Below are 46,939 nucleotides of genomic sequence, written 5' to 3'. Positions count from 1 at the left end.
GCCCCGTCCTGGCCGATAGCCGAAAGGTTGTGGCGGCCGCGCTGCTGGCCGATCACCTTGTTGAAGCGGCCGTTCTGATACACCCGGATACGGTTTTTGAAGCCGTTCTGGGCGCCGCCGGCCGAGTTCGACCAGCCATATTGCTCGATGCGCACGTCATTGGCCATGGCCGGAGCGGCGGCAGTGATACCGACAAGAGCGGCAAGCGCGGTTGCGATGAAAGAATTGCGGATCATGAGAGCGTCTCCTTTGGCGGACGGGACCGCGGTTGAACGGCTTCTTTTTAGGAGATGCCGTTCGAACTAAGGCTGAAGGCGGCGTTCAGCTGGGGTTCAGGAGGGCTTGCGCGGGTCGTGGCTGCGGCGGTCAGGCCGCTATTCGCTAGGGCAATGGGTGGAGCACACTCGCCAAGGGCGGCCGGTGTTGGGTCATTTCTATACTTGGGGTTGGCCGCTTCCGGCCCACAGGCTGCCGGACGGCAATGCGCCTCATGTCGGTCGTCAAAGTTAGCTTTGCAACTGCCTTAAAGAGGACATTACCGGCCACCGCATTGGTGATCGCGGTTGCGCCACAAGCGGACCACGTGTTGCCGTTGGCCACACGAGCGCCTCCACCTGTCCAGCAACGAGTCCGGTCGGCTCAGTGGAAGGTCGTTTTATAGTGGAGGCCCGGAAACGACGCCTCGCCGGGTCGCAGCGCCGCCTGCCCCATGGGATCACCTTTTAGAATACTGAGGAAGAATGCCGCGGTCAGCGTCTTGGCTTGATCGAACTGCGGGCTGGAACCGGAACCGTATGCGAACATCATGTGCCCACCCTTGTCGAATACGGCCAACGCCTTATCTCGACTTCCGATGCTATCATGCGCCCATAGGGCATTGAATTCCGGCTTCACCATCTCGTCGTCAGAAGTGACCAGTATGAGCGTCGGCACTTTGACAGCCGCAATGCCAGTGGCGCCGAATACCTGCAGCTCGCCGCCCGGAGCTGCGAGAACGAGCGCCGCCACGCGGCTACCCCAAATGGGTGGCATCGGCTCCGCAAACGGGTCTGCAGCGCCGTAGAGTTTGGCAATCGTTGGCTCGAAACCTACAAATTGGCATGAGTCGCCATACTTCTGGGCCTCATTTGCAGCGCACCAGCTATCCAGGGCTTTAAAGTCGACCCGAGCGCCTCCCGCCTGGAGCGCAGTCGCTCCGCCCGATGAATGCCCCCAGACGCCGATGTGGGAGGTATCTATGAGTCCAGCGAGTTTGCCACCCGGGGCTGTCAGTGTATCGGCGTAGCCGATCACACTAAGCACGTTGGCAGAACGATAATAGAGCAATCGGCGAACGTCGAATCCGGTATCATAGCTCGAAGCGAAGACAACGAACCCGTAGGTCGCGAGAAACTGGCCCCAGCGGGTGTAGGCTATGCCCGGCATCGAGGATCCGGGGATCAGCACAAGCAGCGGATAGGGACCGGTCGTTGCCGGCGGTGCGTCCGGCGTCGTCTTCAGGATTGCGCCGGCGGGAGCTGGCGCAGGACCAGCAGCGGGATACCAGACCCATGTTTCCAGCGGGTGCTCACCAGTCACGTCAGGTATCGTGAACTTCTGAATACCGATCGCGAAAGGACCGGGCTGGCTGAAATCGGTTGCGATCGCGGGTGTCACTGCGATCAGGGGCAAGATGACAAGCCAAGGCAGCAGAAGAAAACCCAAGACAGCCTTGATCATAACGTGCTTTCCTGCGCGGTGCCAGGCTGCCGCTACCGTTCACCCATGACGGCAAGACGTCAAGCCCGAGTGCTGCCCACGGTCCATCTATATGGTACGTTCGATCGTTTTGCTGCCCTGAGTCTTCGCTTGAGTGGACTGAGAGGAGTTGCAGCTTTAGGAACGTGCGGAACGGGTCAGTTCGAGACTCGGACCCACCGGATTGAATATCTGCATTCTCACGCGTTCATACCAGAACCGGCCGGACCGCTCCCGGCCCCTCCCGAACGTTTGTGCTCTGGCCAATAGTGGTCTGAGGAGAAACGATATGGGACATTCGCAGTATGACTTCGCCGACAAGGCCGTCCCGCTTGGAATGCAGGCAAGAGAGTAGGCGTCAAACGACCTCTGAAGGTTCGTCAAATCTGGGAAATCCGGTTCTTTCTCGACCGCGAAGGTCGATCACGGGACCGAGCGCTGTTCGACCTTGCGATCGATAGCAAGTTGCGTGGTTGCGACTTGGTGAAGCTCAAGATTGGCGCGCTAGTGAGTGGCGCTGAGATTCGGACTCGGGCCATGGTTGTGCAGCAAAAGACTGGGAGGGCAGTTCAATTCGAACTGATGGCAGACGCCCGAGCAAGCCTACTTGCATGGCTCGAACGTAGAGGTGGAGCGGTCGACGATTTTGCCTTTCCCAGTCGGGTCGATCATGCTGGCCATTTGAGCACCAGGCAGTATGCGCGCCTGGTCGATGAATGGGTTTCGGCGGTTGGCCTTCGCCGTGAGGATTATGGCACCCACTCGCTTCGTCGTACCAAGGCCTCCATTATCTATAAGGCCACCGGGAATCTCCGAGCAATTCAAATTCTGCTCGGCCACACCAAGATTGAGAACACCGTCCGGTATCTCGGCGTCGACGTCGAGGATGCATTGACGCTGGCCGAGGGAACTGAAATCTGAAAATGGACGACCTCGCGTGGGTCGCGCGGGTGCTGGGTCCAGCGGCTTTGCGCCCAATATCCGACATTGAGGCCTCCTGGGTCGTTTCCCGAAAACAGACAGACAGCTCAGACGGCATGATGTCCGGGGACCCGTAACTGACATTCGCCTGGTTCCCGAGGGTGTGACGACTCCCCTTCCAATTTGGGATATGGTTCCACACAGCACCCTTAGTGCTTGGTTGGGAGAAGGACGTGGACATCGCGGCATGGCTGAGTAGCCTGGGACTGGAGCGATACGCTCCGGTCTTCCGCGACAATGACATTGAATCCGAGATGCTTCCTCAGCTAACGGCGGAGGATCTGATAGCACTCGGGATCACATCGGTCGGTCACCGGCGCCGGCTGCTTGCCGCTGTGGCTTCATTCGGAGACACATCCGGCCCGTTACTGATCAAAGCATCCTCGCGCGACCGCGGGAGTGCGCCGGCAAGGTCGCCCGAGCATGGTGACGCGCGGCCACCGCACGCCGAACGGCGCCAATTAACAGTCATGTTCGTGGACCTCGTCAGCTCGACCGAGTTGTCGCAGCGTCTCGACCCGGAGGACATGCGGGAGGTTATTCGCGCTTATCAGATCGCAGTGTCGGAAGAGATCTCCCGTTACGAAGGGCGAGTAGCCAAGCTCATGGGCGATGGGGTGCTGGCCTATTTCGGTTGGCCGCAGGCGCACGAGGACGATGCCGAACGAGCGGTTCGCTCGGGCATGGCCGCCGCCGCAGCAACGGCCCGACTTACAGCGCCGGGAGGCGAACCGCTGGCTGCCCGCATTGGCATCGCGACGGGACTGGTCGTTGTCGGCGATCTCGTTGGCGAAGGATCGGCAAAGGAGGAGGCCGTTGTGGGCGACACGCCTAACCTGGCTGCGAGGCTGCAAGCGCTCGCCGAGCCGGGCAGCGTTGTTGTAGCTGACGGCACGCAACGACTGGTGGCCGGTCTATTCGATATGGTCAATCTCGGTCGCGGGGAGCTAAAGGGCTTCGCAAAGCCGGTCCGCACCTGGCGCATTGTCGGCGAGACAGCGGCAGAGAGTCGTTTCGAGGCGAGGCAGAACATTGTGACGCCGATTGTTGGGCGGGACCAGGAACTCGAGTTTCTGGTTGACCAGTGGCACCGGGCCTGCGCCGGGGAAGGCCGAGTGGTGCTGCTGTCTGGAGAGCCGGGTATTGGCAAGTCCCGGATTATCGCGGCGATGGTCGATCGATTGAGCGCCGAGCCCCCTCCGCGGCTACGCTATTTTTGCTCGCCCTATCATATCAACAGCGCGCTCCATCCCGTGACCACGCAGGTCGAACGGGCGGCTGGACTGGATCGCAACGACACCACGGACACCAAGCTCGACAAGCTGGAGGCCCTGCTTCGCGGGATCGTTCCGGACGTGGCGGAAGCAATTCCGCTGTTGGCGACACTGCTGTCGATCGACACGACCGGTCGATACTCGTCGACCAGGCTGCCACCGCTAGCCCAAAAGGCCCGTACTTTGGCCGCCCTCGTCCAACAAATCGAGGCGCTGGCCGTGCGTGAGCCCACTATTGTCCTTGTCGAGGATGCGCACTGGATCGATCCGACGACCGGCGAGTGGCTGGATATGCTGATTGATCGCCTGCGGAACATGCGGGCACTCCTGATTGTAACCTTTCGACCTGAGTTTCAGCCGCGTTGGATTCAGTTATCGCATGTAACCGCGCTCTCGCTTGATCGCCTCGGACTCGGTCAAGGAGCAGCGATCATGGATCGCGTAGCGGGTGGAAAGACCATACCGCCGGAGGTAGCCAGCGAGATTCTGGCCAAAACCGAAGGCGTTCCGTTGTTCGTTGAGGAGCTGACCAAGACCGTGCTCGACTCCGGTCTGCTTGTCGACGCGGGCGACCACTACGTGCTCTCAGGTCCTCTGCCTCCTCTTGCGATTCCGTCGACCCTTCAGGATTCTTTGATGTCTCGCCTGGACCGGCTGGGGGCGGTCAAAGAAGTCGCTCAAATCGGCGCCTGCATTGGCCGCGGCTTCCATCACCGGCTGCTGGCTGCCGTAACGGACCCCGCCGAAACCCGTCTGCAAGACGTCATGCCGCAGTTGGAAGAATCCGAGCTCGTTTTTCGGCGAGGCGTTCCTCCAGAGGCGACCTATACGTTCAAGCATGCGCTCGTACGGGATGCAGCCTATCAGAGCCTGCTGAAAAGCCGTCGGCAACAGATTCATGCCAAGATCGCCGCGACGCTGGAGGCGCAATTCCAGGAAGTTGTCGCGACAGAACCTGAAACGCTTGCGCATCACTATACCGTCGCCGGCGTGAATTATCAGGCTGCCGTTTATTGGCTCAAGGCAGGGCAGCTCGCGCTCAAGCGATCTGCCAATCTCGAGGCGGCCTCCCACCTCCGCAAGGGGCTCGAGCTGGTCGGATCATTGCCCGGATCTGAGGACCGCCTGCGACTGGAGCTTTCGCTTGAAAGCGCAACGGGAACGGCAATGATTGCAGCCAAGGGCTGGGGAGCACCAGAGGTCCTTCAGGCCTTTTCGAGCGCGCGGAGGCTTGCCGATACGCTACGCGACAAGCCGCAAATATTCGCTGCGATGCGCGGCGAGAGCTCCTACCAGACCATTTCAGGCAACCTGCGCGCTGCCGAGATGCTGGGCCACCAATGCCAATCGCTCGGATTGGAACTCGCGCAAGTGTCCGATGATTCGGGGTACATCCTCGAAGCACATCACCAACTCTGGGGAATCTACTATTACCTCGGTGACTACGACGCGAGCGAACGTCATGCAAGCCATGGCCTGGCCACTTATGATTACGAGCGACATCGTCACCTTGCCTGGGGCTACGCCGGACACGACCCCGGCGTATGCTGTAGGGCGTTTTCCGCACAGATGCTCTTCATGCGCGGCCATTCGGTCCAGGCGATCCTACGCTCACGCGATGCAATGGCGCTAGCCGAGCGAGACTCGCATCCGGTCACCACAGCACAAGCGCAGCTAAGTTTCTGCTTGGTCCACCTGATGCGGCGCGAGCCCGCCGAAGCCCTTCAATGGGCGAAGAAAGCTATCACTCTGTGTGATGAATTCGTCATGCCATTGCTGCTTGGCCAGGCTCGTGTGTATTTCGGCTGGGCGCTCGCCGGTCTGGGGCAGTTGGAGGAAGGCATTCGCCAAATGCGCCTGGGAATTGCGGGTATCGCCGCGACTGGCGCGGATATGGGCATGGCCTACTACCTTTGCATTCTTGCGCGTAACTGCGGCGAGCGCGGCGATGCAAGCGAAGGCCTTGCCCTCCTGGCGCAGGCCTTCGACACTCTGGGCAAATCGACCTCGAAGTATCAGCTACCAGAGTTATTGCGCACAAGGGGTGAGTTGGTTTCAGTGCTGGACCCAACCGATGAAGCCGCCGAAAGCTGGTTCCAGCAATCTCTCACGGCGGCCCGCGATCAAGGCGCGAAATCCTCTGAACTGAGGGCCGCGCTTCGGCTCACCCGCCTCTATGCCGGCCAAGGCCGCAATGACAAGGCGCGGCATATTCTTGCGCCAGTCCACGCCAGCTTCACCGAGGGGTTTGACACGCCTGATCTCGTAGAGTCCAAAGGCCTGCTCCGAATGCTTTCGCATTCGACGGAACGCGGGTGAAGCATTGCATCCGATACGCAAATTCCTAGTTGGACGACGTCGCCGTGGAAGGAGAAGCGATATGCAAACGTGGGCTGGTCTGTTGGTGGGCGCCGCCATGACATTTGCGAGTGGATCGGTTTCGGCAGAAGAGCTCACTATCTTTTGGGCGGAATGGGACCCGGCGAATTACCTTCAGGAACTCGTCAACGAGTATGAGAAGGAAACCGGCGTCAAGGTAACTATTGAAACGACGGCCTGGCCGGGATTCGAAACCAAGGCCTTTGCCGAGTTCAACGCCAGGGGCGACGCCTATGACATGGTCGTCGGCGACTCGCAGTGGCTCGGCGCCGGCTCGACCGGCGGCCACTATGTCGACCTCACCGACTTCTTCGCCAAGCACGATATAGCCAAACTGATGGCCCCCGCGACGGTGAAAGTCTACGCGGAATATCCCGGCAACAGCGGCAAGTATTGGGCGATCCCGCTGGAAGGCGACGCCATGGGCTGGTCCTACCGCAAAGACTGGTTCGAAGACCCGAAGGAAATGGAAGCGTTCAAGGCCAAGTACGGCTACGACCTCGGCGTGCCGAAGGATTTCAAGGCGCTGCGCGACATCGCCGAGTTCTTCTACCGTCCCGATCAGAAGAAATACGGCGTCGCCATCTACACCGACAATGTCCACGACGGGCTGGCAGGCGGCTTCGAAAGCTTGCTCTTCTCCTATGGCGGCGAGCTTGGCGACTATTCGACGTACAAGGTCGACGGCATCATCAACTCCGATAAGGCGATCGCCGCGCTCGAAGCCTACAAGGAACTCTACAAGTTCACGCCTCCGGGCTGGGCCAACGCCAATTTCATCGACGACAACCAGGCGATCACCGAAAACCTGGCCGCGATGAGCATGAACTTTTTCGCGTTCTTCCCATCACTGATCAACGAAGCGAGCAATCCCAACGCCAAGAACACCGGCTTCTTCGCCAACCCGGCAGGGCCGAACGGCGACCAGTTCGCCGCGCTTGGCGGGCAGGGCATCTCGATCGTCTCCTACTCAGCGAAGCAGGCAGAATCCCTGAAGTTCCTGGAATGGTTCATCAAGGATGAGACCCAGAAGAAATGGGCAGCGCTCGGCGGCTACACCTGCAGCGCAGCCGTACTGAAATCGGATGAGTTCCAGAACGCCACGCCCTACAACAAGGCCTTCCACGAGACCATGTTCAAGGTGAAGGATTTCTGGGCGGTTCCCGAGAATGCCGAACTGCTGCTACAATTCAACCAGCGCGTCTATCCTTATGTGACCGGTGAATCCGGCACGGCCAAGGAAACGCTTGACGCGCTGGCAGCCGACTGGAACGCGACGTTCAAGAAATACGGCCGCCAGTAGGCCGTCTGGCCTTGGAAGGAAGCGTCCGGGCCTCTCGGCCATCGGACCCCGTGCAGCAGGCCATAGGGCCTCGCGATGGGCCATATAATTGGCTTCGATGACTTTCTGGTTGGCCGCCCGCCCGTTGGCGAACAACTCCTGAGTAGACGCCATTTGCCGCCCGGGCTTGGAACTTGACGTTCTCCCGCGCAGTCCCATCCAATTGCCGCCCGCGTGTGTAACGCGGCTACTTCACCAGGTCCCGAAATCACATGCGCGCAGCCGCCGTCTCTGCCTGATCTTTGGAACATATCATTGGAAAATACCGCAACCATCTTTCATCTTGCCGCGTATGATCCGATCATCTGCCGTGCAAGTTTGAGGACATGCAATGAAGAAGGCCGCTGCTCTCGTCGTGCTTTCCCTCGTAGCCATGCTGCCCGCCGTGGCAGCCGCGCAGTCTTACGTGCCGGAGCTTGGGCCATCGCCGCCGCAGGATGCTGTGCAGCTGTATCCCGGCGGTGTCGAGAAGGCGCTGGCCGCGCTGCCGGACATCGTCAAGAAAGTCAAGGAAGCATCCGACGTTCCCGGCTTCGCCGTGGCGGTGGTGCATGGCGGCAAAATGATCTTTGACGAGGGCTATGGCCTTCGCGACAACCGGGACGACACTTCTAAGGTCAGCAGCACCACCATTTTCCAGGTCGCCTCGGTGTCGAAGTCGATCTCGGCCACGGTGGCCGCGATCGCCATGACGAAGGACCACAGCTTCGACTGGGATACCCCGGTCGGCAAGGTCTGGGACGGCTTTCGCCTCAATCTCGACTATGTCTCGGGCAACGCCACCATCGGCGATTTCTTCGCCCATCGCTCGGGCCTGCCGATGGTGGCGGGCGACGAACTCGAGGATCTCGGCTTCCAGCGCAAGCAGATCGTCGGGAGCCTGTGGATGGTGCCGCTCGATCCCTTCCGCATCTCCTATCACTACGCCAATTTCGGCACGACGATCGGCGCCGAGGCAGTGGCCCACGCCGAGAAACAGCCTTGGGAGCCGCTGGCCAAGAGCCTGTTGTTCGATCCGCTCGGCATGCGCTCGAGCAGCTATCGGCACGAGGACTTCATTGCCGCCGGCAAGAACCGCGCCCTGCTGCATGCGCGCGTGGCGGAGAATGTGTTCGAGCCGCTCTATGATCGCGACCCCGACCAGCAGGCGCCGGCGGGCGGCGTCTCCTCCAGCGCCCAGGATCTTGCCAAGTGGATGATCCTGCTGCTTGGCGACGGCACCTATGGCGGCCAGCCCATGATCGACCCCAAGATCCTGCAGCCCGCCATCACACCGCAGAGCGTGACCTACCGCGGCGAGACGCCCGATACGCGGGCCAGCTCCTATGGCTATGGCTTCAATGTGGGGGTGAACGCCAATGGGCGCACCACCATGGGCCATTCCGGCGCCTTCCTGCTCGGCGCCGGCACCACCTTCCAGATCTTGCCCTCGGCCGATGTCGGCATCGTCGTGCTCACCAACGGCTCCCCCGTCGGCGCCGCCGAGGCGGTCGCCGCCAGCTTCATGGACATCGTGCAATATGGCCAGGTCACCCGCGACTGGTATCCCTACATCAAGCCGCGGTTCCTGGCCTACTACAAGCCGGTGGGCGACCTCGCCGGCAAGGACAGGCCGACGAACCCCGCCAAGGCGCGCAGTCCATCCTTCTACGAGGGCCAATATACGAGCAACTATTTCGACACCGCCACCGTGCGGGCCGATGGCGACAAGCTGATGCTTGAACTCGGCCCCAAGCCCATGCAGTTCACGCTCGAACACTGGGACGGCGACACCTACGCCCTCACGCCCCGCGGAGAAAACGCGCCGACCGGCTCGCTGTCATCGGTGAAGTTCGTCGGTTCCTCCGGCGGCATTCGCGCGCGGGTGATGACGGTGGACTATCTCAATGAGAACGGGTTGGGGCATTTCCAGAGGTAGGGGTGGGGCGTCGGGTGCTCCATACACCCTATGCCGTCGAAAAGGCGAACCGGCCGTCTGCAAGGTGCCTGAGATGCGGATTTGTGTGACGATTCGCTTCCGGGCGTGGAAATCAGGAAGCCGGCATTTGCTCGGGAGCTTCCGACAAGCCATGTCGGCTTTGGCCAGCCGCTGATCCGAAGCAGACCGACGGCTCCCGGCCCCAAACGGAACATTCTATTTCTCGCCGGATAGCACAACCAGGGTTGGGATTTTTCCCTAGGCATTAACGGCTGGCGGGGCTAGCGTAGAGCGACTGGGAGGTGGGCGATGACAGACGTCTCGATCCGCCGGGCGGATTTCATGATGGTCCTCGCTTATGCTTCGGACCTTGCCACGGGCCATTCTCGCGACTTCGCACTGAAATCCTGCGTGCTTGCGATGCGGATTGCCGATCTTGCGGGCGTTTCCGAGCAGGATCGGCGCAATGCCTACCACCAGTCTATGCTCCGCTATGTCGGTTGCAACGCGGACACGGACCTCCTGTCGGCCACCTTCGGCGACGAAATTGCGCTCCGCCAGGATCTTGTCGGTCTCGATATGGGCAACCGGGCGGAGCTGGGCAGGGTCTTCGTCCAGGCTTTCAAGCGGCTCTACTACGATCTTGAGCCCGACGCGCAGGCCAAGGCGATCGAGGCTGGGCTATCGCAGGCGATCGCCGTGGCCCGCCCGGTCCTGACCGCGCATTGCGAGGTCGCGCAACGGATCGGCGAGCGGCTGGGCCTGTCGGAGGAGATGCGACGCAATCTTGGACAAATCTACGAACGCTGGGACGGCAAGGGCCTGCCGCGCGGGCTGAGCGGCGAGGATGTCCTGCCAGCCGTGCGCCTGATCACATTGGCACAGGATGCCATTGCGCTCTGCGATGCCGTCGGTATCGAAGGGATGGCCGAAACCATCGCCAGTCGCGGCGATGGCCCATATGAAGCGGAACTGGCCCGGCTCGTCTCGGCCAACGCGCCGACGCTGATGGAGGGCATCGGCGCGACAGTCGACCGCGCGACCATTTTGGCGCTTGAGCCCGATCCGCCGGTGACGCTGGATGAGGAGGCTTGCGATGAGGCGTTCCTCGCCATCGCCGACATGATCGACATGCGCATGCCGTTTACGCAGGGCCATTCGAGGATGGTGTCGGAACTGGCCACGGGTGCGGGGAAACGGATCGGGCTGCCCGACCCTGACGTCCGCGCGCTGCGCTGGTCGGGCTGCATCCATGACATAGGCGAACTCGTGGTGCCGGTGGCGACCTGGATGCGCAACGGTCCGCTGTCGGTGCGCGAGCGCGACGCGGCGCAGTTGCACGCCTATTATGGCGAGCGGGCGCTGGCCTCGTTCGGCCGCGAGGGCGAGGCGATGGCCGCCCTCGTGCTTCGCCATCACGAACGCCTGGACGGTTCGGGCTATCACCGTAAGGTCCACGGCTCCGACCTGTCCCCGGCGGCAAGAATCCTGGCCGCCGCCGAAGCCTTCCAGACGTCGCGAGAGGAACGTCCGCACCGCAAGGCGTTGTCCAGCGAGGCGGCGGCCACGCAGTTGCGCGCCGCCGTTCGCGAGGGCTGTATCTGCCCCGATGCCGCCGAGGCCGTGCTGTCCTTCGCCGGACAGCCGTCGCGCCGGGCGCCGCCCCGGCCGCTGGCCGGAATGACGCCGCGTGAGATCGAGGTGCTGCGCCTGATCGCCGCCGGCCTTACCGCGAAGGAAGCGGCGCGCAAGCTGGATATCTCGCCCAAGACGGCGGACCACCATATCCAGAGCGTCTATGCCAAGATCGGCGTGACCACCCGCGCCGCCGCGGCACTCTACGCGGTCGAGCATGGCCTTGTCCGGCCGGGCGAGACGCAGGCATAGGGAATACACCCCATGTGCGCCCGCTCCGGGGCGCGCATCGTGATCCTGTCGACGGACCGATGGTGGCCGCGACCGACAGGAGGAAATCAGATGCTTCTCGCAACGACCAAGGTGGCGGACGTCGACCGCTTCATCCGCATCTTTTCGACCAAGGGCGCCGACAAGCGCCGGCTGCACGGCTCGAACGGCGCAACCGTCTTCCGCGACCCCAGCGAGCCCGACCGCGTCTGGGCGATCTTCGACTGGGACGCCGAGGGCTGGAAGAATTTCGTGTCGGATCCGGAGGTGCCCGCGATCCTGCAGGAAGCCGGCCACGTCGGCAAGCCGCAGGCGGCACTGCTGCTCGGCCACTACGAGGCCTGAGATCCCGCACTGCGCGCCGCCTGCCGTCCGTCGGCGGCGCCCCCCGACGAACCCCCAGATTTGGAGAAATCAAATGGATCCGAAACCCATCAAGATCGGCCTTGTCGCCGAACTCACCGGCCCCTTGTCCTTCATGGGCATCGCCAACGCAAACCTCACCACCATGCTCGTCGACGACATCAATGCCAAAGGCGGTTTGCTCGGCCGGCCGCTGGAGCTTGTCATCGAGGATGGCGAGACCAACGACAGCGCCGCCAAGGCAAGGACTGCGAAACTGATAGACGTCGACAAGGTCGATCTGGTCGTCGGCGGCATCTACAGCTCGACCCGCCAGGCCATCAAGAGCGAAGCGGTCGCACGCGGCAGGACGCTCTACATCTACACCGAGCAGTACGAGGGACAGGAAAACGATCCCCTGATCTTCTGTACGGGTCCAGTGCCCGCGCAGCAGGTCGAGCCGCTGATCCCTTGGTTCATGAAGAGCACCGGGGCGAAGAAGTTCTACCTGCCTTCTGCCGACTACATCTGGCCCCATCTGCTGAACAAGGCCGCGAGCCGGGTGGTGCGCGCCAATGGCGGCGAGGTCGTCGGCGAGGAGTATTTCCCGCTCGATACAGTCGATTTCCGGCGGACGGTCGAGCAGATCATGGCGAGCGGCACCGACGTGGTTTTCAACACCCTCGTCCCGCCGGGCTTGACTCCGTTCCTCGAAGAACTGCACAAGGCCGGTTTCGGCAAGCGGGGCGGCAAGATCATCTGCACCTACTTCGACGAGAACTTCTTCAATCTCGTGCCGTCCGAGCAGATCGAGGGCCTCTACAGCTGCCTCGACTACTATCGGGAACTCGAGGATCCGTTTGGCCGCGCGCTCTTGCGTCGCTACCAGGACCGTTTCCCCGGCAGCGCCATGTTGACCGCGGGCAGCGGCTGCACCGGCCACTACCGGGCGATCAAGATGTGGGAAGCGGCTGTCAATGAGGCCGGCACGGTCGAGCGTGATACGGTCATCCGGGCGCTCGATCACTCGCGGATCAGCGAGGGACCAGGTGGCCCGGCCGAAATGGTCCCCGGCCAGCACCATGTTCGCATGAACATGTACATCGCGCAGGCGCAGGGCGGTCGATTCCGGGTCGTCAAGAACCTGGGTCCGATCGATCCCAACGAGCGCGCGCTTAGCGACGAACTCCAACTCAGCAAAGCGGGCTGAGCCGGCCGCGTCGATGACTGTTCTTCCAGGTGGCAGGGCGGCTAGCAAGTTGCCCTGCCACCCAACCGGGCGATAGTGCATTCCAGTCGTAAGCGCGAATTTCCCCGCACCTTTTGCTGTTGAGTGCTCTGATGCATGAGGTGTCCACCAAAATAGGTGGACACCTTGTGATGGAAGAAGATGAGCAGAAACTGCGGGTGAGGCTTGTCGGTCGGGACGGGCGACGCCGATACGACCCGGCATCGAAGGACCGTCTTGTCTCGGCCTGTCTTGAGCCTGGCGTGTCGGTATCGAGGCTTGCGCTCAAACATGGGGTCAATGCGAACCTTCTTCGGAAGTGGATAAAGAAGCGGGCGGAGACCCAGTCCCTCCCACCGTCCCCGCCATCGGCGTTCATCCCGGTTCAGATTGAAAGCACTTCCGATCGGGCCTTGCTGCGACAGAGCAGCATGGCTGCGGTGGATTTGCCGGGGACTTGCGATGGGGCACGTAGGTCGGCATCGAAAAGGACAGCGCCTTTTTCCTCTCCAGCCAAGGTGAGCGCGTCGCTGCCGAACGGCGTGAAGTTGACGCTGGAATGCGGTGATGTGGATGCGTTGACGGCGACCATCGGAGCACTGGGTCATGTTCAGACTGGGCGCTGACCTGAAAGTCTACCTGCACCGCGAGCCGATCGACTTTCGGGCCGGCATCAACAGCCTTGCGGTTCTGGTCCAAGAGACGATGGCGCTCGATCCGTTTGCTCCGGCGGTTTTTGCGTTCTGCAATCGCCGTCGCGACCGGATGAAGCTCCTGTTCTTCGATCGGTCGGGCTTTGTGCTGGTCCTGAAGCGGCTGACCGAGGACAAGTTCCGGTGGCCGCGCCGGGAGGCAGCGGTGGTCACGCTTACGACCGAGCAATTGCACTGGATCCTCGACGGCATCGACATCGATGCGATGGTCCGCCATCCGGTGCGGCAATATCAGGTTGCGGGTTGAGGGCTCTCGAATTGAGCGGTTGACGCGGCGGCATGCTTTCGATTCAAGAATCTGATGAATCGACCCGGCGAACCGACTGTTGAAGCGTTGATGGCGCGTATTGCTGCGCTGCAGGCGCAGAACCGTCAACTCACCGAACGCGTCGTCAAACTCGAGGAAGAGCTGGCGCTTGCACGACTGCATCGTTTTGCGCCGCGCAGTGAAAAGCACATTGACCGCCTCTTCAATGAAGCCGAACAGGCCGCGGATGAGGACGCCGCCGACAACGAAGATGGCGGCGTCGTTGTCCTGCCGGACACGGGCTTGCCGGCCAGCGAAGGGGCGACGGGAAAGAAGCGCGGCCGCAAGGCCTTGCCGGAAAACCTGCCGCGCGAGCGCGTCGAGTATGACCTTCCCGACGATCAGAAGGCTTGTCCTTGCTGCCGTCACCAGATGCATCGCATGGGCGAGGCCGCTACCGAGCAACTTCATATTGAGGTGAAGGCGAAGGTCCTGCAGAATGTGCGGTTCAAATATGCTTGCCGTCATTGCGACCGTACCGGCATCAACACGCCGGTCGTGACCGCGCCGATGCCCGCGCAACCCTTGCCGGGCAGCATCGCCACGGCTTCGACGCTGGCCTTCGCGCTCGTTCACAAATACGTCGACGGCACACCGCTCTACCGCCTGGCGCAGGCCTTCGAGCGCGCGGGCGTTCCTGTCAGCCGTGGCGCTCTGGGTCACTGGGTGATCGGCTCGAGCGAAAAGCATCTCGCCCGCATCTATGACGTGCTGAAGCTGCGGCTCAGATCGCAGCCCCTCATCCATGGCGACGAGACCACGGTCCAGGTGCTGAAGGAAATGGACAGAGAGGCCACCAGCACCTCGTACATGTGGGCATACCGGAGCGGCCACGACAGTGACGAGCCGATCGTGCTGCTCGATTATCAGCCGGGTCGCGGCCAGATACACCCGCAGACCTTCTTGGGCGATTACCGCGGCATCGTGATGAGCGACGGTTATTCCGCCTGGCGCACGCTGGAAGGGGCAACGCATCTTGGCTGCATGGCCCATTCCAGGCGGCGCTTCGTCGATGCCCTAAAGGCGAGGAAGAAGGGTGGCGGCCCGCCGGAACAGGCACTCCGGTTCTTCGAACAGCTCTATCGGGTTGAAAGGCAGGCGCGGAACGAAATCCCCGATGACGGCGAAACGCGAGATCACTGCATTCGCCGCTTCCGCCAGCAACATAGTGTCCCGATCCTCCAGGCTCTCAAGGCATGGCTCGACGACTTCGCTCCAAAAGTCTTGCCGGACAGCAAGCTCGGCGACGCCGTCTCCTACACCCTGAACCAATGGGGATATCTGACTCGTTACACCGAGGACGGCAGCATGCCGATCGACAACAATCTTCTCGAGCGTGACATCAGAATCTTTGCCACTGGCCGGAAAAGTTGGCTGTTCAGCGATACCGTCGACGGAGCCAGGGCCAGCGCCGTCATCTACAGCCTGATGTTGACCTGCCGCGCTTGTGGCGTCGAGCCGTTAGCCTGGCTGCGCCACGTCCTCACCGAATTGCCTCAACGCAACGAGGACGCTGATATCTACGATCTGCTGCCCTTCAACTTCGCCAAAGCAACAGCAGTCTGATCAGACCAGATACCGTTCCCGATTCGAAGGCCATCCGTCGAAAGCGCCGGCGTCAACGTGCAGGGAAAATCGCGCTTACTTCCAGTCGCACATACAGAGCAACTGAAGATCATCAGGCGCTATCTCCGGCGCTGGCGCGTTGCGGTCCGCGATACGCGTCGATCCGCTTTCTAATCTCGCCATCCCGAAAACGGACAGTCCGCAAACGGCCCCATTTCAGTCGTCGCGATCGCAGGCAGGGGCGTGAAATCGGCGTCGCATTGTGGGGCAGGGAAGGGCGCATTTCTTTCCCCCCATAACGCCCTCGGAGGCCTCTGCCGCGGCCTCAGAGCTGACATCTCGCGCGATATCGCTGGCAATAATATTTTCTGGCGAACGACAGTGAACCAAATGGAGGACGGATGCCCAAGGTCAAAGGTCAGAACGCTCTCAACAAGGAGCGCGCCAAAACAGAGAAGCTACTCAAAACTCAAAAAGTGGAATACACGGCCTTGAAGGAGACCGGGGTGGAATCCAAGCGACCCGACCTCCCAAACCTAAAGATCGAAAAGCGAGGGAAGTAGCGCGGCCACTCGCGTACTGCTCCCCCCGCAAAACTATGGAAGCAGTGCGATTGCGGCGGCTACGGCGTAGCAGTCGAGATAGCGTCACCGGCCATGGACTTTGGGCGACATCAGCTTGGACAATCACCAAGGTCGCTTTCCACGGGAAGGAAGAAGCGACGCCGTTCGCACGCGGTCAGTTCGCGTGGAACAGTTTGCTTCGCGAAATCGATGAGATCTTCGGGTGTCTGAAAAACCCGTATGAGGCGAACGTCTTCATCATAGGGCACGATCACGACCCTCGTTCCATCTGAATTGAAGGCCGCGCGTATCGGTGCCGGCCGCTTGTGCTCATCCTTCGAACTGGCAAGCACTGCCATCTCGCGTCCTGTCCGCGCGTCCCAGAGCCGGGCCGTGCCGTCCTGAGTTGAGGCTGTCAGGACATAGTGCCCGTTAGGACTGAATTGCGCACTGGTCGCTGCGCCGGTGTGCCCCCTGAGAACGACCCTTTCCTTTCTGTCCAGGACGCTCCAGATTCGTGCGGTGCCGTCGCGTGAGGCAGTCAGAAGCGACTGACCATCCGAGCTGAACTCGACTTCGGTGAGCTCATCGCGGTGACCACTCAGGATGGCGAGGGTGCTCCCGTCCTTGACTGTCCAGATCCGCGCGCTGTGGTCGAGCGAGGCCGTGGCGACCAGTTGCCCGTCCGGACTGAACGTTGCCCCGGTTATTCGACCCTCATGCCCGACCAGTTTCTTCAGTTCGGTCCCGTCCGTTTTCAACAGGTGCGCGGCGTTGTCGCTGGTCGCGGCGAGGACGAGATCGCCGTCCGGGTCGAAAACAACCTGCGCACTTGTTTGGATAGTGGAGACCTCGGCGCCAGTCGCCGCATTCCACAACCGCGCGGTGCCGTCGGTCGAACTCGCCTCCAGGAGGTCTCCTTTCGGACTGAACTGAATTTGAAACAGCCCGCCTGGAAATTTGAGCCGTGCGATCTCGCTCCTGCTCGCGACGTCCAAGATGAGGACTCGGCCCGCGAGGGATGCAGTTGCAATGCGACTTCCATCGGGGCTGAACATTGCGTTCTGGACGATTTCGTGCGTATCGAGGTCGGCCAGCTTGCGACCGGTTACCACATCCCAAAGGTGCACAGCGCTGTCCCCGCCTCCAGTCAGAAGATGCATATTGTCGGGACTGAACACCGCGAAGGTGGGACGATTTGCGTTGGACAGGGTAGTCGTCAGAATTCCGTCGACGTCCCAGAGGCGAGCGGTGCCATCATGTGAAGCCGTGAGAAGAATATTGCTACCGACTGGGTCGAACTCAAGGTGCTCGATCAAGGCACGATGGCCAGCGATGGTGGCGAACAGCGACGCTCGACCGACGTCCCAAATGCGTAACGGACCGTTTATGGAAGCGGTGGCCAGGAGGCGATCGTCGGGGCTGAAAGCGCTGTTCATTTCCTGATCACGGTCGTCCCCGGCGTCACTCTGTTTCAAGTTCGGGGACTCTTGGCCGAGCACGTCAATTAGCCCTCCAGAGTTTCCGTCCCAGAGACGCGCGCTACCATCGAGTGATACCGTTGCAATTCGGCGGCCGTCGTGACTGAACGTTGCGCCTTGTAATTGGGTGTCGCTCTTGTGGCCAAGGAGCCTTGCGATTTCGGTTCCGTTCGATGGGTCCCAAAGCGCGGGGACACTGTCAAATGAAACTGTGTACCACGTGCCTACCAACAGCCGACTTCCATCCGGGCTGAATGTGAGCTTGGATGCAAAGCTGCCAATAAAACATTGATGGATCAGCGCGCCATCTTTCGCATTCCAGATGAAAACGGTCTGTCCTTCTGAGGTCGCAAAGCTGCGACCATCCGGGCTGAAGCCAGCCAATCCGTCTCCACGGCTGTCTACGCTCAGGATCTTCGTTCCAGTTCGCGGGTCCCAAAGCGAAGCCTGATTGTTTCCGGCCGCGGTCAGCACGCGCTCGCCGCTAGGGTCAAAGGCTGCTGTAGGAAAGGAGCCGCCTACCGGCTGAAGAACAAAAAGCTGCGCTCCAGAGTCAGCATCCCAGATGCGCGCGGTCCCGTCCCTTGCCGCTGTAATGACCCGGCGTCCGTCCGGACTGAATCCGGCTCTCTCCACAGGTCCCTCGTGGCCCTTCAGGATTGCAATCTCTTTACCATTCGCGACATCCCAAATGCGCGCGGTCTTATCGTAGGATGCAGTGACGATGCGATCGCCGGTTCGATTGAAGGCTGCCTGCGTCACTCCGGCGTCGTGTTTGAACACCGCCGTTTGGCGGTGTGCCAACAGAGCGTTGAAAAGTGCGGCCTCTGCTTCAAAGAGATTTGGCCGCGCGGCTCCCGATCCGCTCTTCGGCAGCGCCTCCAGCGCCAACAGGATCGCGGCCTCCGTATCGCCGCTCGCCGCGATCTGCTGCGAAAGAAACGAAAGCGAAAGAGACTGATTGCGCAGCGCCTGATCGCGCGCCTCAAGGGCCCCCTTTTTGGCGGCCATCGCCAACTCGGCTTGCCGTGTTGCTGCCTGTTGTGCTCTGAACCCGAAGAACGCGCCTGCGCTGGCCATAAGGGCCAGCGCCGTGGCGACGATGGCCGCATAGCGCGTGCGTCGCGCGAGCCGGCTCGCAGCCGCGGCCGCAAGGCTGCGGCGCTCGGCCTCGCGCTCCAGGCGCTCGCGCTTTGCTGCTTCAGCCGCCTCGATGAGTGCCCGCTCTGCCTGCCTGTCCTTCTCGTCTCTATCCGCCTCAGCACGCGAAGACGTCTCAATGTAGTCGACGATCTGATCGTCGACTTCTACCCGTCTCGACTGCAGCAATTCCTCGCCCTCGGCGAGCCGCTTGCCGGACGGCAGGAGAAGCTCCCGGTTCCGGTTGTCGGCATGCCAGCGGTTGGCGTCAGCCGCGACCCGAGCGCGGGTCTCGAGGAAGCTCCGGTTCGCATTGACAATGTCGCTAGCGCGCGGCCAGCGGCTCAACAAAGCTTCGTGTGCCACGCGCACGTAGACGTGGCCTGCGGCATCCTCATCACTGACGAGAAGGCGAGCGGCGACCAAGGCCTCAACGAGAGCCAATCGTTGAGGCGTGCCCGTGACTTCCGCGCGCAAGGCCGGACGCGCCGCAACTGCCTCATCGCTTGGGCGCACCGTGGTGAGGGCACGCAATACGACTGGTAGCTCCTCCTGGATGTCCGGCGGGAGAGCGTCTACGACTTCGTCAGCGCGGCGCGCGATCGCCCCTTCCAAGCCGCCAAGTGCCTGATACGCAGCAAAGGTGAGGATCCGGCGCTCTCGCCCCGCATCGTACAGAGCGTCGAGCACAAATTCGAGAAGCGGCAAAGATCTAGGATCAGCAGCTGCTGCCTCCTGCAGGACATCATCCAGCCGGCCCCGTTCGGCTGTCTCCTCGTAGCGCAGCCTGGCGGTGCGTGCCGGCTCGCGGATGATCTGGGCGATCTCAGCGCCGGTCGGCGGCAGGAGTTCATAGCTGCCGAGGCCATCCTTGAGTGCCCAGAAACCGGGGACCTCGCCGCAACGATGAAAGAAATCCGATCGGATCGTCGCGATCACCCAGACCAGTCCGCTGCTGGCGAGTGCCGCGAGGAGCCGTACTAGCACTTCGCGCGATGCCGGCTCCGTCGTGAACAGCTCCTCCATCTGATCGATCGCCACTACCAATCGCACTTGTGAGGAGGCTGAACCTGCGGCGGCCGCCGCTTTGGCGTGAGCCTGGCGGACGAGCGCCAGAGCTCGATCAGGCGAACTCCGACAGAGTTGAGCCAGCGCTGCCGGTTCGCAAGCCAGCTCCGGCAGGGCGCCTTCGCGAAGCAGCCCAGCGGCCAGCGAGGCGACCGCATCAGGGGCGTCGGAAGGGCGGATTAGGCAGCGGCGCCAAAACTTGATGCCAGCCGCTGCACCGGTTCGAGTGATGGAAGGCAGCAGCCCTGCTCGAAGGAGAGAAGACTTGCCGGAACCGCTCATACCATAGATGAGCAGGAATGCCTTGCCGTTGGCGGCCTGCTGCTCCAGGCGTTCGATGCAGGCAGCAGTCGCCCGAGCTCGGCCAAAGAAGAGGTCGGCGTTTTCGAACTCGAAGGGGTTGAGACCTCGAAAAGGCGACGTGACCTGCTCCTCTGAAGCGAGAGGCACGCGGTACGCGTGCACAGGCCGGGCGATGTTCTTCAACCTTTGTTCGCCAAGATCGACGAATTCGAGCGAGAGCCGATCGCGGGCCTGCGTGTAGACCGCTTCCGAAATGCATATTCCACCTGGAGGTGACAGCGCCTCCAGACGGGCGGCGACGTTCACACCGTCGCCCATGAGATTGTCGCCCTCTACAACAACATCGCCGAGATTGATGCCGATGCGAAAGCGCAGGCGGCTCGACTCGGGCAGCTCAGCATTTTGTCTGCCGACTTGGAACTGGATTTCAGTGGCGCATCGAAGCGCCTCGACGGGGCTTGCGAACTCGGCGATGACGCTGTCCCCAGCGCTCCCGAACACCCGTCCCTGATGTTCCTCTATCAGTCGGTCAATGATCTGACGATGCGTCCGCAGGGTGGCAAGTGTCCCTTCCTCGTCTCTGCCAATCAGCCGGCTGTAGCCAACTGCGTCGGCAGCAAGGATGGTAGCCATTCTACGGTGAACGCGATCCAGGTCATACCTCCCGCCGTCTCGGAGCATCCTAACGGAAATGGCGCCCTGTGGGGAGAGGCACCGAATTGGCCTCAAGCGAGCTCTGGCTTACCCAGCGTAGGCGGCAACCTGTCGTCGATTGTCAAACTTGCGCGACAATCCCTCAGACCACAGGACGGCCGCGAACTCCGGACCTATTCCCTTGAGGCTGAGCAGCAGGGCCGGTGTTGGCTCATCTGCCGCGAGCAAGGCGTCGCGTGCCTCTTCAACATCCTTGATCTGCTGGATCAGCAACTCGATGCGATCAAGCTCGCGGCTGATCTGCGCCATGAGCGCTGGCGGCAGTGGACGCCCATCTCCGGTAATGAGCGCGTCGAGGCATCTGCGTCGATCGCCTTTCAACGGTTCGTATCCGGACACACCTTGGCTGAACAAAAGGCCCTTTATCCTGTTGACGTGCCTGATCCGCTCGTTCGTCAGCGCCTTCCGCTCCCGCACCAACCGGCGACGGTCTTCCTCCTCCGGCGTTGGCACTCGCAACATCGCGCAAACCCGAGGCTCGCCGCGGTTGTAGGCCAACAACGCTCGAACCAGTGCTTCCCCATCAATCCTGTCGGTCTTGGCCCGCCGGCGGCGACGCGATGTGGCAATGGATGCCGGGTCCACGACATAACTCTCGATGCCTTCGCGTTCGAGGACCCGATGTATCCAGAATCGATCCAGACCAGCTTCCTGGATTGATATGACCCGGAAACGCCGCCCTGTCCGCACTTCCGCCTTTCGTTGCAGCTCTGCGAAATGATCGAGCAAACCCGGAATGTCGCCCCCCGGCACGAGGTGTCTCGACATTCTCTCGCCCCCACCTGGCGAAAACGAAGTCACGAGCCATTTTGAACGAGACAGTTCTAACGAGACAAATATTGCGGCAAGATCGACGCGGATAGCGGCCGGGGCTTTGGTGGTGTTGGCTTGCATGCTGACCTCCAGGTGATGTTTGGCGACTTCACTCTGTCGCCTTCCATCCCCATAGGATCTTCAGCAATTGTCGGCCGTAGGGGCAAGCTTTGCCGTCGCCCGAAAGTCTGACGTCGGCGAATACGCTGTAGGTCGCGGTTGCACCATGAGCCGACATTCCGTCGAACATCACCTTTTCGGAATTCAAGGCGAACGCCCGTAGCCGATTTTGTAACGTACCTCATCGGAGAAACGGGTGTTGGCTGCTAAGTGTGTATGGTCTTGCCATTGGGCTTTCCTTATAATTCTGCCCAGTGGAACAGGTTCAACATCTCGAACGGAAGCTGGTCGCTATCCTCGCCGCCGACGTGGTGGGGTACAGCCGGCTGATGGGGCTGGACGAGACGGGCACACTCTCGCGGCTCAAGGCGCTCCGGCGCGAATTCATCGAACCCGCGATCGAGGGCTACCATGGCCGCATCGTCAAGCTCATGGGCGACGGCGCTTTGGTCGCGTTCGAGAGCGTCGTCGATGCCGTAGCATGCGCCGTTGAGATCCAACGGGTCACCGCGCAGCAGAACCTCGGTCTTCCCGAAGATACCCGGATCGTGTTCCGCATCGGGATCAACCTTGGTGACGTGATCCCCGACAAGGACGACTTCTACGGCGACGGCGTCAACATCGCGGCCCGGCTGGAAGGGCTGAGCGATCCTGGCGGCATCGTCATCTCGGGAACGGCCTACGATCAGGCTCACAACAAGCTCGGCCTGACCTTCAAGTCACTCGGCGAACAGCGTCTCAAGAACATTCCAGAGCGGGTCCGCGCCTATCGGGTTCTGCTGGAACAGACCGCAGGAGCCAATAAGTCGCGCTCTCGGCGATGGCCTGTGATCGGCGCCACGGTGCTCGTTCTGGCTCTGATAGCGGGGATTGCGGTGATTCTCTGGCCGCAAGCGATTGCCCTGCTGCCCGGTCACGGTTCCACCCCGGTCGGTTCGTCGGTCGGCAAGCCCTCCGTCGCCGTGCTACCGTTTACCGATCTTAGCGAGAAGGCAGGCCAGGATTATTTTGCGGAAGGGCTCGCAGACGATCTCATCACCGATCTCTCGAAGATCTCGGGGCTCCTCGTCATCGCACGCAACTCCGCGTTCTCCTTCAAGGATCGATCCCTCGACGTCGACGAGATCGCGGCGCAGTTGAACGTCCGTTACGTGGTCGAGGGCAGCGTCCGGCGGGAGGAAGATCTAGTCCGCATCAATGTCCAGCTCATCGATGCCCAAACGGGGAGCAACATCTGGGCCGAGCGATACGACCGCGACTACTCCAGGATATTTGCACTTCAAGACGAAGTGATCGGGCGTATCGTTGAGGCACTTTCGGTGCGTCTGACGGAAGGCGAACGCGCGCAGATTGCTCGCCTCCCCACGCGAAGCCTGGAGGCATACGATTTCTACACCCGAGCCGAGCAGAAGGTTTATGTGGTCGACAACAGGTCTCTCGGAGAGACCCTGTCCCTGTATCAAAAGGCGATCAAGCTCGATCCTACGTTTGCAGATGCTTACTCGGGCTATGCCCGCGCCACGGTGGACGTGCTCGGCTTCGACTACCAGGTGCTCATGCTCAGCGCCGTCGCTCGCCAGCGCTCCTACGAAGCGGCAGGGCGGGCGCTGGAGCTCAATCCGCAATCTGCGCGCGCCTATGCCGTGCTCGGCATCCTGCAGATGCTGGACGGCGAATGGGACCAGGCGATCGCGTCGGTCCAGAAAGCCGTCGCGCTGGACCCGAACGGCGCGGAGGCGGAGCTCAATCGGGCGATCGTGCTGACCTACGCAGGACAGAACCTGGAGGCGCTGGCAGCGATGGAACGCGTGTTGCGGCTCGATCCCAAGCCGCGCGCTCAGGTCTTCGACTATTACGGCTTCGTGCTCTACATGAACCATCAGTACGAGAAGGCTTTGCAGGCGCTGAGCAAGGTCCAGCCGGGAGAGCGCAGCGACCTTGGTCTCGAAACGCTGGCCATGGCAAATGCGCGGCTTGGCCGCATGGCCGAGGCGCACGATGCGGCTGCATCAATCCTGAAAGAGATACCCGAACAGAACCTCGCTGGTTATCGTGTCGTTTACGCCCACCATCGGCGGCAAGACGACCTCGATCACCGGCTGGGCGCCCTTCGCGCCGCGGGGATTCCGGAGCGGAGCTTCGATTTTCGCGGGCGGGAGGAGGACCGCCTGGGCGCCGCCGCGATCCGAGCCCTAACGGGCGATCGGACATGGGTAGGACATCAACACAATGGCGCAGCCTTCGTCATGGAGCTGAGCGCAAATGGAGATGTCGCACTGAGCTCGCAAAGCAGCATCATCACCGGCACGTCCAGCGTGGATGGCGACCTCTTCTGCACGCAATCCACCGCGACCTTGCTCGGCCGCAAGTTCTGCGCCCCGGTCTATCGCAATCCCCAAGGGAGCAGCGATACGCAGGACGAGTACGCTTGGCCGGACTCCGTCACAGTCTGGTATTTCTCGGTGTCTCCGTGACGGGCGCCATTCAACTTGCGGGCTCACGACATCGCGCCGGAGCTAGTTGGCCGCCGCTCTAGCCTCGAATTCCTTCGCCTCCACTGCGGGCCATTCGGCTTCCCCTTTCGCAATGACAGGCGCCGGGTTGGCATCGAAGTCTTCCTCCAGGCCCTCCTTTCCGGAGAACAGGAAGAGCTTGCCATTGACGATGCGGAAGGCTTCCGGGTCAAGGTTCGCGGATGCCTCCTTAACTGACATTCCCCCGGTGCAGAAGCCGCCGAACTGAGGGGCATAGCGCACCGGCTCGGAAACAAAGGCATCCCGGTGTTGGACGCTGGCGAAGTACCACGTTGCTCCGAGCCACTTCCTCGAGATCTTGGGCGAACCCATCGTCGCGCGACCGTCGGTGAAATATGCTACCGGATCATAACCCAGGATGGCGACATTGCCGAAGTATCCGGTGTTCACTCCGTCGCCGGCGTGGGATCCACCGGTGCCGAAGAGGAGGAGGGAGGCGGCGGCTACTCCCGCGCAAAGCAAACTGTCAAACGTTCTGGAACGGTTCTCTGTCATGTTCTCCTCCAGTAGCCTTTCTCGATGTCAGTTGCCGAGGGCGATGCACACCTTGTACGACGACCCCATCGTTTCCTTGGGTTGGCATTTTGCGCCGTGCTTCTTGAGCAAAACCATCACGTCGGTGCTCTGATAGAATGTCGCGCGGCTGAGAGGCGTGTACCCGTATTCCTGGATTGCCTCGACCTGTGCGCCGTGCGAGATCAACAGCTCCGCGATGGCCGTCTGGTTCTCTTCTGCTGCCACATGCAGCGGCGTGATCTTGTGCGTGCTCAACGCGTCGACCTCGGCCCCGTGGTCGAGCAGCAATTTTGCGATGTCCAGGCTTCCTGAGTAGGCTGCCGCATGTAGCGCGGTGAAGCCGCGATCGTTGCGGGCTTCGATGTCCGCCTTGGCCCCGATCAACGCAATGGCGACCTCGGTCTTGCCGGCAAGCGCCGCATCGATCAGCGGGGTCTGACGGCTCTCGTCGCGATCGTTCACATTGGCGCCTTGTGCCAGGAGTTCGGCAACCTTTCCGGCGTCGCCCTCCCGAGCAGCGTCGTTGAGCGGCCCGGCCGTCACCGCACCGACGGCAAACCAAGAAATGAAAGCAACGACCACAGCCCGACTGACAAGCCGAAGCCAACCGGTTTCGAAAAGCCTGACCCGGATCGGGAAGGCCCTCGCCAGCAACAATCGCCTGTAGACCGTCATCGTCTAACCCTCCGGGCGCGCTCGCCCGCGGATGGACGTATATGAGATCAGTCTAATACATTTGGCGCAGCGGAGCCATAGGGTGTCCGGCTTATACGCGAGTCGAAGTCGCGCGAGGCGCCCTGTGTCACCCCCGGCAGCGGGCTATCCGGGCACCAGCACCACGACCGCTAGAATGGCCATCAGCAGGCAGGCGGCCATGCCGATCATATCGTGCTGCCGGAAGCGCCAGACGGCGTGGCGAGCATTAGGACGCCGATCACGGCGATTTAGAGTGGAACGAGGTTCATCCTTTAAAAGGGCAGCCCACCAGCCTTGCGCTTGTGCGTAGGCGCGAAGTTTAGTGTCAGCTTCTTGATGGGCGCGCTGGCAGTGTCGCTTGGGGAGAACCCTGTGTTTCCGTAGAAAAAGGCGATGTCGAATTGACCGTCCTTCGCGAAAAGGGGGCCGAATGTCTGGAATGGGTCAAACCCGGGGGCCGCCACCCAGGCAATGTCCGCTTATGCGCCTGTAGTTACCCAAAGTGGACCGACGGCTTTCGGCCCCGAAACGGTCATTCCGGATGACAGGTTGCGTGAAGCAGTCCGCGCCGTGCACGGTGGCGCAAGAAGGATGGTTCAGTCGAAGAAGCCTGCATCCTCATCCCGGAGATACTTCCTGGCTGCTTCGGCGTCGATATCGAGGCCCAGCCCCGGCGCTTCCAGCAAGTCCACCATGCTGTCCTTCACGATCTGCGACGGCAGGCCGATTACGAGGTCCTCCCACCAGGGGTCGGAAGCGCTCGGGCATTCGAACGCGATGAAGTTGGCGGGCAGGGTGGCGCACACATTGATCAGCGCGCCGAGGCCGAGAAGGCCGTTCGCGGTGCCGTGCGGTGCCATCAGAATTGAGTGCATATAGGCGTGCTCGGCGACCCATTTGAGCTCGGCAATGCCGCCAATATCGGCCGGATCGGGGCCGATGACGCGCACCGCCTGCGTTTCGATCAGCTCCTTGAAATTGTGCCGCAGGTATATCTGCTCGCCGGTATGGATTGGCGTCGAGGTGGAGGTGGTCAACTCCCGATAGGCCTGCGGATTGACCCACGGCACATAGTCGCCGGTCAGCATGTCCTCGAGCCACATCAAATTGTACTTCTCGACCGCGCGAGCGAACTTGATTGCATCGGGCAGCATCCAGCCCGGGCCGCAGTCGAGCGCCAGGCTGACCTTGTCGCCCAGCACTTCCTTCATCGCCATCACGCAGTCGAGCATATGGTTGAAACCGCGCTCGCTGATCACGCCCTGGTCCATGGCACCGTGATAGCCGGCCTTCTTCTGCGTCACGCCGTAGTGAAAGCCCTCGATGGTGTCCTTCATGTTGGAATGGAACGAGATTCCCTGCTTGATCATGAAGAAATTCTGCGGCTGCTCCATCATCCATTTCACGTCAGCGGCGTAATCCTCCGGCCGGTCCCCCGTTCGCTTCTGGCGGATCGAGCCGTTATAGACGCGCACCTTGTCGCGCACCTTGCCGCCGAGCAGTTTGTAGGCCGGCACGCCTGCGGCCTTGCCGGCTATGTCCCACAGCGCATGCTCGATAGCGCTTACCGCCGCGCCATAGGGCTTGAAAGAGCCGCGTTGGCGGATCTTCAGCATCACCCGCTCGACGTCGGTAGGGTCCTCGCCGATCAGCGCCTCACGGAAATGCAGCACCCAAGGCTTGAGATAGGTCTTGGTGAACTCGACTTCGCCAAGGCCATAGAGGCCCTCGTCGGTAACGATGCGGACTATTGGATGTTTGCCGATGACGGCGCAGCGGAGATCGGTGATCTTCATCTTCGGTTCTTTTCGCCTCAGCTCCAGATACGGTCCCAGGAATACTCGTCGTCCCAATGATCCGTGGGCTGCCAGATGCCGGTGACACCCGGCTGCAGATGCTGCGAGATCACCTCGTCGACGACGTCGTCAATCCCCAGGCCAGGTTTGTCCGGAACAGTGATAAAGCCGTCCTTCACGAGCGGCTTGGGAAGGCCGGTGACGATATCGTCCCACCAGTCGACATCGGCAGAGTGGTATTCGAGCGCCATGAAGTTTTCGGTCGCGGTCGCGACATGTGCCGCGGCCATTGCGGCGATTGGACTTTCGGCCATATGGATGGCCATTGCGATGCCGTGGTCCTGGGCCATGTCGCCGATCTTCTTGGTCTCGAGGATGCCCCCGCTGGTGAGCAGGTCCGGGTGGATAATGGAGAGGCCGCCGCTCTTGAGCAGAGGCTCGAAGCCTTCCTTAAGGTAGATGTCCTCGCCGGTGCAGATCGGCACCGTAGTGGCGGCCTGCAGTTGCCGGAACTGCTCGGTGTACTGCCATGGGATCACATCCTCGAGCCAGGCCGGCACGTATTTTTCAATCCGCCTGGCGAGCCGAATGCCGTTCTGCAGCGAGATGTGGCCGACATGGTCAATGGCGAGCGGAATATCCATACCGATAACATCGCGAACCTCGGCAATGTACTGTTCAAGCAGGTCGAGGCCCTTGTCGGAAAAGTGGAGGCCGGTAAACGGATGGGGGACGTTATGCAAATCGTAAGCGGCATTGCGGGTGCGCCGCTCCTCCATGGTCTTGACCGGGCCGCGGCCGGGATGGATGCGGTACCCTTCCAGTGAACCGGCAGGGGAGACGACCGCACCGGGTACATCCGCGATCTGCATCAGCCCCAGATCCATCTTGAGGAAGGTGAAGCCGAGCGCCATGCGCTGCTTGAGGCGCTTGCCGGTCTCGGTGCCGCTCGGCACGGTAGCGTCGGTGTCGCAATAGACGCGCACCTTCTCCCGAAACCGACCGCCGAGCATCTGGTAGATGGGAACGCCATAGGCCTTGCCGGCGAGATCCCACAACGCGATCTCGACCGCCGAGACGCCGCCGCCTTGCCGGCCATGGCCACCGAACTGCTTGATCCGGCGAAACAGGCGGTCGATGTCGCAAGGGTTCTCGCCAAGCAGCCGGCTCTTCAGCATCAGCGCGTAAGTGGCACTGGCGCCGTCGCGCACCTCGCCAAGCCCGACGATGCCCTGGTTGGTGTAAATCTTGAGCAGGGTCGAGGTGAACGGCGCGCCGACGATTTCGGCTACCCGCATGTCGGTGATGCGAAGCTGGGATGGCTTGGAGTTCGCGTTTACCCGATTGAGCGCTTCGTCGGCGCCACCTGTCTTTGCCATGACTTATCCTCGTTTTCGGCTTGTCGTCTCGCACCCGGGGCCGGCATAGAGTGTTGCTAGCCCAGCTCAATCTCGTGGGCCTGCAGGTAGTCGCGGTCCATCTCAATACCGAGACCAGGCTTCGACGACAGCTTGAGGCTGCCGTTCGAAATGTCGAGTGGTCTGTCGATCAGGTGATCGTATTTGCCCAGGTTCCACTCCGATGTTTCGAGTTTGTAGAAATTGGGAACGGTCATCATCACCTGCGCTCCCGCAACCACGTTGATTGGTCCGGCGGCGTCATGTGGCGAGACCGGCACGTAGTAGGCTTCGCACAGTGCAGAAATCTTCTTGAGTTCGGTAATGCCGCCGGTCCAGGTAACGTCGGGCATGATGTAGTCGGCGAGCCTGTTCTCGAGTACCGGCACGAAATCCCACTTCGTGTGGCCGCGCTCGCCCCACGAGATGGCGGTATTGACCTTCTCACGTACCTGCTTGAGGGCGTTAAGGCTCTCGGGCGGGCAGGGCTCCTCAAACCAGTCGATCTGGCCGGCCTCCTCGAGGCTCCGACAGAGGCGAATGGCGGTGGGGACATCGAAGCGGCCGTGCGCATCGATGAGAATGTCGACATCGGGTCCTGCCGTTTCGCGGATCAGAGCCGTGAGTTCGGCGGCCTCGCGCTCGTCCTTGCGGGTCATGCTGCCATCGAGGTAGCCGTCTCGCTGTTCGCGGGGCAGGCCATCGGCGCTGCGGCCCTGGTGGGGGTAGGGATCGAACTTGAGCGCAGTGTGTCCGGACTCGACAATGTCTAGAATTTCGCGGACCACGGCCTCCTTGCTGGTGAATTTGGCCTGGTTGGGATGGGTGTAGAGCGCGATTTCATCGCGTACCGGCCCGCCAAGCAGCTCGTAAATCGGCTTGCCGAGGACTTTGCCCCGGATGTCCCAGAGGGCAATATCGATGGCGCTCACGCATTCGACGGCGGCGCCGCGGCTTCCCATGTAGGTGAAGCTGCGGAAGATCTTGTGCCAGAGATGCTCGATACGCGCGGGATCCTCGCCTGTCACGGCGACGCCGATCTGCCGCAGGATCGTGCAGAGAGCGCGGTTGGCGAGCCTTGTCGTGGTGGTGATCTCTCCCCAGCCACTCACTCCCTCGTCGGTCGTCACTTCGACGAACAGGAACTCTCCCCAGTAGGAAGCATCGGACTTGATCAGCCACGGCCGAATGCTCGTGATTTTCATCTCAACTACCTTTGCCTGGAAATGGTCAGCTAACGATGTTCTGGACTGGACATTCTATCCGGCCCGAGCGGCGTTGCGCGCTCGCATCTGTTCGAGAATATGCCGGCCCGAACCCTCGACATGGCGGGAAACGAGTTCAGCCGCCTTGTCGGCCTCTCCCGCCTTCACAAGCGCGATGAGTTCGCGGTGCTCGCGCATGATCGCGGCACGTCGCGCCAGCGTGAAATTGAAACGACGGCTCACGGCTCGCAGCACTTCGCGGTGCTTCCACCAAAGCTCGGCGGCGTGGCGGTTGTAGTGCCGCTGGTACATCACGGTGTGGAAAGCGGTATCCAGCTCACTGTGCCTGAATGTGTCGGCGAAGTTGTTCTCTTCGATCAGGCCTTGGAGACGTTCGAGTTCGGCGATGTCCTCGCCGGTAGCCATATTCACAAACCATCGTGTCAGGGCTGGCTCGATCAGAACACCGATCTCGTAGATATCCCGGACAAAATCTTGATCAATGGGTCGCACGCGCGCCCCGCGGTTGGCGATAAAGGTGACAAACCCTTCGCCGCGCAACAACTGCAGGGCCTCGCGCACAGGATTGGTCGAAGTGCCGTGACGCCGGGCGAGATCGGTCACGACAAGCCGTTCGTTGGCAGCGAGCCGTCCCTCGATGATATCTTCCCTGATCAATTCATAAAGCGAGGCGCCCTCGCTGGAGGCCCCGATGGGATCGGTCCCCACCGGTGGCATCGCTTTGAAATCGCTTATTTCGGCCAAGGCCGGCTCCCCAATTTAATACATACCTTGCCCGATATCACACACGGCTTTCGCAAACAATGTACGATTCTGCGCGTTGACAGGCAATTCATGATCTGAAAACGTACCAAGCGATCGAGAGGATACACTGAGCTGGCAGAAGCATCCTCGCGATCGAAACGAGTAAGGACCGCTTCAGGGCGGCATGGGAGAACCAGGGAGGATACCTATGACGAGAATTGCGCTCGGCAGCGCCGTCCTGCGCGGCACTGTCGCCACTGCTTTGATGGCATCCCTGACGTCTACATCGGCGCTGGGTGCACCGCCGGTCGACCTGAGCAAGTGGTCGCCGGAGTATGTGCGCTCGATTGCGGGCACACAGGATTTTGACACGGCGGCCGATTGCGCCAAGGTCACCCCGCTCGATTACAAGGGGCGACTGACATTCTGGTATCAGGGCGTGTTCGAGGGCGACCCGGACCTCCTGCGCCAGTACTACAAGGATTTCTTCGAGACCTTCCGCAAAACCTATCCGAACATCCAGCTCGAGGAACAAGCCCTCACCTATAACGACCTTCTCGACAAGTTCCGCACCGCGCTCCTGGGCAATGCCGCGCCTATGGCGGTCCGCCTGCAGATCCTGGGTGGTACCGAGTTCGCCTCAAAGGGCTATCTGCAGCCGCTCAAGCCAGAGGATGTGGGGTATTCGACAGAGGATTTCTGGCCCGGCGCCATGAAGGCAGTGACCTGGGAGGGCGTGACCTACGGCATTCCGACCAACAACGAGACGATGGCGTTCATCTGGAACGCCGACATCTTCAAGCGTGCCGGCCTCGATCCGGACAAACCGCCGGCAACGTGGGACGACGTGGTCAAGTATTCCAAGCAGATCCACGACAAGCTCGGCATTGCCGGATATGGCCTCGTGGCTCGCAAGAATGCCGGCAATACGCCGTACCGCTTCATGCCACAGCTGTGGGCCTATGGCGGAGGTGTCTTCGACGAAGCGACGCCGAACCCGACCTATGAGCAGGTCCAGCTCGATAGCCCGCAAAGCAAGGCAGCGCTGCAAGCCTCCTACGACATGTATGTTCGCGACAAGTCGGTTCCGGTTTCGGCACTCACCAATCAGCAGGCCGATAATCAGCCCCTGTTCGTCGCTGGCCAGCTCGGCATGATGATCTCGCACCCGTCCGATTACAACGTCATGCTCGACCTGCAGAAAAAGGCGACGGGCACCGACAAGGACAAGGCGCAGACGGTCATCGACAACATGCGCTACGGCCTGATCCCGACTGGTCCCGACGGCAAGCGCGCCGTCGTGTTCGGCGGCTCGAACATTCACATCCTGAAACCCGAATATGTCGAGGGCGGCAAGGTAGACGAGCCGGCCGCGAAAGCTATCATCTGCATGTGGACGAGCCCTGAATGGTCGCTGAAGATGGCCTACGCCGGATCAAACCCTGGCAACCTCAACGGCTTCAAGACCAAGTGGATGAAGGAACGTCTGGACAACATCAAGTTCCTCGACGTCACCACCTCGATGCTGCCATACGGCATCCCGTTCCCAGCTCTGCCGCAGGCCCCCGAGATCATGAACATCATCATCCCGGACATGCTGCAGAATGCCCTGACCGGAGCGATGACCGTCGACGAGGCAGCGGACGATGCGGCCAAGAAGGTAAAAGACCTGATGGGCGGACTCTAGTCCAAGCCACACCTACGACCTGGACCGGCTGCGCCGCTGGCGCAGCCGCAGCGTTCCGAAGAAAAAGGGCACGCCACAAGTGACGATCGTGACCGGCAAGGCCGAGGCTCGCCGAAGATTCCAACCCGGTTGGTCCGGCGCGCTGCGGAAGGTCTGGGAGCATCGTGCGGACTACGCGTACGTGCTCCCAGCGATCGCCGTGATGCTCATCGTCATCGCCTATCCGATCTACTACACGGTCGAGCTGTCGTTCTTTAAGACACCGCCTGGCCTGCAACTCCGCGACAAGACCTTCATCGGCTTCGACAACTACACGACCATCCTCACCAGTCAGGTGTTCTGGAAAGTCACCTGGAACACACTGATCTGGACTCTGGGGTCAACTTTCATCTCCTTTGTCCTGGGGTTTGCCACAGCGCTGGCGCTCCACCGCGACTTCATCGGCCGTGGTGTCCTGCGCGCCGTCCTGATCATCCCTTGGGTCATCAGCGCCGTCGCCGCCTCCTACATCTGGAAGTGGATCTACCATTCGGACTTCGGGATCATCGGCGCGGTGCTGGTCGGCCTCGGATTGGCCGACCAGCCGCCGAATTTCATCGACAATGTCAGCACAGTGCTGCCCTCCCTGATCGTCGTCAATATCTGGCGCGAGTTTCCGTTCGCCATGATCATGATGATGGCCGGCCTGCAGACAGTCCCCGACCAATTGCTGCGCGCCGCAAAAGTCGACGGTGCCAATGCATGGCAGCGCTTTTGGCACGTCACCTTCCCGCACTTGCGCAACGTCTCGGTGGTGACGATGCTGCTGCTCGCGGTGGCCAACTTCAATTCCTTCATCATCCCCTGGATCATGACCGGCGGCGGGCCGTCGAACGCATCGCATATCTGGATAACCCACATTTACGAGCTCGCCTTCGGACGGCAGCGCTGGGGCGTGGCATCGGCCTATTCGGTGCTCCTGTTCCTCACGCTGATGACGCTGGGCTACTTCTACGTCCGTGCGTTAAGCGGCAACGAGCGGAAAGAGGGGAGCGCCTGATGAGCACGATTACCGAGACAGCGCCTCGAGCCCAGACCCGTCGCCGCATGCGCGTCGACGGATGGCGGTGGGCCGGGCGCATATTCCTCGTGTTCATGCTGCTTTATACCGCGTTGCCGATGATCTGGATGCTGATCACCTCGATCAAGTCCGGATTCGCGGCGACGCAATTCCCGCCGCAATGGTGGCCGGACGAACCTACCCTCGCCAGCTACCAGAAACTGCTCGATCCGCAGAACAGCGTCGGCCAGGACTTCCTCCGCTTCTTCTGGAACAGCCTTTTCGTGTCGACCGTCACGACAATCCTTTCGGTGATCGTGGCTGTCCCAGCGGCCTACGCGTTTTCGCGCTTCAGTTTCCCCGGCCGGAATTTCCTGTTCTTTGCCGTGCTGCTGCGCAACATGTTCCCGGCGGTGATCTTTCTCGTGCCACTCTTCATCCTGATGCGCGCCATCGGTCTGATAAACACGCATGGCTCGCTGATACTCACCTATCTCACCTTTGGCCTGCCGCTGGCGATCTGGCTGCTCAAGGGCTTTTACGACAATATCCCGGTGCAGCTTGAGCAGGCGGCGCGCATCGATGGCGCAACACGGTTCCAGGCCTTCATCATGATCGTGATGCCGCTCTCGACGCCGGGGATCATCGCCACCGCAATCTATTCCTTCATCGGCGCGTGGAACGAGTACATCTACGCCTACACCTTCCTCTCCAAGAACGAGCAGTTGACCCTGCCGGTCGGCATCCAACGCTTCTTCTCGGAAAATACGACGGACTTTCCGGGCCTGATGGCGGCCAGCTTCATGATGAGCGTGCCCGTCGTGGTGCTGTTCCTGGTCCTGCAACGATACTTCGTACGCGCCCTTACAGAAGGCGCGGTCAAGCACTAGGGAGTTGCCGATGGCCCACGTGGTCCTCCAAGATCTCGTCAAGAGCTATGGCAGCTTCAAAGCTGTCAACCACGTCTCGCTGACGGTCAATGACGGCGAGTTCGTTGCGCTCGTCGGGCCTTCAGGCTGCGGCAAGACAACCACGCTCAATCTTGTCGCGGGGCTGACCCCGATCACAGCGGGCGACATCATCATCGGCGAGCGGGTGGTCAACGACCTCGACCCCAAGGACCGGGACATCGCAATGGTGTTCCAGAACTACGCGCTCTACCCGCAGAAATCGGTCTACAAGAACCTGGCGTTCCCGCTTCAGATGCGCAAACTCCCCAGGGACGAGATCGACAAAAAGGTCAAGGAAGCGGCGCGAGTGCTCGACATGACGCACCTGCTCGAGCGCAAGCCGCGCGAACTGTCGGGCGGGCAGCAGCAGCGTGTGGCCCTTGGCCGTGCCCTCGTTCGCGACCCCGCCGTGTTCCTCATGGACGAGCCACTGTCTAACCTCGATGCCAAACTGCGCGTGCAGATGCGGTCGGAGATCAAGCGTTTCCACCAGGACCTCAAGGCGACGATCATCTATGTGACGCACGACCAGCTCGAAGCCGTGACCATGGCTGACAAGATGGCGGTGATGAATGGCGGCTACCTGCAGCAATACGATTCACCGGCGCAGGTCTTCGCCCATCCGGTGAACATGTTCGTGGCCAGCTTCATCGGCAGCCCGGCGATGAGCCTTATTCCGTTAGAGGCCTCGATGGCAAACGGCAACACGGTGTTGACCGGCGCCGAGGGCTGGCGCCTTGAGCTCTCACCGCGCAATGCCCAGAAGGTGGCGAAAGCGACGACCAGGAAAGTCGTGCTCGGCGCACGTCACTCGACGATCAAGCTCCACAAGAGTGCGGTCCCTGGTTCCATTCCGGCCAAGGCCTACACGGTGGAACCGACCGGAGACGTCACCTTCGTCCAGGCGTTCCTGTCCGGCGCCATCGTCAACGTCAGTGTGCCGCCGAACATTGCCGTCGCGCCCGACGAGCAGATCTGGCTCGAGTTCGACCAGGAGCGGATGCATCTGTTCGATGGCGAAACTGAAATGGCCCTCAAGGCCAACTGAGATAGAGCGAATGCGCGTGAAACGTGGGCGTGGATGACTGAGAAACTTAAGATCACCGCGATCAAGCCCTATCCGGTGTGGGTAGGAACGCGCAACCAGATGCTCGTCAAGGTCGAGACCGACCAGGGCATCTTCGGCTGGGGCGAGAGCGGCTTGAGCGGTCGCGAGAGGGCCGTGGCCGGCGCGGTCGAGCACTATCGCGAGTTTCTCATCGGCCGCGACCCGATGCAGATCGGGCGGATCTGGCAGGAGGTTTACCGCAGCCAGTACTTCGAAGGCGGGCGAGTCCTTCAGGCGGCGATTTCCGCCATCGACATCGCCCTTCACGACATCAAGGGCAAGGCGCTGGGCGTGCCGGTCTACGAGCTGCTGGGCGGCAAGCAGCGCGACCGCATTCCCACCTTTGCCTCGACCGGCGACGAGGCCGAGGGCGACGTTGCCATCGAACGGGCCCGCGAACTTCGCGCGCAGGGGTGGCAGGCGATCCGCTTCTTCCCCTTCGGGCAAAACAGCAAGGACATCTTCGAGCCGCGCGAGTCCATCGGCGCTACCGCAAGTATGCTGAACAAGGCGCGCGAGGCGCTGGGCAGCGACGTGGTCCTCGGCCTCGACTATCATCATCGGCTGTCGGTGGCAGAGGCCGCGAGCTTCTGCAACAAGCTCGGTCGCGGCGTGCTTGATTTCCTCGAGGAGCCGATACGGGCCGAAACGCCGGAGGCCTATGAATCGCTGCGCACGATGACCGAAATCCCCTTTGCCATAGGCGAGGAATTTGCCAGCAAGTGGCAGTTCCTGCCCTACATCGAGCGCGGCATCCATCAGTTCAACCGGCTCGATGTTTGCAATGTCGGCGGGCTCACCGAGGCGATGAAAATCGCTGGCTGGAGCGAGGCGCATTATGTGGACCTGATGCCGCACAATCCGCTTGGTCCAGTGTGCACGGCCGCGACCGTGCATCTCGCTGCCGCGGTACCCAACTTCGCGTGGCTCGAGACCAGGGCACCCGAAACAAAGCTGGGCTTCGACAATTCCGACTTCTTCCCCGTGCAACCACGGCTCGACGGGACCGATTACCCGGTCGGCGATCTGCCGGGGCTCGGCGTCGAGGTCAACGAAGTTGCGGTCCAGGCGCAGAGTTTGCGTTTCTGGGAAGCGCCTCACCTTAAGCGCCGCGACGGTTCTGTTGCGAACTGGTAGTTCCATTCAATCGGAGTCCACAATGACACATACTTCCGACATCATGCGGCCGCCTAAGGACCTGATCGACGCACTCAGGGAGATCGGCGCCGCGACGGTTGCCGGCACGCTTGGCCATATGGGTTTCCGCAATCCGCACATGGTCGGTCCGGTGGCGCAAAACCACGGGAAGTCGATCGTCGGGCCGGTGCTGACGCTGCAGTTCCTGCCGCAGCGGCCGGACCTCTTCACCGAAGGAGAATATGCCGATCCGGAGACACAGCTGCACCGGCACGTGCTCTATCACGCGCAGGAGGGCGATGTGGTCGTGGTCGACGCGCGCGGCGACATGAGCTCGGGCGTCTTCGGCGATATGATGTCGACGTATTTCAAGGGCAGGGGCGGGGCCGGTATCGTCATCGATGGGTGCATGCGCGACCGGCCCAATGTCGAAAAGCTCGACCTGCCCCTATGGCTGCGCGGCTGGACGCCAAACTATCATGTGCAGACCAGCATCTATCCCAATGCCGTCAACGTTCCGATTGCCTGCGGCGGTGTCACGGTGATCCCGGGCGACATCATCGTCGCCGACGACGACGGGGTGGTGGTGCTTCCCGTCGTGATGGCCCCGAAGGTGATCGAAGAATCACAGAAGCATCATGATTGGGAGGAGTTTTCGCGAGCGAAGCTCATGGAGGGCGGGCCGTTGCAACGCTACTATCCGCTGCATGATGATGCCCGCGGAGAGTACGAGGAGTGGCGCAAAACAAATCGCCTGGAGAACCCGAGTTAGTCAGCAGGCCTTGGCGATCAGTTTTGCCAGGCAATCGCCAGCCTCGGTCCCCGGCACGCCAAGATCTCTGACACTGTCCATATGGTTGCGGTTCGGGAGCACATGCGACGTTACCAACGATCCCTGCCGCAGCAAGCTTGCTTTGAATCGATCGGCTTGCTGATGGAAGGGTGGCGTCTCGTTGGCTCCGACCAGGACCGCCGCCTTGGTTTGAGCATCATGCCGACAGGCGAGAGGTGTGAACATGGCGACTTCCTCGTCGGTTATTCCAATCTCGTTGGCGAGAAAGGAATCCTGGAGCGGCTTCAAATCATATAGTCCGCTCAGGAGAAGGGCTGCCTTCACATTCGAGGGGGTATGCTCGCCTTCGAACAGGAACGTTGCAAGATGGGCTCCAGCCGAATGACCACTGACGGTCAGGGCCGCCGGGCTTCCGCCATGATCGGCGATGTTGGCCAGGACCCACTGCTTGGCGCGGCGCACCTGGTCGACAATCCTCGCCATTCGGACCTTGGGCATCAGAGCATAATCAAGGATGACGGCGATGGCCCCGGCTTGGGTAATCGTCGTCGCCATATATGAATAGTCGCGCTTGGAGAACATTCTCCAGTAGCCGCCATGGACAAAGATGTGCACCGGTAGCGCCGTTCTTTTGCCCGCGGGAAAGAACAGGTCCATGGTCTCGGTCGGATCCGGTCCGTAGGCCACGTCGGCGGCCATCGGAATGGCGGCGCGGGCGACCTCGCTGCGGTCAACAATGTCCTGCACGATTTGGTCAAAATCAGCAACGTGGTCGCGGATGCGAAAGGGATCGCCTTGCATTCTTCTTCAGCTCACATGCTGACGGCGAGGTATTTCGCCTCCATGAACTCGGCAATGCCGTGATGCTGCCCTCCCTCGCGGCCGAGCCCACTTTGCTTGACGCCGCCGAAGGGAGCTGCCGGATCAGACATCAGCCCGCGGTTGAGAGCAATCATCCCGGCCTCGATGCGGGAAGCCACCCGCATGCCGCGCGCCAGATCGCGCGTGTAAATGTAGGCAGCAAGCCCATATTCGGTGTCATTGGCGCGTGCGATGACTTCGGCCTCCGTTTCGAAGCTCGAGATTGGCGCCACCGGCCCGAATATCTCCTCATGCGCCATCTTTGCGTCGCCCGGCACGTCGCGAAGCACCGTCGGAGGATAGAAGAAACCGCGCCCGGACAGGACTGAGCCGCCGCACATGACCCGCGCGCCGCGTGTGACCGCGTCGACGACAAGGCGGTCTATCTTCTCGACCGCCTTTTTCGTGATCATGGGCCCGCATTCCGTGTCCGGATCAGTGCCAGGGCCGACCTTGAGCGACGACATTCGCTTCTCGAGGCCATCGCAGAAGGCTTCGTAGATGCCGGATTGCACATAGAGGCGGTTTGCGGCCGTGCAGGCCTCGCCGGCGTTGCGCATCTTGGCCACCATTGCACCATCGAGCGCCGCTTCGAGATCGGCGTCGTCGAACACAATGAACGGTGCGTTGCCGCCCAGCTCCATGGAACACGAAACCACATGCCTGGCAGCCTCTGCCAGCAGAGCGCGGCCCACACCCGTCGAACCGGTGAAGGAGAGTTTGCGCACCCGCGGATCGGCCAGCATGGCGGCTGTCAAAGGCCCGGGACTGGAGGTTGTCAGGACATTGACCACCCCTGGTGGAACGCCCGCGTCCTGGTAGAGCGCGGCGAGCGCATAGGCGGTGAGGGGTGTCTCACTGGCTGGCTTCAGGATCACCGTGCATCCCGCGGCAAGTGCCGGCGCGATCTTGCGCGTCGCCATCGCGGCAGGAAAATTCCAGGGCGTGATCAGGATGCAGATGCCGACGGGTTCGTAGTCGACCACAATGCGATTGGTGCCGGAAGGCGCAGTACCGAATTCACCGGTAATGCGAACGGCCTCCTCGGCATTCCAACGGAAAAATTCCGCCGCGTAAGCGATCTCGCCTCGGGCATCCCGCAGGGCCTTGCCGTTTTCCAGTGCGATGAGAGTAGCCAGTGCCTCCGATCGTTCCGTCATCAGTTCAAAGCAGCGTCTGAGGATCTCGGAACGTTTTCGCGGCGGCGTTGTCCGCCAGCCATCGGCTGCCTTGGCAGCGGCTTCAACGGCAGTGGCGGCGTCGTTCACGGTCGCATCCGGCACAGCGGCGATGACAGCCTCGGTCGATGGATCAATGACCAGAATCACCCTGCCATCCGCGGACTGGCGCCATTGGCCGCCAATATACAGCCGGTGCGAGATTGTGTGGAAGTCGCTGACGCCCTGATCGTCAGTCAGAACCTGTGAAAACGTGTTCATCTCGATATTCCCGATCGTTTACATGACGCAGCTGGCGAGGTCGCCATCAAAGGCGGCCTGGACCAGACGTCGCATGGTCCGCAAATCGAATGGCCGCGGATTGTTCTTGATGAGGCGCTCGATAGCGATCGCCTGTTCCGCCGTCCAATCGAGCTTATCGGCGGGCAGCCCCAGCTCGGCCAACGTGGGGGTGATCCCGATTGCCCCAAACAGCCGGCTGACTTCGGCAATGGTCGCGTCGGCCAACTCGTCGGGCGTCCGGCCTTTACCATCGAGGCAGAGCGCGTTGGCGATCTCGACCATCTCGGTCGCTGCGGCTGTTTTGTTGTACTTCATGACGTACGGCAACATGGTGGCGACGCCCAATCCGTGAGCGGTGTGGGTTATCGCGCCAACCGGATATTGCACGGCATGCGCTGCCGCTGTGCCGGCCGTTCCGAACGCGCAGCCGGCTGCAAGTGCACCCATCATGACGTCGGCCCGGGCGTCCTCGTCAGAGGGCCGGCGGTATGCCGTTTCAAGGCTTCGGCCAAGCAGCTTGATCGCCAGCAGGGCGAAATGATCGGTCAAGGCGGTTTTGCCGATAAAGACATGTTTCTGCGGAAGGCCGGGATCGGTCCCCCGCCTGGCGGCGGTGAAGGCCTCGATTGCATGCGTCAGCGCGTCAGCGCCTGCGATCGCCGTCAATCCCGGCGGGCATGTCATCGTCAGTTCAGGATCGCAGATGGCCGCGGCCGCGATCAGATACGGGCTGGAGATGCCGACCTTCAGTGTGCGATCCGGATCCGAGATCACGGCAACCGGGGTGACTTCAGAGCCGGTGCCGGCTGTCGTCGGCACCGCGATCAGCGGCAGCGTCGGGCCGGGCACCTTGAACTCGCCGTAGTAATCCTGGAGCTGACCGCCGTGACTGATGAGCAGCGCGGCGCATTTGGCCATGTCGAGACAGCTGCCGCCGCCAATGCCGATCACCATGTCGGGCGCGAACTTCCGTGCTTCCTCGACGCAGACGGCAACGGTGTCCCGAGGAACGTCGGGCAGCACACGGTCATGCACCAGTACGTCTATCGAGGCGGCTCGCAGCGCCGCGACAATCTCTGCGAACGGGCCCGTTGCGGCAAAACGTTCATCGGTGCAGACGAGCGCGCGACGCCCGAGCCTGGCCGCGACAACCGGGATGACGTGGCGTTGGCCCTTCCCGAAGAGGATTTCGCGCGGCAGCCTTAGGGCAGCGAAAAGGCTCATGACCTGCATCCTGTGATGATGTCTGGATTGGAATGCGAGATGGCGTTCAACTCGGCCCCAAGGCCGGGTTCGATGTAAAACCCGTCTCGCAACGCGGTTGCGTATCGACGTGCCGAACCATCGTCCGCAACGCTGGCGGTCCGTTCAGCAGGTGAGGAAGCACGGGCTGCCAGGGCGGCACGCTGTTCCAGCAGGGCCACTGCACATTCGATTGCTTTGTCTCCTAGCTGCCGCAAATGATATCCTCGATAAAATCGTATAGGATATAGGATTGCATTGGCCGGAGCATCGTGTTAGCAACTCAATGTGTCAAGAGGCAAAACATGCAGGCCATGAACTTACCCAGTCTAGACGAAGCGAACCTCGCCGGCGGGCGTATCCAGCGCTCCAGCAGCCTGGTTGAGGACGTCTACGAAGCGATCTTTGCGCAACTCATGTCCCTGAAGATTGCGCCGGGCTCGCGCATCACCGTCGACAGCCTGGTCAAGGAATTCAACGTATCCCACACGCCGATCCGCGAGGCGCTCGGCCGGCTCGAAGGCGAAGGCCTGGTGCTGAAGACGCATCTGATCGGTTACCGCGCTGCGCCGCAGATCACGAAACGGCGGTTTGACGAACTTTATGAGCTTCGCCTGCTGCTCGAACCTCATGGCGCAGCCAAGGCAGCCGCGCTCATGGACGAGGTAAAGCTCGCGCAGCTTCAGACATCCGCCGGCGTCATGGCGCGCCGTGAGGGCAAGGACGAGCGCCTGCGGTATTCCAACTTCGCCCGCCAGGATGCCATTTTCCATGACAAGGTCATGGAATTCGCCAACAACGAACTCGTGCGCGAGACACTGGCGCACCAGCATACCCACTTCCACATATTCCGCCTGATGTTCCATTCGCGCGTCACCGAGGAGGCGCTTGACGAGCATGAGGCCATCCTGGCCGCTTTCGCTGCGGCCGATCCTGCCGCTGCCGAGCAGGCGATGCGTCGCCATATCGAGCATTCCCGCGACCGTTTGTTGTTGGCGTTCGACTGAGACTGTCCCGATGTCCCCGTACCCGCCGTTGACGGTCATCACGCAGGCCAGTGCCAACGAAGACTACTTCCCCGATTCACCCTTCTAGAAACTCAAACCTACCAGGCGAGTACAGGTCTCGCCCGGCCGTTGTCACAGGAAAGGAAGTACCATGCCAGGCAAAAAGATCCTGATGCTGACCGGTGAATTCACCGAGGAATACGAAATCTTCGTCTACCAGCAGGCGATGGAAGCGGTGGGCCACACCGTGCACGTCGTGTGCCCAGACAAAAGCGCCGGAGACCTGATCAAAACATCGCTGCACGATTTCGAGGGCGATCAGACCTACACCGAAAAGCTCGGCCACTATGCGCTGATCAACAAGACCTTTTCCGACGCTGAGAAGCAGTTGGAGCAATACCACGCTGTGTACTGCGCCGGCGGCCGTGGCCCCGAATACATCCGCACCGACAAGCGCGTACAGGCGATGGTGCGCCACTTCCACGAAACCAAGAAGCCGATCTTCACGATCTGCCACGGCGTGCAGATCCTGATTGCGGTGGACGGCGTCGTGCGTGGCAAGAAGGTCGGCGCACTGGCGGCTTGCGAGCCCGAAGTGACGCTTGCGGGCGGCACCTATATCGACCTGTCTCCAACGGAGGCATATGTGGATGGCACGATGGTTTCGGCAAAGGGCTGGACGGCCCTTGCAGCGTTCATCCGCGAATGTTTGAAGGTGCTGGGAACGGAAATCCGTCACGCGTAAGCGTTTGCTTCCGACGCGTTCCAGAGGATGCGTCGGTTCCCTTGAAGGGCGGGTCGACTACATCATTCAACAAGTCCGATAAGCGAACGCGTCAACGTTGCTCTTGCCGACGCCAGGTGCGCTCGGCAGGCCCGCTCAATCCGGTCAGATTCGCGGCTTTCGAGCGCATCGATATAGGCGAGATGCTCGAGGATTGCCGCCTGGTTGCGCTGCTTTTCGTCCTGCTTGTTCCACTGATAGTGGTAGTGAAAAATGAACGTGATGATGTCGTAGAAATCATCGATGAAGCGGTTCGGTGAAGCCTCGTTTATGAGCCGGTGAAACCGGTTGTCCAGGCCGGAGAAGTTATGAAAACGGCCCTCAATTCGCTCCAGCAGGTCGGCATGCGCCATCTTGAGCGCAGCGAGTTTCGACCATAGGGGAGAACTGTGCGGCTGTAGTGAAAATAGTTGCGCCGAACGCAGTTCGAACATCACCCGGATCTCGAAGAGCTCAAGTGCAAAGTCTTCGGTGAAGCCCTTGAAAAGCCAGCCTGAATTCGGCCGTTTCTCGATCAGTCCAAACCGGCTGAAGCGGATCAGGAATTCGCGAATTCCGTTGGTCGCAACGCCGAATTGGCGCGCAAGCTCGAGCTCATTGATGCTGGTTCCAGGCCTGGTGTCGCCCCGCAGCATCCACTCCATGAATTGCTGTTCGACATGCTTGGCGCGAGGTGTGGTTTCGGCGTCCGGATAGTAATCGTTGTCGCTGACCGGGCGGCCCGTCGACCTGAGGCCGTGGCGTTCGGTGATAAGTTCGCGGTGAACCAGTTCCCGCAAAACCTTTCTGACGGTTGTGCGGCTGACGCACATTCGCCGTCTAAGCTCATTTTCGGAAGGAAGTTCACCGGCCAGTTGCCCGTCGCGCAGCATATTCGCAGCTCGATTGAAGGCCTTCTTGTAGACGGTGTCGGTTCTCATCGGATTTTCCTTGGGAACTATAGCTTGTCCTTTTAGCATGAACTTTATCCATAAAAAACAACTTGACCCGGCCCGGCCGGTTGTTTTTTATCGATAAGAAGAGGACCTGAACACGAATTGAGTTTTTGACGACGCGGCTCGTACAAGCCGCGGCGGGGAGGGGAAATTTGCCTGAAACGGGAAACACCGGCACGACTGTCGGCGAGGCAGCGTTGCCGGCATCGAGGAAGTCAGAAGCCGTTCCCGGCCTTGCGCTCGGCCTGATGCTGCTGAGCGCTGGTCCGGTGGTCATCCTGGTGCTGCTGATCGCCGTCCTCAGCTTTCTGTCGCCCTATTTCCTGACGGGACGCAATCTCAGTAACATCCTCGCCCAGACGGCCGTCATCTCGGTTGTCGCGATGGGCCAGCATCTGGTCATCCTGACACGCGGCATCGATCTCTCCGTCGGCTCGAACCTTGCACTGGCTTCCGTCGTCGGCGCGCTGAGCTTTCATGCCGGCGCTCCCGCCATCATCGTGATCGCCGTGATGGTTGGCTGCGGTGCCGCGGTCGGCGCCATCAACGGGCTCTTCTACGTCTTCGGCCGGCTGCCGCATCCTTTCATCATCACGCTGGCGACATTGAGCATCGCCAAGGGGCTGGCCCTGCAACTGGCCGATGGCCGCGCCATTCCTGGCATGCCGGATTCGATCGATGCGCTTGGCCGCGAGGCGGTCTGGGGCCTGCCTGGATCGATTTTCGTCGTTGCGGGCGTTGCCGCGGTTCTTTCCGTCATGGCTAAAACCATGGTCTGGGGGCGCTGGATTTATGCCGTCGGCGGCCGGCCCGACGCCGCGCTGCGCATGGGCATTCCCGTGTCCTGGGTGCTGGTTTCGGTCTATGTCATCTCAGGACTGTGCGCCGGCATCGGTGCCGTCATCCTTGCCGGCCGCACCGACGCCGGTTCGCCGCTGTTCGGCAATCTGCTGGAACTGGACACGATCGCGGCGGTGATCATTGGCGGCGCCAGCTTTCTTGGCGGTCGCGGCCACCTCGGCCATGCCTTGATCGGCGCCATCATGATCGGCGTTATCCGCAACGCGCTCAACCTGCTCAACGTCAATGTCTTTTTCCAGCTCATCGTCATCGGCGTGGTCATCGTGATCGCGGTCAAGTCCGACGTGCTGCGCAATTACCTCGAAGGGCGTGTGCGTGTGCTGCAAGCCGGAAGGCAGTCATGAGCGCCGTTGCGGCCAAAGTCGATCACGCGGTCACGGCGGACAATCCCGTGCTGGCGGTACACGGTGCTACCAAGCGTTTCGGTTCGGTTCTGGCCCTCGACGATGTCAGCATCGAGGTGCGGCGCGGCGAGATCGTCGGCCTGCTCGGCGACAATGGCGCGGGTAAATCGACGCTGACCAAATGCATCAGCGGGGTGCACCAACTCGATGCCGGCGCGATCCTTTTGGACGGTGCGCCAACGCAGATACGCTCCCCTGCGGATGCGCGCTTCGCCGGCATCGAGACCGTCTATCAGGATCTGGCGCTGTTCGACAATCTGACGCCGGGACAGAACTTCTTTGCTGGTCGCGAGCTGGCTGGCCCGCAATGGCTTCCGCGCGGCCTGCGGTTTCTGCAGCAGCGCCGGATGGACGCCGAGACCCGTGCTCTGCTGGCAAACCTGAAAGTTACGCTGCCGCGGCTGGATGCCGTCGTCGCCATGATGTCGGGCGGTCAAAGGCAAGCGATCGCCGTGGCCCGCTCGACCGTGTTCGCCCGCAAGGTTGTCATTCTGGATGAGCCGACCGCCGCACTCGGCCTGCGTGAATCACGCCAGGTGCTCAATCTGGTCGCTGCGCTCCGCGACCAGGGCAATGCCGTCATCCTGATCACTCACAACATGGAACACGTCGTCGAGCTCGCCGATCGCGCGGTGGTGCTTCGCCAGGGCCGCAGGGTCGGCGAACTGGTGCCGACCAAAGGCAACAAACAGGAACTGGTTTCCATGATCGTTGGAGCCTGACCCGTTCGAAATTTGGGGACCTTTCAGGTCCGCAAATGCCTGAAGCGTCTCCCGCCGGGAGGCGTCTCAATCCAAGGGAGGAATACAATGCCAATGAACCGAAAACTGTTCGCAGGGCTGGTGATCGCTGTTGCGTTTTCCGTGCCGGCTTCGGCCGCAGACAAGATCAAGGTTGGCCTGATTACGAAATTCCCGGTGCCGTTCTACTCGACCATGGAGGACGCCGCCAAGAAATACGCGGCCGCTCATCCGGAGATCGAACTGGTCACCGGCCAGGGCCAGGCAGCTACCGACATCGAAGGTCAGATCGCATTGATTGAGTCCATGATCACGCAGGGCGTCAAGGGGCTGGCAATCACGCCGGTCGACCCGACGGTCGCGCCGGCGCTCGACAAGGCGGTCGCCGCCGGCATCAAGGTGGTTCTCGTCGACAACAGCATTCCCAACTGGAAAGGCCAGACGGCATTGGTCTCGACCAACAACCTCAACGGCGGCAAGATCGCCGGAGAGTATCTTAAAACGGTGCTCAAGAGCGGTGACAAGATCGGCATCCTGCAAGGCGTTCCCGGGGTGCCGGCTCTGGATGACCGGGTCACGGGCATGATGGAGGGATTGGGCGACGTCAAGATCGATGTCGTCGGCAAGGGCGCAACCAACTGCACGCTGGAACTTGGCACGTCAGTGACCGAAGACATCCTCACCGCCAATCCCGATCTCAAGGCGATCTACTCGGCCTGCGGTCCGCCGATCCCTGGCGCCGTCAAGTCGATCAGCAATGCCGGCATTGCCAACGACAACCTCATAGTGGTCGGCTTCGACGCGTGCTGCGGTGAGATCGAAGCGATCAAGTCGGGGGCGGAGGACGCCAGCGTAGCTCAATTTCCAGCGAAAATGGGTGAGCTTGGCATCGACACTGTCGTCAAGGCCATCCGCGGGGAACCCGTCGAGGCCAATGTGGATACCGGCGCCGGACTGGTGACGCTGCGGAACGTCAAGGACTTCGAGTGATCCACCAGCGGTGGGGGGGGGGGGGGCGCCGGGCCCCCGCGGCGGGGGGGGGGGCGCGGGGGGGGCGGGGGGGGGGGTGTTTTTTTTGGGGCCCCCCCAAAAAACTGAGGGGGGCTGGGGAGCGGCGGGGGGGGGGTG

At 61.4% G+C, this 46,939-nt stretch carries 34 protein-coding genes and 3 pseudogenes; 23 read left to right on the top strand and 14 right to left on the bottom strand.

Features of this window, described 5'->3' with window-relative positions; genetic code table 11:
• Both NKH67_RS29905 and NKH67_RS29900 read right to left on the bottom strand, forming a co-directional pair.
• Positions 1-236: pseudogene (locus NKH67_RS29905) on the bottom strand (curlin); the annotation flags it as partial.
• Between the two features lie 403 nt (positions 237-639).
• Positions 640-1,719, bottom strand: a complete 1,080-nt coding sequence (locus tag NKH67_RS29900; RefSeq protein ID WP_353032465.1) for an alpha/beta hydrolase family protein — start codon at positions 1,717-1,719, stop codon at positions 640-642.
• 307 nt (positions 1,720-2,026) lie between these two features.
• On the opposite strand from NKH67_RS29900, the pseudogene NKH67_RS29895 reads away from it, so the two are divergent.
• The 11 genes and pseudogenes from NKH67_RS29895 (at position 2,027) to NKH67_RS29845 (ending at position 16,255) form a co-directional block, all read left to right on the top strand.
• Positions 2,027-2,658, top strand: a pseudogene (locus NKH67_RS29895) (tyrosine-type recombinase/integrase).
• A 233-nt stretch (positions 2,659-2,891) separates the two neighbouring features.
• Complete coding sequence (locus NKH67_RS29890; protein ID WP_353032463.1) at positions 2,892-6,311, top strand: adenylate/guanylate cyclase domain-containing protein; 3,420 nt, start codon at positions 2,892-2,894, stop codon at positions 6,309-6,311.
• Between the two features lie 97 nt (positions 6,312-6,408).
• On the top strand, positions 6,409-7,674 hold the full coding sequence (locus tag NKH67_RS29885) for an ABC transporter substrate-binding protein (protein ID WP_502893831.1): 1,266 nt from the start codon (positions 6,409-6,411) through the stop codon (positions 7,672-7,674).
• Between the two features lie 370 nt (positions 7,675-8,044).
• Entirely contained in the window at positions 8,045-9,631 is a 1,587-nt protein-coding gene (locus NKH67_RS29880) for a serine hydrolase (RefSeq protein WP_353032461.1), read from the top strand.
• Positions 9,632-9,940: 309 nt separating this feature from the next.
• Positions 9,941-11,518 carry an HD domain-containing phosphohydrolase gene (locus tag NKH67_RS29875; protein WP_352540680.1) on the top strand — a complete coding sequence of 526 codons (1,578 nt, stop codon included), beginning with the start codon at positions 9,941-9,943 and terminating at the stop codon, positions 11,516-11,518.
• Between the two features lie 90 nt (positions 11,519-11,608).
• Entirely contained in the window at positions 11,609-11,881 is a 273-nt protein-coding gene (locus NKH67_RS29870) for a hypothetical protein (protein WP_091581466.1), read from the top strand.
• A gap of 73 nt (positions 11,882-11,954) precedes the next feature.
• A complete protein-coding gene (locus NKH67_RS29865; protein WP_352540681.1) occupies positions 11,955-13,088 on the top strand; it encodes a substrate-binding protein in 1,134 nt (377 codons plus the stop codon).
• 170 nt (positions 13,089-13,258) lie between these two features.
• Positions 13,259-13,732 carry an IS66-like element accessory protein TnpA gene (gene tnpA / locus NKH67_RS29860; RefSeq protein WP_353032459.1) on the top strand — a complete coding sequence of 158 codons (474 nt, stop codon included), beginning with the start codon at positions 13,259-13,261 and terminating at the stop codon, positions 13,730-13,732.
• Positions 13,713-14,066, top strand: a complete 354-nt coding sequence (gene tnpB / locus NKH67_RS29855; protein ID WP_014761846.1) for an IS66 family insertion sequence element accessory protein TnpB — start codon at positions 13,713-13,715, stop codon at positions 14,064-14,066. Before tnpA ends, tnpB begins: the two co-directional genes overlap by 20 nt.
• 54 nt (positions 14,067-14,120) lie before the next feature.
• Entirely contained in the window at positions 14,121-15,692 is a 1,572-nt protein-coding gene (gene tnpC, locus NKH67_RS29850; RefSeq protein WP_353032457.1) for an IS66 family transposase, read from the top strand.
• 401 nt (positions 15,693-16,093) lie between these two features.
• Complete coding sequence (locus tag NKH67_RS29845) at positions 16,094-16,255, top strand: hypothetical protein (protein WP_352618737.1); 162 nt, start codon at positions 16,094-16,096, stop codon at positions 16,253-16,255.
• 110 nt (positions 16,256-16,365) lie between these two features.
• Here the strand turns inward: NKH67_RS29845 and NKH67_RS29840 are convergent, their stop codons facing one another.
• On the bottom strand, positions 16,366-20,880 hold the full coding sequence (locus tag NKH67_RS29840; RefSeq protein WP_352618734.1) for an nSTAND1 domain-containing NTPase: 4,515 nt from the start codon (positions 20,878-20,880) through the stop codon (positions 16,366-16,368).
• A 111-nt stretch (positions 20,881-20,991) separates the two neighbouring features.
• A pseudogene (locus tag NKH67_RS29835) lies at positions 20,992-21,855 on the bottom strand (IS110 family RNA-guided transposase); the annotation flags it as partial.
• 293 nt (positions 21,856-22,148) lie between these two features.
• Here NKH67_RS29835 and NKH67_RS29830 point away from each other — a divergent pair.
• Positions 22,149-24,368 carry an adenylate/guanylate cyclase domain-containing protein gene (locus NKH67_RS29830; protein ID WP_353032455.1) on the top strand — a complete coding sequence of 740 codons (2,220 nt, stop codon included), beginning with the start codon at positions 22,149-22,151 and terminating at the stop codon, positions 24,366-24,368.
• Between the two features lie 42 nt (positions 24,369-24,410).
• Here NKH67_RS29830 and NKH67_RS29825 read toward each other — a convergent pair whose 3' ends face one another.
• From NKH67_RS29825 to NKH67_RS29800, 6 genes are all read right to left on the bottom strand, one after another.
• A complete protein-coding gene (locus NKH67_RS29825; RefSeq protein WP_352540684.1) occupies positions 24,411-24,923 on the bottom strand; it encodes a YHS domain-containing (seleno)protein in 513 nt (170 codons plus the stop codon).
• A 27-nt stretch (positions 24,924-24,950) separates the two neighbouring features.
• Positions 24,951-25,598 (bottom strand): ankyrin repeat domain-containing protein, encoded by a 648-nt coding sequence (locus NKH67_RS29820; protein ID WP_352851857.1) that lies wholly within the window; start codon positions 25,596-25,598, stop codon positions 24,951-24,953.
• 638 nt (positions 25,599-26,236) lie between these two features.
• The gene (locus NKH67_RS29815) at positions 26,237-27,436 is read right to left on the bottom strand and encodes a mandelate racemase/muconate lactonizing enzyme family protein (RefSeq protein ID WP_353032453.1); all 1,200 of its coding nucleotides are present in this window, start codon (positions 27,434-27,436) and stop codon (positions 26,237-26,239) included.
• Positions 27,437-27,453: 17 nt separating this feature from the next.
• Complete coding sequence (locus NKH67_RS29810) at positions 27,454-28,815, bottom strand: mandelate racemase/muconate lactonizing enzyme family protein (RefSeq protein WP_353032451.1); 1,362 nt, start codon at positions 28,813-28,815, stop codon at positions 27,454-27,456.
• A 56-nt stretch (positions 28,816-28,871) separates the two neighbouring features.
• Positions 28,872-30,038 (bottom strand): mandelate racemase/muconate lactonizing enzyme family protein, encoded by a 1,167-nt coding sequence (locus NKH67_RS29805; protein ID WP_352841880.1) that lies wholly within the window; start codon positions 30,036-30,038, stop codon positions 28,872-28,874.
• Between the two features lie 54 nt (positions 30,039-30,092).
• Positions 30,093-30,803, bottom strand: a complete 711-nt coding sequence (locus NKH67_RS29800) for a GntR family transcriptional regulator (protein ID WP_352503622.1) — start codon at positions 30,801-30,803, stop codon at positions 30,093-30,095.
• 208 nt (positions 30,804-31,011) lie between these two features.
• Here NKH67_RS29800 and NKH67_RS29795 point away from each other — a divergent pair, with 208 nt between their 5' ends.
• The 6 genes from NKH67_RS29795 (at position 31,012) to NKH67_RS29770 (ending at position 37,496) form a co-directional block, all read left to right on the top strand.
• Positions 31,012-32,490, top strand: coding sequence for an ABC transporter substrate-binding protein (locus NKH67_RS29795; protein WP_352503623.1), 1,479 nt, complete (start codon positions 31,012-31,014; stop codon positions 32,488-32,490).
• Between the two features lie 79 nt (positions 32,491-32,569).
• Positions 32,570-33,529 (top strand): carbohydrate ABC transporter permease, encoded by a 960-nt coding sequence (locus NKH67_RS29790; RefSeq protein ID WP_353032448.1) that lies wholly within the window; start codon positions 32,570-32,572, stop codon positions 33,527-33,529.
• Positions 33,529-34,419, top strand: a complete 891-nt coding sequence (locus NKH67_RS29785) for a carbohydrate ABC transporter permease (RefSeq protein WP_352503625.1) — start codon at positions 33,529-33,531, stop codon at positions 34,417-34,419. Before NKH67_RS29790 ends, NKH67_RS29785 begins: the two co-directional genes overlap by 1 nt.
• Positions 34,420-34,429: 10 nt before the next feature.
• Complete coding sequence (locus tag NKH67_RS29780; protein WP_352474430.1) at positions 34,430-35,527, top strand: ABC transporter ATP-binding protein; 1,098 nt, start codon at positions 34,430-34,432, stop codon at positions 35,525-35,527.
• Between the two features lie 33 nt (positions 35,528-35,560).
• Complete coding sequence (locus NKH67_RS29775) at positions 35,561-36,724, top strand: mandelate racemase/muconate lactonizing enzyme family protein (protein WP_352474432.1); 1,164 nt, start codon at positions 35,561-35,563, stop codon at positions 36,722-36,724.
• Between the two features lie 22 nt (positions 36,725-36,746).
• Complete coding sequence (locus NKH67_RS29770) at positions 36,747-37,496, top strand: ribonuclease activity regulator RraA (RefSeq protein ID WP_352474433.1); 750 nt, start codon at positions 36,747-36,749, stop codon at positions 37,494-37,496.
• Here NKH67_RS29770 and NKH67_RS29765 read toward each other — a convergent pair whose 3' ends face one another.
• The 3 genes from NKH67_RS29765 to NKH67_RS29755 are packed head-to-tail and all read right to left on the bottom strand — an operon-like array spanning position 37,497 to position 41,062.
• Complete coding sequence (locus NKH67_RS29765) at positions 37,497-38,318, bottom strand: alpha/beta hydrolase (protein ID WP_502893830.1); 822 nt, start codon at positions 38,316-38,318, stop codon at positions 37,497-37,499.
• Positions 38,319-38,329: 11 nt separating this feature from the next.
• A complete protein-coding gene (locus NKH67_RS29760) occupies positions 38,330-39,817 on the bottom strand; it encodes an NAD-dependent succinate-semialdehyde dehydrogenase (RefSeq protein ID WP_353032443.1) in 1,488 nt (495 codons plus the stop codon).
• An 18-nt stretch (positions 39,818-39,835) separates the two neighbouring features.
• Complete coding sequence (locus NKH67_RS29755; RefSeq protein WP_353032441.1) at positions 39,836-41,062, bottom strand: iron-containing alcohol dehydrogenase; 1,227 nt, start codon at positions 41,060-41,062, stop codon at positions 39,836-39,838.
• A 323-nt stretch (positions 41,063-41,385) separates the two neighbouring features.
• On the opposite strand from NKH67_RS29755, the gene NKH67_RS29750 reads away from it, so the two are divergent.
• Both NKH67_RS29750 and NKH67_RS29745 read left to right on the top strand, forming a co-directional pair.
• A complete protein-coding gene (locus tag NKH67_RS29750; RefSeq protein WP_352503630.1) occupies positions 41,386-42,087 on the top strand; it encodes a GntR family transcriptional regulator in 702 nt (233 codons plus the stop codon).
• Between the two features lie 151 nt (positions 42,088-42,238).
• On the top strand, positions 42,239-42,832 hold the full coding sequence (locus tag NKH67_RS29745) for a DJ-1/PfpI family protein (RefSeq protein WP_352493019.1): 594 nt from the start codon (positions 42,239-42,241) through the stop codon (positions 42,830-42,832).
• Between the two features lie 62 nt (positions 42,833-42,894).
• On the opposite strand, the gene NKH67_RS29740 is transcribed toward NKH67_RS29745, so the two are convergent.
• Positions 42,895-43,791 carry a GntR family transcriptional regulator gene (locus NKH67_RS29740; protein ID WP_353032439.1) on the bottom strand — a complete coding sequence of 299 codons (897 nt, stop codon included), beginning with the start codon at positions 43,789-43,791 and terminating at the stop codon, positions 42,895-42,897.
• Between the two features lie 167 nt (positions 43,792-43,958).
• Between NKH67_RS29740 and NKH67_RS29735 the strand changes: the two genes are divergently transcribed.
• From NKH67_RS29735 to NKH67_RS29725, 3 genes are all read left to right on the top strand, one after another.
• Complete coding sequence (locus NKH67_RS29735; protein WP_353032437.1) at positions 43,959-45,011, top strand: ABC transporter permease; 1,053 nt, start codon at positions 43,959-43,961, stop codon at positions 45,009-45,011.
• A complete protein-coding gene (locus NKH67_RS29730; RefSeq protein ID WP_352725937.1) occupies positions 45,008-45,793 on the top strand; it encodes an ATP-binding cassette domain-containing protein in 786 nt (261 codons plus the stop codon). Before NKH67_RS29735 ends, NKH67_RS29730 begins: the two co-directional genes overlap by 4 nt.
• A gap of 93 nt (positions 45,794-45,886) precedes the next feature.
• Positions 45,887-46,801 carry a sugar ABC transporter substrate-binding protein gene (locus NKH67_RS29725; protein WP_353032435.1) on the top strand — a complete coding sequence of 305 codons (915 nt, stop codon included), beginning with the start codon at positions 45,887-45,889 and terminating at the stop codon, positions 46,799-46,801.
• The last annotated feature ends 138 nt before the right edge of the window (positions 46,802-46,939 follow it).

This window comes from Mesorhizobium sp. M0968 (assembly GCF_040319065.1).
Taxonomy (GTDB): domain Bacteria; phylum Pseudomonadota; class Alphaproteobacteria; order Rhizobiales; family Rhizobiaceae; genus Mesorhizobium.
This window is presented reverse-complemented; position numbering and strand designations above follow the sequence as displayed.

Excerpts from the sequence above, each read along its gene's own strand:
- NKH67_RS29840 (WP_352618734.1), bottom strand. The coding sequence starts at position 20,880 with ATGGCTACCATCCTTGCTGCCGACGCAGTTGGCTACAGCCGGCTGATT.
- NKH67_RS29875 (WP_352540680.1), top strand. The coding sequence starts at position 9,941 with ATGACAGACGTCTCGATCCGCCGGGCGGATTTCATGATGGTCCTCGCT.
- NKH67_RS29775 (WP_352474432.1), top strand. The coding sequence starts at position 35,561 with ATGACTGAGAAACTTAAGATCACCGCGATCAAGCCCTATCCGGTGTGG.
- NKH67_RS29770 (WP_352474433.1), top strand. The coding sequence starts at position 36,747 with ATGACACATACTTCCGACATCATGCGGCCGCCTAAGGACCTGATCGAC.
- NKH67_RS29810 (WP_353032451.1), bottom strand. The coding sequence starts at position 28,815 with ATGGCAAAGACAGGTGGCGCCGACGAAGCGCTCAATCGGGTAAACGCG.
- NKH67_RS29795 (WP_352503623.1), top strand. The coding sequence starts at position 31,012 with ATGACGAGAATTGCGCTCGGCAGCGCCGTCCTGCGCGGCACTGTCGCC.
- NKH67_RS29870 (WP_091581466.1), top strand. The coding sequence starts at position 11,609 with ATGCTTCTCGCAACGACCAAGGTGGCGGACGTCGACCGCTTCATCCGC.
- NKH67_RS29845 (WP_352618737.1), top strand. The coding sequence starts at position 16,094 with ATGCCCAAGGTCAAAGGTCAGAACGCTCTCAACAAGGAGCGCGCCAAA.
- NKH67_RS29865 (WP_352540681.1), top strand. The coding sequence starts at position 11,955 with ATGGATCCGAAACCCATCAAGATCGGCCTTGTCGCCGAACTCACCGGC.
- tnpA (WP_353032459.1), top strand. The coding sequence starts at position 13,259 with ATGGAAGAAGATGAGCAGAAACTGCGGGTGAGGCTTGTCGGTCGGGAC.
- NKH67_RS29805 (WP_352841880.1), bottom strand. The coding sequence starts at position 30,038 with ATGAAAATCACGAGCATTCGGCCGTGGCTGATCAAGTCCGATGCTTCC.
- tnpB (WP_014761846.1), top strand. The coding sequence starts at position 13,713 with ATGTTCAGACTGGGCGCTGACCTGAAAGTCTACCTGCACCGCGAGCCG.
- NKH67_RS29725 (WP_353032435.1), top strand. The coding sequence starts at position 45,887 with ATGAACCGAAAACTGTTCGCAGGGCTGGTGATCGCTGTTGCGTTTTCC.
- NKH67_RS29730 (WP_352725937.1), top strand. The coding sequence starts at position 45,008 with ATGAGCGCCGTTGCGGCCAAAGTCGATCACGCGGTCACGGCGGACAAT.
- NKH67_RS29785 (WP_352503625.1), top strand. The coding sequence starts at position 33,529 with ATGAGCACGATTACCGAGACAGCGCCTCGAGCCCAGACCCGTCGCCGC.
- NKH67_RS29740 (WP_353032439.1), bottom strand. The coding sequence starts at position 43,791 with ATGAGAACCGACACCGTCTACAAGAAGGCCTTCAATCGAGCTGCGAAT.
- NKH67_RS29815 (WP_353032453.1), bottom strand. The coding sequence starts at position 27,436 with ATGAAGATCACCGATCTCCGCTGCGCCGTCATCGGCAAACATCCAATA.
- NKH67_RS29745 (WP_352493019.1), top strand. The coding sequence starts at position 42,239 with ATGCCAGGCAAAAAGATCCTGATGCTGACCGGTGAATTCACCGAGGAA.
- tnpC (WP_353032457.1), top strand. The coding sequence starts at position 14,121 with ATGAATCGACCCGGCGAACCGACTGTTGAAGCGTTGATGGCGCGTATT.
- NKH67_RS29900 (WP_353032465.1), bottom strand. The coding sequence starts at position 1,719 with ATGATCAAGGCTGTCTTGGGTTTTCTTCTGCTGCCTTGGCTTGTCATC.
- NKH67_RS29760 (WP_353032443.1), bottom strand. The coding sequence starts at position 39,817 with ATGAACACGTTTTCACAGGTTCTGACTGACGATCAGGGCGTCAGCGAC.
- NKH67_RS29880 (WP_353032461.1), top strand. The coding sequence starts at position 8,045 with ATGAAGAAGGCCGCTGCTCTCGTCGTGCTTTCCCTCGTAGCCATGCTG.
- NKH67_RS29755 (WP_353032441.1), bottom strand. The coding sequence starts at position 41,062 with ATGAGCCTTTTCGCTGCCCTAAGGCTGCCGCGCGAAATCCTCTTCGGG.
- NKH67_RS29885 (WP_502893831.1), top strand. The coding sequence starts at position 6,409 with ATGACATTTGCGAGTGGATCGGTTTCGGCAGAAGAGCTCACTATCTTT.
- NKH67_RS29825 (WP_352540684.1), bottom strand. The coding sequence starts at position 24,923 with ATGACAGAGAACCGTTCCAGAACGTTTGACAGTTTGCTTTGCGCGGGA.
- NKH67_RS29780 (WP_352474430.1), top strand. The coding sequence starts at position 34,430 with ATGGCCCACGTGGTCCTCCAAGATCTCGTCAAGAGCTATGGCAGCTTC.
- NKH67_RS29750 (WP_352503630.1), top strand. The coding sequence starts at position 41,386 with ATGCAGGCCATGAACTTACCCAGTCTAGACGAAGCGAACCTCGCCGGC.
- NKH67_RS29765 (WP_502893830.1), bottom strand. The coding sequence starts at position 38,318 with ATGCAAGGCGATCCCTTTCGCATCCGCGACCACGTTGCTGATTTTGAC.